Here is a 55,954-nt window from a genome sequence, read left to right on the forward strand (position 1 = left end):
AATGAAAAAACTGATGCGCATGCTGTTAGGCGGCCGAACTGCAGCCAAGCCGGTCCCGAATTCAGCCCCCGTGAGCCGCGCGATGCCCCTGAGTCAGGACGATAGTTCGGAAAACGCCACCCGCAGCCAGCTCGTGCAAGTCCTGTTGCGCGACGTGCTGCGCAGGCACGGCATACCGCTCGGCTGGGTTGAGTCCCAGCTGCTGATGGTAGCCAGCCGTAGCCGCGGCACCGGCATGTACGTGCGCCTGATCATGAGGCACTGGGACGATCGGCTGGCGACCCACGCCTTCGCCCTGCAGAACACCCTGCTTGCCGACATTGCCCGCTTTGAGCCGCGCGCCTTCGACTGGCTGCATGGCGTTTCGTGGCAACTCGACGTGGACGCCAGCTGCCCGCACACCGCCCTGCCCCAGAAGGCTTATTGGCAGGAACCGACAAAGCCGGCGACCCCAGCGGCCGCAATTGCACCGGCGGCAACACCAGCAGCACCGGCGGTAGCGCCAGCACCAGCACCGGCGGCGGCTCCCGTAACCGCGGCAGCCCCACCGCCCATGCCTCTTTCGGAGCAGGAGGCGCTGCAGGATCTGGAACGCCTGTTCCTGATCCGCGACCAGGAGATCGGCAGGCAGATGGCCGATGGCAAGACGCCCGCGGGCTATGAAAAGACCAAACCATCGCCACTATAGAGCAGTGTCTTTTGCGCTCATTTCATGGCCAACCATGCCCATCGCCCACCATCCATCGGTCATCGCTCATCGCTCAGAAATTTTTGACGGCGTTAACATCACCTGACAGGCCGCACGCCGACCCGACCGGGTCTGTACGGCCGGGCTGACTCAACGCTTCTCCGGATGACCCCCCTGCCTGCATCGCACGACCCCTCTGCCCTGGCTGATTCACGCTACGCCGTGGGGCGCCTGATGATCACGCTGGCGCTCATGACGGTGGGCGCCAGCGGCATGTACGTGGTGCCGGTGGTGTTGCCGGCCGTGCAGGCCGATTTTGGCGTGGCGCGCGCCGACGCCTCCCTGCCCTACACCCTGCTGATGATCGGGTTTGGCCTGGGCGGCGTGCTGATGGGGCGGCTGGCTGACCGATTCGGCGTGATGGTGCCGCTGCTGATAGGGGCGGTAGGGTTGGGCCTGGGTTACGCCGCCGCGGCGATGGCCTGCAACATCTGGATGTTCACGCTGGCGCATGGTTTCCTGATCGGCCTGTTGGGCAGTTCGGCCACCTTCGCGCCCCTGCTGGCCGACACGTCCCTGTGGTTTGTACGGCGGCGCGGCATTGCGGTGGCGGTATGCGCCAGCGGCAACTACGTCGGCGGCGCGATCTGGCCGCCTGTCGTGCAGCATTTCGTGGAAACCGTGGGCTGGCGCCACACCTACCTGGGTCTGGGGCTCTTCAGCGTGATCACCATGGCGGGGCTGGCGCTGCTGATGCGCAAGCGCCCGCCGATGGCCGTGGCCGCGCCGATCAACCGCAACTTCGCGGCCAGCCCCAGCAGCCTGCCCTTTGGCCTGCCGCCCGGCAAGGCGCAGGCGCTGCTGTGCATTGCCGGCGTGGCGTGCTGTGTGGCCATGGCCATGCCGCAGGTGCACATCGTCTCTTACTGCACCGACCTGGGTTACGGCGCCGCGCGGGGCGCCGAAATGCTCTCGCTGATGCTGGCCTGCGGGGTGGTGAGCCGGCTGGTCTCGGGCGTCATCTGCGACCGCATCGGCGGCTTGCGCACGCTGCTGCTGGGCTCGGCCCTGCAGGGCATTGCGTTGCTGATGTTTTTGCCGTTCAACGGGCTGGTGTCGCTGTACCTCATCGCCGCGCTGTTCGGGCTGTTCCAGGGAGGCATCGTGCCGTCTTACGCCATCATCGTGCGTGAATACTTTGTGCCGGCCGAGGCTGGCGCGCGGGTGGGAACGGTGATCATGGCAACCATGTTCGGCATGGCGTTGGGCGGCTGGATGTCGGGCAAGGTGTTTGACCTGACCGGTTCCTACCAGGCGGCCTTCCTCAACGGCATCGCGTGGAACCTGCTGAACCTGGGCATTGCGTTGTTCCTGCTCTGGCGGGTGCGCCCGCCAAGCGGCATCGCGCAGGCGGCCTGAGCGCCGCGCAGGACGCGAGCGGGGCTCGCTATAAATCAATAGCCTCATAGCTGCCTGGCTGCCTGCGCGCATCAAGCAAGGACCGCAAAACAAAGGCTGCAGCCGTTTTCAATCGTGAATCAGGCCAGCACGCGCCGCAGCCAGCGCTCCAGATCAACAACTTCCTCGGGGCAGACTGAATGCTCCATCGGGTACTCGTGCCACTCGACCGGGTAACCCAGCGCCAGCAGCGCGTCGCGCGAGGCCGTGGCACGCGGCAGCATGACCACGCCGTCGCGCGAGCCATGCGCCAGGAAGATCGGAACGTCCCGGTTGGCGGCGCTGCGCTCGGCAGCGGTCTTGTCCGCCAGTGGCAGGTAGCCGGACAGGCCCGCAATGCCGGCCAGCCGTTCGCCGTGCCGCAAGCCCGTCATGAGGGCCATGGCGCAGCCCTGCGAAAATCCGGCCACCACGATGCGGTGGGACGGCGTGCCGCGCGACTTTTCATGCGCAAGCAGCGCCTCAATGGAAGCCTGTGACTGGCGCAGCCCGGCCTCGTCCTCGCGTTTGACCAGATCGACGCCCAGGAGGTCGTACCAGGCTGGCATGACATAGCCGCCATTGATGGTGACGGGCATGACAGGTGCACTGGGAAAGAGAAAGCGCACCGGGCCCACGCTCGACAAGTCCAGTTGCTCGGCAATGGGCACAAAGTCGCGACCGTCGGCCCCCAGGCCGTGCATGATGACAATGGTGGCGACCGGGTTGTCGCCGGTCTGGGCTTCAATAACTTCAAGGGACATGGGGCTTACCGGTTGCAGGAGGTTGGTGGCGGAACAGCGCAAGGACCGTCTGGCATCGCCATGCAATTGCAAACGCTGTAACAAACCTTGGATTTTAGAGGGTGCCCGCGCCCGCTTTTTTGCCGGCGCGCCCCCTGCAGACATTTACAGGGAGGCCGGACATGGGCTTGACCCTGCGGGCGACAACACTTTTGCGCCGCGCCTGTATTTGCTAGCATCAACCGTCAGCATTTTCTGACGCAAGCGGGAGATCCGGATGAAATTCATCATTGCGGCCTTAACCCTGGCGACTTCTTCTCTGGCTTTTGCCTATCACTGCCCGAACGAGATGAAGGCGATTGACGCCAAACTTGCCACCAACCCCACCCTGTCGGCGGCAGACATGGGCAAGGTCAAGGAGTTGCGCGCCCAGGGTGAGAAGCTTCACAAGGAAGGCAAGCACGACGACTCATTGAAAGCCCTGGACAGCGCCAAAAAACTGCTTGGGATCTAGGGTGTCCGATCTGGTCTGATCTGGCTTGAATAGATTCTTGTAACCGGCTGAAACTTCACATGGGCGCTGCAGCGCCGCAAGCAGCCGTGCACGCCCGCGTGCGGCCGTCCCTGCGTTGAACTCATCGGGCGCCGGGCAAACGGGTCGTTTGCCTTGTCCTTGTCCTTGTCCTTGTACATGTCCCTGTACAAATCAAATTGATAGAACGCGCATGAGATAGTGCGAGCGCGCGCCATGGCGCTGCGGTGCTGCACCCTGGAGCGCTGCATCCTGAGCGACCGACATGTTACTTTTCCGGTCAAAGGTGTCAATGTGAAACAGCGCTGTCGGACTACCCGTCGGCATGGATTGCGCCTCTAAGATCGGAATTCTGAAGAACTGCAGTTCGCAGCTCCGTTTATTCAAGTGAGGTCATGCCAATGTTGATCAAAAAAACCATCGTGGCGTTGGGCGCCGCCAGCTTCGTTCTGTTGGCCGGCGGGCTGGTCGGGGCGCAAACCGCTACCGTAACAACCACAGCAACAACGACCACCAGCGCGGCTGGCGACAAGTTGGCCAGCAGCTACAGCTCCTTTGCCGGTTCCGACAAAAATGCCCGGTCTCTGGTCAACGGGCTTCGTACCAGCTCCAGCATCACCCTGGAGTCCACCACCGGTGCGCCGCCTGCGAGCTTTTCTCCCTCGACCAGCAAGATGGGCTACGGCAATATCAACATTGCGCTTTCATTGGCCCAGACTGCCCTGGCCAAAGAGGGCATCACCAACCCCACCCCCGCGCAACTTGCGGCCGCGCTGAATGGCGGCGTGATCACGACGGCCAACGGACCCATCACCATGGCCGGCATCCTGGGGATGAGAAGCCAGGGCATGGGCTGGGGAAAGATCGCCCAAAGCATGGGCGTCAAGCTGGGCTCCATCGTGAGCGCCTCCAAGACCGACAAGGCCGGCAAGAAATCTGACAACAAGTCAGCCAAAGCTGAAAGCGTCGCGAAAGCCGATCGCGCCGGCAAAACCACGGGCAGCACCGCCAGCAACGCAAAAGGCGGCAACGCGGCGGGCAAAGGCGGTGGTACCGGCGCGGGCAGCGGTGGCGGCAAAGGCGGCGGTAGCGGCGGTGGCGGTAACGCCGGCGGCAATGGCGGCGGTAACGGCGGCGGCGGCGGCGGAGGTAATGGTGGTGGCGGCGGCGGTGGTGGCGGCGGTGGTGGCGGCGGCGGCGGCGGTGGTGGCGGCGGGAACAAGTAAGCCTTCCGCCTCAGGTACCCATCTACAACAGACTCCCATCCAGAAGCTGCCAGGACTGCAAGGTCCTGGCGGCTTTTTTCGGGCCGTCTTCGGACAACCTTTGCTGAAAACGGGGCCTCCGGCGCGCGGCACACGGCAGGAATCTGATAACCCCGAGGGCGTTGCCCAGTCCTGGGCCGAACCGCTGTCCGCTTTCAAATTCCCTATTTCGGCGCGTTTTAGGCGCCCGGACGCAGCCTGCCAGGCGGGCTCCCGGCTTCCCCGCGAAGGCCCAGTCTTTTCGCCAGCCTGACCAGGTTGGCACGGTGCAGGCCCAGCTCGCGCGCAGCCGAAGCCCAGTTGTTGTGATGCCGCGCCAGGCTGGCCGCTATGCGCTGGCGCTGGTGCGACTCCATCGAGGTATGTAAATCCACCGTCGGCGCTGCGCCGTCCGCGGCGGGAATCCCTTCCAGGGCTGTGGCGTTCTTGCTGGCGGGCGCGTCAGGCGCCGGCGCACCCCAGCTGGCCGGGGTGGGCAAGTCAAAATGCGAAGCCGTCAGGCTCAGGATGCGTGGCCGCCCCGACATACCCGCCAGCGCTTTCAGCGCGCTACGCCCCACCAGGTGTTCGAGTTCCCGCACATTGCCCGGCCAGTCGTGTGCCAGCAGGGCGGCCTGGGCATCGGCGTCCATCCGCAAACTGCCCAGCCCCAGACGCGAACGGTTTTGCTCGAGGAAGCAGCCCGCCAGCAGCAGCACGTCATGCCCGCGCTCGCGCAGCGGTGGCACGACCAGCGGATAGACACTGAGCCGGTGGTAGAAGTCGGCACGGTAACGTCCGGCACGCACCTCGTGCGCCAGGTCGCGGTTGGTGGCGGCAATCACCCGCACATCGACCTGGTGCTCGCGGTCAGAGCCCAGGCGCTGCAATTGCCCGTTCTGCAGCACACGCAGCAGCTTGGCCTGCACAGCTAAGGACAACTCGCCGACTTCATCGAGAAACAGCGTGCCGCCATTGGCCAGCTCGAACTTGCCGCGCCGGTCTGTCACCGCGCCTGAAAATGCGCCGCGTACGTGGCCGAACAGTTCGCTCTCCACCAGCGTCTCGGGCAGCGCCGCGCAGTTAAGGCTGATCAGCGGACGCGCCGCGCGGGGCGATGCGGCATGCAGTGCCTGCGCCACCAGTTCCTTGCCGACGCCGGTTTCGCCGGTTATCAGCACGGTGAGTTCGCTGTTGCCGACCACGGCGATTTCCTCCAGCAGCCGCTGGTGCGCGGCACTCTGGCCGATCAATGCGGGTGGCGTGCTTTCCGCGGCCAGCTCCCGGTAGGTGTCGGCACGCTGGCGCTCATCTTCCGCACGCAGGGCCAGGCGCTCCATGCGCTGCACCACGCTGACGGTGGCGGCCGCCAGGCTGGCAAAGGCCTGCAGGTCGCCCAGGTCCACCGCTGAAAACTGCTGGCTGTTCAGCGCGTCGATGGTCAGCACGCCCCAGGTTTTTTCACCGACCTGCACCGGGCAACCCATGCAGTCGTGCACCTCCAGGTGCCCATGCAGCCCCTCCACCAAACCGTCATAGGGGTCGGGCAGCTCGCAGTCCACCGGAAAGCGCGTCGGGCCGTCAGCCTCCAGCAAGCGCTTGAAACGCGGGTGCTCTTCGACTTTGAAGCGCCGCCCCATCGTGTCGCTGCTCAGCCCGTTCACGGCCAGAGGCACCAGGGCAGCGCCATCGAGCCGCAGCAGCGCGGTGGCGTCGCACGGCAGCAAGGCACGCACGGCTTCAAGCAGGCGACGGTAACGCTCGCCGTCGGGCATCTCGCGGGACAGGTCGTCCACCAGCGGGACCAGGGCTTTCAGCATCGGCTGAGCAATCATATTGACTCTTTCAAGTATCTGATTGACTACTTTAGCATGGCATCTTTTTGACTCCAGCTTGTCCCAAGTTGTTGATTCATATAGCTGGATGAGCTGGCACAAGTATTGAGTACAGGGTATTGGCAATAAATAGCCGGCAGGGGTCCGCTTCGCATCGTGCGGGGCGCCCTGCCCCTACTGGAGAGCCCATGCTGACCGCGCAACAACGTGCCATCGTCAAATCCACCGTACCGCTGCTGGAAAGCGGCGGCGAGGCACTGACCACCCATTTCTACCAAATCCTGCTGGCCGAACACCCCGAGGTGCGGCCGTTCTTCAACCAGGCGCACCAGGCCAGTGGCGACCAGCCCCGGGCGCTGGCCAACGGTGTGCTGATGTACGCCCGCCACATCGACAAGCTGGAGCAACTGGGCGGGCTGGTGGCGCAAATCATCAACAAGCATGTGTCGCTGCAGATCGAGCCGGCGCACTACCCCATCGTCGGCGCCTGCCTGTTGCGCGCAATTCGCGAGGTGCTGGGTGCGGAGATCGCCACCGACGAGGTGCTGGCCGCCTGGGGCGCCGCTTATGGGCAACTCGCCGACATCCTGATCGGCGCCGAAGAGAAAATTTATGCGGAAACAGCCGGGGCGCCGGGTGGCTGGCGCGGTGCGCGCCGTTTTATCGTGGCGCGCAAGGTCCCCGAGAGCGCAGAAATCACCTCGTTCTACCTGCGGCCCGAAGACGGCGCAGCGGTGGCAGACTTTCAACCGGGTCAGTACCTCGGCCTGAAGCTGGTGATCAACGGCGAGGAAATTCGCCGCAACTATTCGCTCTCGGCAGCCCCCAATGGCCGCGACTACCGCATCAGCGTGAAGCGTGAGCCGGGCGGCGTGGCGTCGTGCTACCTGCATGACGAGCTGCAGGAAGGCGGCGGGCTGGACGTGTTTCCGCCCGCCGGCGAGTTTGTGCTGGCGGACGGCGACAAGCCGGTGGTGCTGATCAGCGGCGGCGTCGGCATTACACCGACGCTGGCCATGCTGGACGCCGCACTGCAGAGCCAGCGGCCGGTGCACTTCATCCACTTTGCGCGCAACAAATCGGTCCATGCGTTCCGCGACGCGCTGGCCACGCGGCAGGCGCGGCACGCGCAACTGCAGCACTTTTACGTCTATGACGAGCATGCCGGCGAGGCAGACAGGCCTCACGCCACCGGCCTCGTCGACAGCGGGCAACTGGCCCAATGGCTGCCGGCTTCGCGCGATGTGGACGCCTATTTCCTGGGCCCCAAGCCCTTCATGCGACGGGTCAGGCAACAGCTGCGCGAGTTGGGCGTGCCTGAATCGCAGACCCGTTACGAGTTTTTTGGCCCGGCCAGCGCGCTGGACTGAGGCCGCGCCATCGCGAAGCCATGCCGGCGGAGCATGCCGCCGGCATGTTGACGTGCGTGTAAATATTCACAAAAAACACGATTACACAGCGCTGCAACAAGGCAATAACGCAAAAAATTGGTGCACTGCGGAACAAAGTCACTTGACGCGCATGTTGGGGAGGCAGACCATCACTAACACCTTGTAACGCCCTACAAGCCGTTTTGCAGAGGGGCGAGCCGACTTGATGTGACAAATATCAAATCGGCCATCAACCAGATGGGAGCATGCACCATGAATTTCCACGATCTGTTTGGCCTGAAAAGCCGTCCCAAACCGCTGCCGGTCAAACCCAAGGCCAAGACCAGGGCCATCGCCGCCGAAGGCCCGCCCACCATCGAAGATGGGTCGGCCAATTCCTTGCGGCGCCAGCTGGTCCAGGTTCTGCTGCGCGATGTCATGCGCCGCCATGGCATTCCACCGGGCTGGCTGGACTGCCAGATGCTGGTCGTCTCCAGCCGCAGCCGTGGGGAGGGCATGTATGTGCGCCTCGTCATGAAGCACTGGGACTCCCGCCTGCTGAACTATGCGGTCGCTTTCCAGAAAGCGCTGATGGTCGACATCATGCGTTTTGAGCCGCATGCCGCCGAGTGGCTGTATGGCATCTCATGGCAGCTGGAAGTCGGCGACACCTGCCCTTACAAGGAACTGCCGGACCGCTCGGTGTGGCAAGAGCCGGCCCGAAAATCGTTCCACGAGCCGTCCCACGCGCCTACCCACGCGCCGACCCCAAAGCCGGCCCAAAAACCATCCCATGAGCCCGACCCCCAGAGCGAACTGAAAACCGATCTGGAGCGCATTTTTGCGATACGCGACTCAGACATGCTGATGCGCGGAGAACAGGCCAGCCACCCGGCGAGCTCCTACGCAAAAACGGTACCCCAGAAGCTGCCCAACCACTGATGGGGACCCGGGGCCTGCGCCCCGCCCCATGGCTGCTTGCAGCTTGCTGCTTCGTTCGTGCTTCCTGCTTCCTGCTTCCTGCTTCCTGCTTCCTGCTTCCTGCTTCCTGCTTCCTGCGTCCTGCTTCTGGCTTCTTGCTTAATACGCGCCGATGTAGTCTTTCTTGCCGACTTCCACACCGCTGTGGCGCAGGATGGCATAGGCCGTGGTGGTGTGGAAAAAGAAATGCGGCAAGCCGTAATTGAGCAGGTAAGACTGTCCGGTAAACCGCTTTTCCTTGGGGGTGCCGGCCTGCGTGACGATCTCGCGCGTGGCGGCCTCGTCAAACTTCCCCGCATCCAGCCCTTCCAGAAACGCCAGCACCGTGGCAACACGCGCCTGCAGGTCTGCAAAGGTCTGCTCGCTGTCTTCGAGCTTGGGCACCTCCACGCCGGCCAGCCGCGCTGACACGCTTTTGGCGAAGTCAGTGGCCACCTGCACCTGGCGCAGCAGCGGGAACATGTCGGGGAACAGGCGCGCCTGCAGCAAGGCGGCGGGCTCGATCTTTCTGGCGGCCGCGTGCGCTTCTGCCTTGCTCAATACCTCCCTGAGTCCGCCCAGCATCTGCTTGAAGACGGGAATGGAGGTGGTGTACATGGGACTGGTCATGAATTCTTTCGTGAAGGGATGGAAACGGAAACCCGGGAGGGAACCCTGGATTCTCGCCTGTTATCGCCAGGTTCGGGGGCGAGCGCCTGGCACCGCACGCAGACCGCCCGCCGCAGGCCACGGGCTTCCGCGGAAAAAGATAAGATGTCTCACGATTTTGACGACCCACCATCCTTTTCGCCAGTCCCGCCCGCGGACTTTTCACAAAGGCTCTCCCATGAACGCCCCCCTTTCCAGCAGTGCCATGCGATCTGTCCTGGCCGCCGACCTGGCCGCCCTGCCCCTGATCGAAAAATGGGTCTCGTTTGCCTCGGTGTCGCGCGACAGCAACCTGCCCATCATCGAATGGACACGCGAGCAGCTGGAAGCGCTCGGTGTGCAATGCCGGCTGACGTACGACGACAGCGGCAACAAGGCCAATCTGTGGGCCACGCTCCCGGCGGAAAACGGTGAAACGAAAGCGGGCGGACTGGTGCTGTCGGGCCACACCGATGTGGTGCCTGTCGATGGCCAGCCATGGGATACCGATCCATTTGCCGCAAAGATCGTGGGTGACCGGCTCTATGGCCGCGGCGTCACGGACATGAAGAGCTACGGCGCCACGGCGCTGATGATGGTGCCCGAATTGCTCAGGCGCAAGCTCAAGCGCCCCGTGCACCTGGCCTTCAGTTATGACGAGGAAGTCGGCTGCATCGGCGTGCGCCGCCTGATCGCCGACATGGTGGCCCAGGGCTACACGCCCGCCGGCTGCATCGTGGGCGAGCCCACCGGCATGCAGGTGGTGATTGCGCACAAGGGCAAGCATGCCTACAAGACGTCAGTGCGCGGCTTCGAGGCGCACTCCTCGCTCACGCCGCTGGGCGTCAACGCCGTCGAGATCGCCTGCGAATTCGTCGCCCACCTCAAGTCCATGCACCGCAGGCTGGTTGCCGAGGGGCCGTTCGATGCGATTTACGACGTGCCGCACACCACCATCCACACCGGTGTGATTGCCGGCGGCACCGCGCTCAACATCATTCCGCGCGACTGCGATGTGACCTGGGAAATTCGTCACCACCACATGAACTCGCCGGAGGCGCTGTTCCATGAGGCCAAGGCATTTGCCGACAGCCTGCTGCCGGCCATGCAGGCCGTGGCCCCCGGGACCGGCATCACCCACAAGCTCAACTCGGTGCTGCCCGGTTTCGCCACCGATGCGGACAGCGCGATTGCGCAGCTGTGCTTCAGATGCGCAGGCGTGGACAGCAGCACTGGTGCCGGCAAGGTGTCGTTTGGCACGGAAGCTGCATTGTTCCACCAGGCTGGTGTGCCGACCATCGTGTGCGGCCCCGGCCATATCGCGCAGGCGCATCAACCCAATGAATGGGTCACGCTGGAGCAACTGGCCTGGTGCGAGCGCTTCATGCGCCGCCTGGCTGACGAAATCTGCGTGAACTGACTCCAGTAACCAACAGAAAGAACAAGCAATGGACCGCAGAGATTTCATGGCCGCAGGCCTGGCACTTGGCGCAGGCACCGTGCTGGCACAGGCGAATCCCAAACTGGCACGCATCGTGGTGCCCTTCGCCCCGGGCGGCGTGCAGGACATCCTGGCCCGATCGATGTCTACCGAACTGGGCGTCGCGCTGGGCCAGACGGTGATCGTGGAAAACCGGCCTGGCGCCGGCGGTACGGTGGGCACCGGCTATGTGGCCAAATCCCCGGCTGACAGCGGCGCCATGGTGCTGGCGGCGGCCAGCCACAACATCGCCGGCTCGCTCTACACCAAACTCAGCTACGACCCGCAGAAAGACTTTGCACCCATGGCGCACATCGGCACCGCCGACTATGTGCTGATGATCCACCCCGATGTGCCGGCCAAAACCGCGGGCGAATTCATCCGTCATGCCAAGGCCAACCCCGGCAAGATGAACTACGCCACCGCCGGCGTCGGCAGCGCGACGCACCTCTCGATGGCCTACTTCAACGGCCTGGCCGGCATCGATGTGGTGCATGTGCCGCTCAAGGCCACGGGCGAGGCCATCAACGAGGTGATTTCCGGCCGTGCGCAGGCCGTGATTGCCGCCAGCATAGGCGCGCTGGCGTTTGCCAAGGACAGCCGCATCCGTCTGGTGGGCGTGACGTCGCCGAAGCGGTCCAAGTATCTGCCCGACGTTCCGACCATTGCCGAAAGCGGACTGCCGGGCTACCAGTTCAACTCCTGGTTTGGCCTGCTGGGCCCTGCCGGCACGCCGGCGGCCGACATCACCCGCGTCAATGCGGCCATGGCCAGGCTGCTGAAAGATCCGATCATCCTGGAGCGTCTGGACAAGCAGGGCATTGAGCCGCAGGCCATGAGCAACGCGGACTTTGCCAAGCTGCTGGCGGTGGATTACGAACGCATGGCCAATGTCGTCAAGGCATCAGGCGCCAGGATCGAATAGGCGGACGAACGCGTCCCAACCGAATTGTCCCGACAGTGTCGCCTTACTTCAGGCTGGCCATGCCCGCCGTGGTGCCCAGGTAACGTTCAAGCACCGTCATCTCCTCCGGCGTCGGTGCGCCCTTTCCGGTGATCACCGCGTACACATGGCCCCTGAAACCTTCACGCGGGTAATAGCCAACGTAGCCCCAGCCGATCAGCATCTGGGAATAAACGCTGGGGGCGAATGTGGCGTTGTTGCTCGCGACCTCCTGCGCGTTGACGCGCAGCTTTTGCGCACCGGGCGCCGAGGTGAATGCCAGCACCGCAGGCGTATCGGCCGGCAGGCGGTCCGCGCCGATCAGCTGCACCGTCTGGCCCTTGGCATCCAGCCAGCTGGCCCGCGGCTGGCCGTTGGTGAACCCGAGCTCCGAGGCCTGGCGCGCCTCTGCCTTTGAGGCCTGGAACACCACGCCGGTGTTGCTTTTCCCCGGGATGCTCACGCAAGCCAGGGCGAAGTGGGCGTCCTCGATGTTGTAAGGAACCCGGTTCTTCGGGCGAGGCTGCACGCCCGCTGCCGGGGCCGATTTCTTGCACCAGAAGCCGAAGGTATCGGGCGCCGTGTGGTCCGAGCTCCTCCGGCCGTTCGTCACGCGCAGGACGGGCAATGACATCGCACCCATGGTGCTGCTGTCCTTGTTGGTCCAGTTGATCATTTCCATCGCATTGCCCGGGCTGGAGCCATAGCCGGAGTCCGAAATGGCGCGAACCACCTGGCCCGCCGCAGCGGGTGCACCCAGCAGGTAATCGGTGTGCCCGTCGGCAAGCTCCCACTTGCAGGCACCGTATTTGGCAATGATGGCCAGTGCGGCATCGGCCAGGCTGGTGGCAGCGTAGGCCGCCGGGTCGGCCAGGGAGAACACCTTGCGCGGCGGCGGCAGCGGGCCCGTCCACTGGCCGGCGCCCGTGTAGCTGAGCGTGGCGACCTCGCTCTCCGCCGGCGTGTAGGTGAAGCTGTCCTGGCCATTCGGCCCGGCCGGCAGTGTCAGCCGCGACTTGCTCAGCGTGCCCTTCCCTTTCAAAGCCACCGCCAGTGAGACGGGCCGGCCGAGGTTGCCACGAGCATAGACGGTGATCGTGAGGGGCGCGCCGGCCAGCGCATAGCCCGGGCCATCGTCGAAGAGCAGGGCCTGTTCCATGCCGGCAGAGGCCTTGAGGACGCCGGACACCAGCGGCTCCAGCGTCTGGTTCTGGTGCCAGCCCGGCACATGGTTGATGGCGTAGTTGTGGATGGGCCAATGATTGCCCCCCATCCAGCTGTAGATCTCGCAACCTGATTCATAGGCATGGGTGATGGCCCGCAGGAACATCGGCTCCCAGCGCGGGTCGTCTATCGGCATCCCGATCTCGGTCAGCGCCAGCCGGACACCCGCGGCCCTGGCCCAGCCGGTGGCCTTTTTGAGCCGCTCCAGGCCGGTGCCGGGGTGGATGGCGCCGGCGCCGAATCCTGCACTGAAGTTCTTCGCCACCTCGGCGTCATAGTCAAACGAGGCGCCATTGCTGAACGCATCCAGGTACATGTGAACTTCATAAATCAGGTTGTTGCCACGCAATGGAAAGCCGGGATTTTTGGTTCCGATGACCATGGCCGAGCTGTACTGGTTTCCCGCCACATAAATGGGATTGGCCGTGTCGATGGCGCGAATGGCTTCGATCGCCGCCTGCGCATAGGCGGGCCAGATGGTGAGGTCTTCCGCCCCCTTCACGGCTTCTTCATTCGACGCAATCACCCCGCCGGGCTTGGGCATGTCGTGGGGCTCGTTCATCAGGCCATAGCCGCCAAACCCCGGGTGATTCCGCCATTTCGTCGCGGCGCGCGCCCAGAAATCCACGAAGTGGGCCTGTGTGAGCGTGGCGCCAGGCGCCAGCGAAAAAATCCGCACCTGCACCTGGGCCGCCTCGGTGGTGTAGGGCCGCAGCAAGGGATTCGGCGGCGTGGTCAGGCCGATGACGGACCCGTCGGGCTGAAACCGGAAGTCCTGGTAACGGCCATAGTTGTGGTTGTCAATGATGCATTTCATGCCGACCGCCGCGTGGGCATCCAGCACGCCCGTGATGTAGGCCTCATACGTGGGGTGAAAGGCGCCCGGGTTGCCAATCGCCGCCTTCGCCGCTGCGTTGGCCGGGGTGTCGTGCAGCATCGGCTGCAACAGCTCCCACTGGATGGGCAAGCGGTTTCTCGTGTAGCCACAGGCCGCCAGGTAGGCCACATCGACCTTGCGCGGGACGGTGAAATGCAGATTGGGCGCACTGCTCATGCCATAGCGCAGCCCTGGCTTGGCCCATTCCATGCCCGAAAGATTGGTGCCCATCGCCACCCGGGCGGTGTTTCTGCCGTCGGGCTGCGCCGCCCCCTTGTCCGGCAGAGGGCCCGCCGGTGCTGCCCGCGCCGCCGGGATCAGGGAGCCAAAGGTGGCCAGCGTGGCCACCGCGGCGGCGGCTTGCGAAAATTCACGTCTTTGCATGGAGCTTGTTTTTCTTCCTGGGCTGGCCGAAAAGCCGGGCCCATCGGGATATTGGTTTGGACCTTGGTTTGAACCTTGGTCTGTACTGGTCTGAACCTTAGTTTGATGCCAAGCCCCGGTCTGGCAAATGAAACACCCGCAACAATTCCCGGCAGCGCTGGCGCCATGTATACATGGTGCCGGCAAATTGCCCGCATGACTGGTAGCGCTATCGTCGATAGAATCGGCCCATGAACCATGAGGACACGCCAACGGACACCCAGACGCGACGAACCCGCCGGGGCAGCGGCGCCGTCACCCTGCATGACGTGGCCAAGCTTGCCGGCGTGGCGCCCATCACCGCATCGCGCGCCCTGAACACCCCCGCCCAGGTTTCGGCCGAGGTGCTGAAGAAGGTCACCGACGCGGTGGAGCGTACCGGCTACGTGCCCAACCGGCTCGCCGGCGGCCTGGCTTCATCGCGCAGCCGCCTGGTCGCGGCGGTTGTGCCCACCCTCAACGGCCCGGTGTTCCTGGAAACCGTGCAGGCCCTGACGGATGCCCTGGCCGAACAGGGCTACCAGTTGATGCTCGGCCAGAGCGGCTATGTGGATTCGCGCGAGGATGCCCTGCTGGACGCCATCATTGGCCGCCGGCCGGATGGCATTGTGCTGACTGGCATCATGCATTCCCCCGAGGGGCGCAAACGCCTGCTGGCCGCCGGCATACCCGTGGTCGAGACCTGGGACCTCACGCCCACCCCGCTGGACATGCTGGTCGGCTTTTCCCACGTCGATGTCGGGCGCGCGGTGGTTGATTTTCTCTATGCCAAGGGACGGCGCCGCCTGGCGATCGTGGCGGGCGACGACGAGCGTTCGACGCGCCGCCACCAGGCCTTCCAGGCGGCGGCACGGGCGGCGGGCCTGCCCGAGGTCCGGATGGTGACCGTGCCCGCCCCCACCACCGTGAAAAGCGGCCGCAATGCGCTGATCGAGCTGATGCAGAACGCAGGCGGCATTGATGCCGTCTTTTGCAGTTCCGACTTGCTGGCGCTGGGCGTTCTGACACAGGCCCAAGCCAGCGGCATCGCGGTGCCGGGGCAACTGGCCGTCGTGGGCTTTGGCGACCTGGAATTTGCCGCCGACCTGAACCCCGCCCTGACAACGGTGCGCATTGATGGCACGGCCATCGGCCGCCAAGCCGCCCGCTTCATTGTGGAACGGGCGGAAGGCCGGCCGGTGGAGCAGCGGGTCATCGACATCGGCTTCACGATTGTCGAGCGCGACAGCGCCTGATGGACGCCGGGCAGCGGCCGGATAGCGGCCGGTATTTGCCCCCGCCCATGACCGGACGACCGGACAGGCCCACAAAGGTCTGGAGATGCCTGAAGAGGTCAGGAAATGTCTGGAGATGCGCGGATCTGCCCGACAGGCCGGATATGGGCCTGATGGATACCTGATACGTAATACCCCTCATCAATTTTTGCTTGATTTTTTAAAACGGTAGCGCTACCATTCAGATCTCAGATGGTAGCGCTACCTTGCAATGATCAAGGCGCCGAGTCTGTCTAACCATCCACTTCTTCATGGACCTCTTTCGCATGACCACCCCGCAAGAACTCAAGAAAATCATCTCCTACGGCCTGCTCTCGTTCCCCCTGACCGACTTCGACAGCCAGTTGCGCTTTGCCGCAAAGCCTTTCGCCGAGCGGCTGGAGTGGCTCATGCCCTACGGCGCCACGGCGCTGTTTGCAGCCGGCGGCACCGGCGAGTTTTTCTCGCTGGAGCCGCAAGAGTACAGCGACGTCGTGCGCACCGCGATCCAGACCTGCCAGGGCCGCATGCCCATCATTGCCGGCGCGGGCGGCGGCACCACGCTGGCGATTCGCTACGCGCAGGAAGCCGAGCGGCTGGGCGCCCAGGGCATTTTGCTGCTGCCGCACTACCTGACTGAGGCGACACAAGAGGGCTTGGTGGCCCACGTCGAGGCGGTGTGCAAGAGCGTCAAGTTCGGCGTGATCGTCTACAACCGCGCCGGCTGCCGCCTGACGCCGGAGTCCCTGCTGATACTGGCCGACCGCTGCCCCAACCTGATCGGCTTCAAGGACGGCATCGGCGACATCGAGTCCTTCGTCACCATTCGCCGCAAGCTGGGCGACCGCTTCGCCTACCTCGGCGGGCTCCCCACGGCGGAGGTCTTTGCCGGTGCCTACCAGGCCATGGGCTGCCCGGTTTATTCGTCTGCCGTGTTCAACTTCATTCCCCGCACGGCGATAGAGTTTTACAACGCGCACCATGCCGGCGACACCGCCACCACCAACCGCCTGCTGGACGAGTTCTTCCTGCCCTACATTGCGCTGCGCAACCAGGGCCAGGGCTACGGCGTGAGCATCGTCAAGGCCGGCGCCACGCTGGTGGGCCACACCGCCGGACCGGTGCGCCCGCCGCTGTCGGACCTCAAGCCCGCCGAGATGGAACAGCTCGGCCAGTTGATCGCCAAACTCGGCGCCCAGTGAGCGCCGCCATCCCACGAGACATCTTCATGAAAAAACTTTTATCTACCCTCGTGATGGGTCTGGCCGCAGCGGCCATCGCCGCAGGCGCACAGGCCCAAACCTGGCCCACCAAGAGCGTGTCGCTGGTGGTGCCCTTCCCGGCCGGCGGCTCGACCGACACCGTCGCCCGTGCCATCGGCCCCAAGCTCACCCAGAGCCTGGGCCAGCCTTTTGTCGTCGACAACAAGGCCGGCGCGACCGGCACCATTGGCGCCACACTGGTCAAGCGCGCGGCGCCCGACGGCTACACCTTCCTCGTGACGTCACTCGGCCCGCTGGTCATTGCACCGCATTTGATCAAGGGCATGCAATACGACGCGCTGAAAGACTTTGACCTCATCACCGTCGCCGTCCAGGCGCCCAACGTGCTGGTGGTGCCGGCCAACTCGCCCTACAAGACCGTCGGCGCGCTGGTGGCCTACAACAAGATGAATCCCGGCAAGATGTCCTTCGCCTCCTCCGGCAACGGGTCGAGCGACCATCTCACGGCCGAGCTGTTCTGGCAGCTGACCGGCACCAGCGGCGCACACATTCCCTACAAGGGCGGGGCACCGGCCATCACCGACCTGCTTGGCGGGCAGGTCGACGTCTCGTTCCAGAACATCAATGCCGTGGTGCAGCACATCAAGTCCGGCAAGCTGAAAGCCCTGGCCATCACCTCGCAAAAGCGCTCCGCGATCCTGCCCGACGTCCCCACGTTCGGCGAGGCCGGCGTGAAAGGCCTGGAGGTGTACTCCTGGCAAGCCGTCGTGGCGCCCAAGGGCCTGCCCGCCGACGTGCGCAACAAGGCCCATGCCGCCGTCATTGCCGCGCTCAATGACCCGCAGGTCAAGCAGCAATTCGTGTCCGTCGGCTTTGAAATCGTCGGCAACACGCCGGCCCAGTTCGCCGCCTTCCAGCAGCAGGAGTTTGCGCGCTGGAAGAAAGTCATAGACACTGGAAAAATTACCGCCGATTGAGGCTGATTCAACGATTCAAGATTCAAAGCGATTGAGACCCCTTCCATGTCCAACATGCCCAACACCTCCACACCCCTGATCACCGAGCTGCGCGTGATCCCGGTCGCCGGCCGCGACAGCATGCTGCTCAACCTGAGCGGCGCGCACGGCCCCTTCTTCACACGCAACCTGCTGATCCTCACCGACAATTCCGGGCGCACCGGCGTGGGCGAGGTGCCTGGCGGCGAGAAGATACGCCAGACCCTCGAAGACGCGCGCCCGCTGGTGGTGGGCCAGCCGATAGGCGCCCACCAGCGCGTGTTGCAGCAGATGCAGCAACAGTTCGCCGACCGCGACAGCGGCGGGCGCGGGCTGCAAACCTTCGACCTGCGCACCACCATCCACGCGGTGACGGCCGTTGAGTCGGCACTGCTGGATTTACTGGGCCAGCACCTGGATGTGCCGGTCGCCGCATTGCTGGGCGAAGGCCAGCAGCGCGAGGCGGTCGAGATGCTGGGCTACCTGTTCTTTGTGGGCGACCGCAGCAAGACGGACCTGCCCTACAACAGCGAACCAAATGCCGACAACGCCTGGTCACGGATACGCCACGAAGAAGCACTGACCCCCGAGACCATCGTGCGGCAGGCCGAAGCGGCGCAGGAGCGCTACGGTTTCAACGACTTCAAGCTCAAGGGCGGCGTGCTGCGCGGCGAGGAAGAAATCGAGGCCGTGACGGCGCTGCACGAGCGCTTTCCGAACGCGCGGGTGACGCTGGACCCGAACGGCGGCTGGCTGCTCAAGGACGCCATCCGCCTGATGCGCGACATGAAAAATGTGGTGGCCTACGCCGAAGACCCCTGCGGCGCTGAAGAGGGTTTCTCGGGCCGCGAGGTCATGGCGGAGTTCCGCCGCGCCACCGGCCTGCCCACCGCCACCAACATGATCGCCACCGACTGGCGGCAACTGCAACACGCCCTGTCGCTGCAATCGGTGGACATTCCGCTGGCCGACCCGCATTTCTGGACCATGGCCGGCTCGGTACGCGTGGCACAGACCTGCCGCGACTGGGGCCTGACCTGGGGCTCACACTCCAACAACCACTTCGACGTGTCGCTCGCCATGTTCACCCATGTCGGCGCAGCCGCGCCAGGCCGCGTGACGGCCATCGACACGCACTGGATCTGGCAGGACGGCCAGCGCCTCACCAAGGAGCCGCTGCAGATCGTGGGCGGCCTGGTACAGGTGCCGAAGAAGCCCGGCCTCGGTGTCGAGCTCGACATGGCCGAGGTGGAGAAAGCCCACCAGCTCTACAAGCAGCACGGCCTGGGTGCACGCGATGACGCTGTCGCCATGCAAAGCCTGATTCCGGGCTGGAAATTCAACCCCAAGCGCCCTGCGTTCGACCGCTGAAAATTGGTGGCTCAAAATTGGCCACCGAAACATACCGAAAGACGACAACCGATGTTTAAAAACCTCATCAACGGCGACTGGGTCGAAGCCCCGGGCGTCACGCGCAACATCAACCCGTCGGACACGCGAGACCTGATCGGCGAATACGCCAAGGCCGACGCCGCCCAGACGAAGGACGCCATTGCCGCCGCACAGGCGGCTTTCCCGGCCTGGTCGCTCAGCACGCCGCAGCAGCGCTTCGACATCCTCGACGCGGTGGGCAGCGAGATCCTGGCGCGCCGCGCCGAACTCGGCGATCTGCTGGCCCGTGAGGAAGGCAAGACCCTGCCGGAGGCCATTGGCGAAGTCGCCCGCGCCGGCAACATCTTCAAGTTCTTTGCCGGCGAGGCATTGCGTCCGGGCGGTGAAGTCATGCCTTCCGTGCGCCCCGGTGTCGGTGTCGAGATCACGCGCGAACCGGTGGGCGTGGTCGGCATCATCACGCCGTGGAATTTTCCCATCGCCATTCCGGCCTGGAAGATTGCGCCAGCCCTGGCCTACGGCAACTGCGTCGTCTTCAAACCCGCCGAACTGGTGCCCGGCTCGGCCTGGGCGCTGGCCGACATCCTCTCGCGCAGCGGCCTGCCCAAGGGCGTGTTCAACCTCGTGATGGGCCCCGGCTCACAAGTCGGTGCCACCCTGCTCGACGACGCCCGCATCGCCGCCATCACCTTCACCGGCTCCGTCGGCACCGGCAAGCGCGTTGCCGCGGCCTGCGTCGGGCGCATGGCCAAGTTCCAGCTCGAGATGGGCGGCAAAAACCCCATGGTCGTGCTCGACGACGCCGACCTCGGCGTGGCCGTCAACTGCGCGGTGCAAAGCGGTTTCTTCTCGACAGGCCAGCGCTGCACCGCGTCCTCACGCGTCATCGTGACGGAAGGCATTCACGACCGCTTTGTGGCTGCCGTGGTGGAGAAACTGCGCAGCCTCAAGGTCGACGACGCCCGCAAGACCGGCACCGACCTCGGCCCCGTGGTTGACGCCAGCCAGCTCGCGCAAAACCTGAAGTACGTCGAGATCGCCCGCGGCGAAGGCGCCACGCTGGCCTATGGCGGCGAAGCCCTCGAGCACAACGCCGACGGCCAGCCCGGTTTCTACATGCGGCCCGCACTGTTCACCGACACCACGGCCGGCATGCGCATCAACGGCGAAGAGGTGTTTGGCCCGGTGGTCAGCGTGCTGCGCGCCAAAAACTACGACGAGGCCTTGCACCTGGCCAACGACACGCCCTTCGGCCTGGCCGCCGGCATTGCCACCACTTCGCTCAAGTACGCCACGCACTTCAAGCGCCACTCGCAGGCCGGCATGGTGATGGTCAACCTGCCGACGGCCGGGGTGGACTACCACGTGCCCTTCGGCGGCCGCAAAGGGTCAAGCTACGGCCCGCGCGAGCAGGGCCGCCATGCGGCCGAGTTTTACACCACGGTCAAAACGGCTTATACACAGGCCTGAGCAGGCCTGAGCCCCAGTCCCGATCCCCGGGGCTTGAGCACCTGCCGCCAGGTAGTCGCTCAGGCATCGCCATGGACGCTGTGAAGACAGCCTCCGCTGCAAGGCGAATACCCGCGTAGGCAAGAGGCTTGCGGCCTTGTCCGACACACTGCGCGCCGCAAAACTGGTAGCTTGAAAGGACATCCTTCGGAGGATGAACTTTCTGGAGCATTGACATGTCACGCAGCAACACCAGCCTGACACGCGCGAAGACCGGCGACACACTCCCCAGCCCGCATCCGCACCCTCCCGACCACGAAGCGGGCGATGACACCAGCGCCAGCACGCTGATCGAGTCGCCCGTGCCGCCCGGCGGCGGCAAACTGGTCCAGCATGACTTTCCCGATGGCGGGGGCAGCGGCGGCGCGGAAGCCTATCGCCGCAAGCAAAACTGAGCCGCGCCACGCAGCGTCCCGTGAAGCTGGCCACCTTCAACGTCAACGGCATCAAGACCCGGCTGCCAAATCTGCTGGCCTGGCTGGAGAAAGAGTCTCCCGACCTGGTCTGCCTGCAGGAACTCAAGGCGCTGGACAGCGTTTTTCCCCAGGCTGAACTGCGTGAGGCGGGGTATGGCGCCCTGTGGAAGGGCCAGCGCTCCTGGAACGGCGTGGCGATTCTGGCCAAAGGCGCCAACCCGCTGGCGATCCGGCGAGAACTGCCCGGCGACCCCGCCGACGACCACAGCCGCTACCTGGAAGCCGCGGTGAACGGCATCGTCGTGGCCTGCCTGTACCTGCCCAACGGCAATCCGCAACCCGGCCCCAAGTTTGACTACAAGCTCGCATGGTTCGAACGCCTGAACCAGCACGCGCTGGGGCTTTACCGCTCCGGTCATCCGGTGGCGCTGGCCGGCGACTTCAATGTGGTGCCCACCGACTTTGACATCTACAACCCGAAGTCGTGGCTGAAGGACGCCTTGCTCCAGCCGGAAAGCCGCGCCGCCTATAAACGCCTGCTATCGCAGGGCTGGATCGACAGCCTGCGCCACCTGCATCCCGACGAGCGCATCTACACCTTCTGGGATTATTTTCGCCAGCACTGGCAAAAGAACTCGGGGCTGCGCATCGACCATATCCTGCTCAACGCCGAACTGGCGCCACGCCTCAAAGGCGGCGGGGTAGACCGATGGGTGCGCGGGGAAGAGCACGCCAGCGACCACGCACCGGCCTGGGTTGAGCTCGCTGAACAGGACGCGGCACAGGCGTAACCTTCAGGCACAAAACCTTCGCGATCCTGACCCGATGGTGAACCGATAGTGAACCGATGATGAACCGATGTCATCAAGGCATCAGCCCGACAGCGCAGCCTGCTCCATCCGCAGGGCGGGCTGAAACGCACCCGCAACCCGGAGGTCAACGCGGAGGTCAGCGCCGCGCCGGGCCTGCAGCAGGGCCGCCAGCCACTCGTCAATCAAGGCCGGGTCGGTGATGGTCTTGAGCAACTGGTAGGCGGCTTCGGCTTCCGGAAAACGGCGGCGCAAAAAATTCAGCCACTGCTTGAGCCGGCCGGGCCGGGCGCGCGCATCCAGGCGGCTGCAGACCACGTGCCAGAAATCCGCCAGCAGCGGTACAAGCTCCGCCCACGTGATGCCCGGCTCGTGCCCGCCAGCGGCCGGGTGACCCATAGCCGCCTTGATGGCCAGGCCCAGGCCGGGGTCGGCCACCGCGCCGCGGCCAATCATCAGCATGCTGCAGCCCGAAGCGTCGCGGCAGCGGCGTGCGTCCTCCACCGTCCAGATTTCGCCGTTGGCCACGACCGGGATCTTGACCGCGGCGCGGATGTCGGCGATGCGCTCCCAGTAGGCCGGCGGTTTGTAAGCCTGCGCCTTGGTACGGGCGTGCACCACCAGCTCGCCGGCGCCACCCTCTTCGATCGCCAGCGCACATTCGACGGCGCGCGAGTCGTCGCTGTAGCCCAGCCGCATCTTGGCCGAGACCGGCATGCCGGCCGGCACGGCGCGGCGTACCGCGCCGACGACGGCTGTCAGGGTTTCGGGCTCCTTGAGCAGGGATGCACCGCCGCCGTGGCGGTTGACGACGGCGGCCGGACAGCCAAAGTTGAGGTCAATGCCCGCGGGCCCGAGCGTGGCCAGCCGCGCCGCGTTCTCGGCCATACAGCCCGGGTCGGAACCCAGCAGTTGCGCGCGCACCGGCACGCCGGCCAGCGTGCGGCCACCGTTGTGCAGCTCGGGCACGATGCGGGTGAACACGCGCTCGGGCAGGAGCTGGTCGGTGATGCGGATGAATTCGGACACGCAGCGGTCTATGCCGCCGACCCGCGTCAGGATGTCGCGCAGGACAAAGTCCAGCAGGCCCTCCATCGGGGCCAGCAAAATTGTTGCGTGTGGTGCAGCCTTCATCTCGTCAAACTTCTATCTCAAACTTCTATCTATTTGGCAGCCAATCGCCACAAGGACGTGACTTCTGCCGCGCGCGCTGCATGCAGCGCGTCGGTCGGGTCCGAGGCTTTGGGGTGATGCGGTTGCGCGTCGAGCCGGTCCACCACCTTGAGTCCTGCAGCGTCAATCGCAGCCAGCAGCCACGCGCGCGTGCGCAGGCCCAGGTGTTCGGCAATGTCCGACAGGATCAGCCAGCCCTCGCCCTTCGGTTCCAGGTGCGCTGCCAGACCGCCCAGAAAACCCAGCAGCATGCGGCTGTCTTCGTCATACACCGCGTGCTCGACCGGCGAGCCGGGACGCGCCGGCAACCACGGCGGGTTGCAGACGATGATGTGGGCCCGGCCTTCGGGGAACAGGTTGGCCTCGCGCACTTCGACCTGCGGAAATCCGAGCCGTTTGAGGTTGTCCCGCGCACAGGCCAGCGCGCGCGGGTCCTGGTCTGTGGCCACCACGCGCTGCACGCCGCTGCGCAGGGCCAGCACGGCGGCCAGCACACCGGTGCCGGTGCCGATGTCAAAAGCCAGCAGGTCCTCGGTGCCCTCGCGCACGGGGGCCTGGGCCACCAGGTCAATGTATTCGCCGCGCACCGGCGAGAAAACGCCGTAATGCGGATGGATGCGGTTGTGCGGCCCGTCTTCACCAAGGGCCGGGATGGGCACGCCCTTGCGGCGCCACTCGTGCGCGCTGATGAAGCCCATCAGCTCGCGCAACGATGCGACCGATGCGATATTTGAGGCCGAAGCAAGTTCCGCCGACAGGCCGCCCTTAGGCGGAACAGCCCCTTCCGCCGGTGAAAGGGGCAGCGTACCGCCGGAGGCACGCGAAGCGACAAGCGTGGGGGCAGAAGAAGCCGGACCCCACGCTTCAGAACAAGCCTTCTTTGCATCGGGCGCGCGGCGCAGGGGAATGCTGTAGTCCGCGTCAAACGGGATCAGCACCATGCCCAGCACGCGGGCGCGCTGCGCCTGTGCCTGGCGGTGCAGGTGAAAGGCTTCCGGGAACACCGGCGCAGGCGCTTCAACCTGGACGCTGGGCTCTCCAGCCTTCTGGTCCTTGACGCGCTTCTCGCGCTTGGGTTTGGCCGGCTTGTCGACACGGCGCGCCAGCGCCTGCAGCAGCAGCCGCGCGTTCTGGAAGTCACCCCGCCAGAGCAGGCCGGTACCCTCACAAGCCAGCCGGTAAGCGGTGTCGGCCGCCATGCTGTCATCTGCAATCACCACGCGCTTGGGCGGCGCGGCCCCGCGCTCGGAACGCCAGCGCGCCGAATGGGCCTGGTTTTCCTTGCCCTCGGTCCAGTGAATGAGGGGATGGGCAGTGGCAGAGGTGGCAGGAGCGGCAGGTGAAACAGACATCAGGGGCAGACAGGTAAAGAAGGTGAAAGCAAAAAACAGCCAACTGTTTTAACAGATGGCGCCCTCTTCCGGCCTGCCTGGGGCCATTTCAGGCCGCCGCAGAGCTCAAAACACCGCCGAAACGAAAAAAACGGCCCGCAAAGCCATTTTTTATACGCCTCCAGCAAAACAAGAGCGCCCGGAGAGTTTTCCGGCAGGGGCCGCGGAACTGGCTTCGCCAGGCCGCAGGCGCCGTCCCCTGCAAGGGGAAAGGGCATTACACGCAGTGAGCGCCAATAGGGGTGTGCTCGGAGCTGCGCCCCTCTTCCCCAGCAGGGGCCGGGGTCCGGCTTCGCCGGCCCACAGGCGCCTGTCCCCTGCAAGGGGAGAGGAGGCTACACGCAGTGAGCCTCAACAGGGGTGTGCAACAGTCAAGCCCAGCCACCACCCAGCGCGCGAATCAGCCCCACCGTGGCCAGATATTGCGACGTCTTCACCTGCAACGCCTGCCGCCGGTTGCGCAGTTCGCTGCGCTGGGCGTCCAGCAACTCGAGCTGGCTGACGAAGCCGTTGCGGTAGCGCGAGTCCGACAGCACCGTGGCGCGGGTGGCCGAGGCCACCGAGCGCGACTGCGCTTCGGACTGGTCGGCCAGCAAGCGCAGGGCCACCAGCTGGTCTTCCACGTCCTTGAAGGCCACCAGGATCTGTTCGCGGTAGTTGGCCAATGCGATATCGAGTTCGGCATTGGCGTTCTGCACGCCGGCTTCGCGGCGGCCGCCGTCAAAGATCGGCAGCGACAACAATGCGCCCACGCCCCAGGCGCGGGTGGAGAGTTTGAACAGGTCGCTGATCTCCGGCGCCGCATAGCCGCCCGTGGCGGTCAGCGAGAACGTGGGGAACCAGGCGGCCTTGGCCACACCCACGCGGGCCTGTGCGGCCTGCATGGTGCTTTGTGCCGCCGACACATCGGGGCGGCGAACCAGCACGGTGCTGGGCACGCCGGCCGGGATCACCGGCAGCGCCGTGGTCCATTCGGCGGGCGCCACCTGGAAGCTGGAGGCGACCTCGCCCACCAGTACGGCCAGCGCATGCTCGAGTTCGGCGCGGCGCCGGTCCAGGGCCAGCGCCTCCGATTCCGTGGAAGCGACTTCGGCGCGCACGCGGGCCACGTCGAGTTCGGCCACGTCGCCTTCCTTGAAGCGCACTTCGGTCAGGCGCAGCGTGTTGCGGTAGGCCTGCAGCGTGTCACGCACCAGCGAGCGTTCGGTGTCGAGTGCGCGCAGGTTCAGGTAGGTCTGGGCCACATCGGCCTGCACCAGCAATTTCGTGCTGCGCAGCAGCGCTTCGCGGGACTGGGCGTCCAGCGAGGCCGCGTCGGAATTCAGCGAGAGCTTGCCGATCAGGTCCACTTCGTAAGAGAAGTTGGCGTTGGCGCTCACCACGGTTTGCGGCACATTGCCGGTGGTGGCGTTGCTCTGGCGCGTGGCGCCGGCGCCCAGGCCGACCTGGGGCAGGCGGTCGGCGTCGGTGTTGCGGGCAATCGCCCTCGCCTGGGCCAGGCGCCCTGCCGCAACCTGCACGCTGTTGTTGTTGCGGCCTGCCTGCTCCACCAGTTGGTCCAGCACGGGGTCGGCAAACACCTTCCACCAGGTGCCCTGGGATTGCACCTGGGCGGAGGTGGCCGTTGCGGAGGCGACCTGGCTGGCGTTTTCCTTGAAGGCTTGCGGCGCCTTCGGCAGGCTGGACGCGTCAATCGAGGCGCTGGTGGCGCAGCCGGCCAGCACCAGTGCTGCCACCAGGGGCGCCAGCGACATGCGCAGTGTTGAATGAATGCGGTTCATGACGAACTCCTTTAACTTTCTTGTTTTCTTGTTTCTTGTTATTCGTGATGCTTGAGGGGCGCCGCCGGCTGGGCATGCGCGCCGGCACCACCGCTGCCCGCAAAAGCCTCGAGATGCGGCACTTCGCCGTGCAGCTTGAGCGGACGATTGCCCGTGAGGCGGCGCAGGGTCACGTAAAACACCGGTGTGAGGAACAGGCCGAAAGCCGTCACGCCAATCATTCCCGAGAACACGGCGACCCCCATGGCGTGGCGCATCTCGGCACCGGCGCCGGTCGACAGCACCAGGGGCAGCACGCCCATGATGAAGGCCAGCGAGGTCATCAGAATGGGACGCAGGCGCAGGCGGCTGGCTTCAATGGCAGCCTGCAGCGGCGTGCGCCCGGCAAACTCCAGCTCGCGCGCAAACTCCACGATCAGAATGGCATTCTTCGCCGACAGCCCCACCAGCACAATCAAGCCGATCTGCGTGAAGATGTTGTTGTCGCCGCCGGTCAGCTTCACCCCCAGCATGGCGGCCAGCAAGCCCATGGGCACGATCAGCACGATGGCGATCGGCAGGGTCAGGCTTTCATACTGCGCGGCCAGCACCAGGAACACCAGCAGCAGCGCCAGCGGGAAGACCCACATGGCCGAGTTGCCGGCAATGATTTCCTGGTAGGTCAGGTCCGTCCACTCGTAGCTGATGCCGGGCGGCAGCGTCTCGGCCGCGATGCGCGCGACCGCGTCCTGCGCCTGGCCTGACGAGTAGCCGGGTGCGGCGCCGCCGTTGATGTCGGCCGACAGGAAGCCGTTGTAGCGCATGGCGCGTTCCGGCCCGAAGCTCGGCGTGACTTTCATCAGCGCCGACAGCGGCACCATCTCGCCGGTGGTCGAGCGCACCTTGAGCTGGCCGATGTCTTCGGCACGGGCGCGGTAAGGCGCGTCGGCCTGGACCCGCACGGAATAGGTGCGGCCGAACTTGTTGAAGTCGTTGGCGTACAGGCTGCCCAGGTAGATCTGCATGGTGTCGAACACATCGGTTATCGGCACACCCAATTGGCGCGCCTTGGTGCGGTCGATGTCGGCATAGAGCTGCGGCACGTTGACCTGGAAGCTGGAGAACAGCCCCGCCAGTTCAGGCGTCTGATAAGCCTTGGCCATGAAAGCCTTGGTGGCGGCGTCCAGCGCGGCATAGCCGAGCGAGCCGCGGTCTTCCAGCTGCAGCTTGAAGCCGCCGGTGGTGCCCAGGCCTTGCACAGGCGGCGGCGGGAACATGGCGATGAACGCTTCCTGGATGCCGCCGAATTTGCCGTTGAGCTGGCCGGCGATGGCGCCTGCGCTCAGGTCCGCACTCTTGCGCTCATCGAACGGCTTGAGCGAGAGAAACACGATGCCCGAGTTGGAACTGTTGGTGAAGCCGTTGATCGACAGGCCGGGGAAAGCAATCGCGTGTTCCACGCCGGGTTGTTTCATGGCGATGTCGCTGATCTTGCGGATCACGTCTTCGGTGCGGTCCAGCGTCGCGCCGTCGGGCAGCTGGGCAAAACCGATCAGGTACTGCTTGTCCTGCCCGGGCACAAAACCGCTGGGAACGGCCTTGAATAGGCCTGCCGTGGCCAGCACCAGCACCAGGTACACGCCCAGCATCACGGCCTTGCGCGAGATCGCACCCTTGACACCGCGGCTGTAGTTGTCAGAGCCGCGGCCAAAGGCCTTGTTGAAGGCGGCAAAGAAGCGGCCGAACACCTTGTCCATGCCGCGGGTCAGCGCGTCTTTCGGTGCGTCATGGCTCTTGAGCAGCAAGGCGGCCAGCGCTGGCGACAGCGTCAGCGAATTGATGGCAGAGATCACGGTGGAAATCGCAATCGTCAGCGCGAACTGTTTGTAGAACTGGCCCGACAGGCCGGTGATGAAAGCCAGCGGCACGAACACGGCGATCAGCACCAGGGCAATCGCGATGATGGGCCCGGACACTTCCCGCATGGCGCGGTAGGTGGCGTCACGCGGACTCAGGCCCGCCTCGATGTTGCGCTCCACGTTTTCGACCACCACGATGGCGTCGTCCACCACGATGCCGATGGCCAGCACCAGCCCGAACAGGCTGAGCGCATTGATGGAAAAGCCGAAGAGATGCATCACTGCAAAGGTGCCGATGACCGAGATGGGCACGGCCAGCAGCGGAATGATGGAAGCGCGCCAGGTCTGCAAAAAGATGATCACGACCAGCACCACCAGTGCCACCGCTTCGAGCAGGGTGTGCACCACGGCCGTGATGGAGGAGCGGACGAACTGCGTGGTGTCGTAAACGATCTCGTAGTCCACGCCTTCGGGCATGTTCTTTTTCAGGTCCTTCATCACGGCCTGCACGTCGTCGGAGATCTGGATGGCGTTGGAGCCCGGCGCGGCGAACACCGGCACGGCCACGGCCTGCTTGTTGTCGAGCAGCGAACGCAGCGCATAGTCGGAGGCGCCCAGCTCCAGGCGGGCAATGTCGCGCAGGCGCGTGACTGCGCCGCCTTTTTCGGCCTTTTCGGTTTTGACGATGATGTCGCCGAATTCTTCTTCACTTTGCAGGCGTCCCTGGGCATTGATGGACAGTTGCATATCCACGCCGGGCAATCCGGGCGACGCACCCACCACGCCGGCCGCAGCCTGGATGTTCTGCTCGCGGATGGCGCGCACCACGTCACCGGCGGACAAGCCGCGCTCGGCCACCTTTTGCGGGTCCAGCCAGACGCGCATCGAGTAGTCGCCCGAGCCGAACAGCTGCACCTGGCCCACGCCGTTGATGCGGGCCAACCGGTCCTTGACATTGAGCACCCCGTAGTTGCGCAGATAGGTCATGTCATAGCGGCCGCTGGGCGACAGCAGGTGCACCACCATCGTGAGGTCGGGTGAGCTCTTGATGGTGGTAATGCCGAGGCGGCGCACTTCTTCCGGTAGGCGCGGCTCGGCTTGCGAGACACGGTTTTGCACGAGCTGCTGCGCCTTGTCGGGGTCGGTGCCCAGCTTGAAGGTGACGTTGAGCGTCATCAGGCCGTCGGTGGTCGCCTGGCTGCTCATGTAGAGCATGCCGTCGACGCCGTTGATGGCTTCTTCGAGCGGCGTGGCCACGGTCTCGGCAATCACCTTGGGGTTGGCGCCAGGGTACTGGGCGCGCACGACCACGGTGGGCGGCACCACGTCGGGGTATTCGGCAATCGGCAGCGAGCGCAGCGCAATCAGGCCCGAGATGAGCATGAGCAGCGACAGCACGCCGGCAAAGATCGGCCGGTCAATGAAAAATTTAGAGAGATTCATACGATGTTCTTTTTTCAGTTTTCAGCGCCGCTCAGGACTTGGCAGCTACCTGCACCGGTTTGGCATTGAGCTCTGTCTTGGCCGACATCTCGACCGGTTGCGGCGCCACCAGCGCGCCCGGGCGGATGCGCTGCAGGCCATTGACGACGATGCGTTCGTTGGCCGCCAGGCCGCCCTTGACCACGCGCAGGCCATTGATGGAGGCGCCCAGTGTGACTTCGCGGTACACCGCCTTGTTGTCGGCGCCCACCACCAGCACGAATTTCTTGTTCTGGTCTGTGCCGACGGCGCGTTCGTTGATCAGCAAGGCCGTGCCTTTGGTGGCCTGGCCCATGCGGATGCGGGCAAACTGGCCGGGCATGAGCTGGCCATCCTTGTTGTCAAACACGGCGCGCGCACGCACGGTGCCGCTCTTCGCATCGACCTGGTTGTCGACCAATTGCAACTTGCCCTCAAACGGCGTGTCGGTGCTGGCGGCCGTGCCCATCTGCACCGGGATGCGGTCCAGGTTACGGCTACCTGCGGCGCCGGCGGCGGAACCCTGCACGTCTTTCAGTGCCTTGGCCACGACCTGCTCGTCGGCGTCAAAGCTGGCGTAGATGGGGCTCACGGACACCAGCGTGGTCAGCACGGGGGCGCCGGGGCCCGCTGCCACCAGGTTGCCCACGGTGACTTCGAGCTTGCCGACCCGCCCGGACACCGGCGCGCGCACCTGCGTGTAGCCCAGGCTCAGCTGCGCCGTCTGCAAGGCCGCCTGCGCGGCGCGCAGGTTGGCGTCGGCTTCGCCCTTGCCGTTGGTGCGCTCGTCAAATTCACGTTTGGAGATGGCCTGCTCGCTCCACAGGCGCTGCGAGCGTTCCTGCTCGCCCTTGGCTTGGGTGACCCGGGCCTGGGCGGCCGCGACCTGCGCATCGGCGCGTTCCACATCGGCGGCATAAGGGGCCGGGTCAATCGTCAACAGCAGGTCGCCCTTTTTGACCAGCGCACCTTCGCGAAAATGCACGGCCTGGATGGTGCCCGCCACGCGCGAACGGATGTCCACCCGCTCGACGGCCTCCAGACGGCCGGAGAACTCGTCCCAGGCGGCCACATCGCTCTGCACGACAGTCGCCACCGACACCGGGGTGGCGGGCGGCTCGGCCGCTGCCCCGGGCTGGGCGCGCGGGCTGGACACGCCGAAGACGGCGGCGGAAATGCCGGCCACGGCCAGCACGGCCAGGGCAATGGCCAGAAGTCGGCGCTTGTTGGCCGGTAGTTGAAACGATTGCATGGTGAACTCCCTCAAAAAAAACAATTGAAAAACGGATTCAGGAAACGGAAGACGAATGGGTGTGCCCGGCCTGCAGCGCAGTGGTGCTAGCGAAAAATTCGGTGAACAGCCGCTGCACCGCCGGCGCCCACGCCGCCTCGTGGCTGACAGGCTGGAGGTAGCTGCAAGGCCAGCCGGTCACCCCCGGCAGCACGCTGTGCTGCGCTACCAGCCCTGCGGCGCGCAGGCGCTCCGCATACTCCAGCGTCTCGTCGCGCAGCGGATCATCCTGGGCGGTCACCAGCAGCGTGGGCGGCAAGCCTGCCAGACGCAGGGCCGAACCCGGCGCGGCATAAGGGTGGCTGGCGTCCTCCAGACGGGGCAGGTAGTGGTGCCAGCCATCGGCCCAGACACACCCGACCGGGCCGGCCTCGGCATCGCGCAGGGAAGCCGTTGCCAGGCAAGGGTCCAGCATGGGCGACAGCAGGATTTGCCCGGCCAGCGCCGGCTCCTGCCGGTCGCGCGCCATGAGCGAGACGGCGGCCGCAATGTTGCCGCCAGCTTCCTCGCCTGCGACATACACGGGCGCGCCCTGCCCGGCCAGTTTGTGGCGGGCCTTCCAGGCCCACAGCAACGCGGCATAACCGGTTTCCACCGCCGCCGGAAAAGGATGGGTGGGCGCCAACGGATAGTCCAGCGACAAGACCACGGCGCCGGTATCGGCCAGCAGCCGCGCCACACAGGAGCCGCCGTCCAGCGAACCGCCGGCAAAGGCGCCGCCATGAAAGTGCACCACCAGCGGCGACACGGCGCCGACAGGGCGGCGGCCGTAAAAGCGCACATCCAGCGGCTTTTTCAGCGCAAGCTGGATCTGCTTGTCCACCCAGGCGGGCGGAGCTTTTTCGGTGCCGGAGCGGGCGGGCGGGTGGCTGGTCATCTTCTGGATCCGGCAAGCGGCCCCATGTTTGTTGCGATGCAACAGAAGATATGCTCAGCAGGCTACTTAATAAATAGCCGTTTTGCTTATACTTTATTTCACTAAAGCAACAATCGATGGAAAACCAGCCAAAAGCAGGCCCATCGCAAGCCCGTCATCATCGGGGTAAACCCTTTCCCCTACGTCTGAACAGGACTTCTCATGGACAAGTTTTCAGCCATGCAGGCTTTCGTCAGGGTCGTGGAAGCCGGCACCTTCACCAAGGCCGCCGATTCGATGGCCATGCCCAAGCCGACGATAACCCGCCTGATCCAGACCCTGGAAAAGGAACTGGACACCAAGCTGCTGAACCGTACCACCCGCAAGGTCACGGTGACGGCGGACGGCGCGGCCTACTACGAACGCGCCGGCCGCCTGCTCAGCGAGATGGAAGAACTCGAGGCGAGCATGTCGCGCGCCAAGGCCAGCCCGCGCGGGCGGCTCAAGGTGGATATTCCCGCCTCGCTGGGCATCGCTGTCATCATTCCGGCCTTGCCCGATTTTTATGCGCGCTATCCCGATATCCAGCTCGAACTGGGCGTGAGCGACCGGCCCGTAGACATCATTGCCGAGAACGTCGACTGCGTGGTACGCGGCGGCGAACTGATCGACCAGTCGCTGGTCGCGCGCCGCATCGGAGAGTTCTATCTGATTTCATGTGCCTCGCCCGCGTACCTCAAGCGCCATGGCACACCCCGGCATCCGGCCGAACTCGAGGACAGCCATCGCATGATCCGTTACGCCTCTCCACGCAACGGCAAGCTTTTTTCGTTCGAGTACTACAAGGACGGCGAAACCGTCGAAGTCGGCGGCAACTATCTGCTGTCGGTCAACGATTCGCGCGCCGGCGTGGTCGCCGCGCTGGCCGGACTGGGTGTGCTGCACACCGCGACTTTTCAGGTGCAGGACTACATCAGCACGGGCGCGCTCGAGCCGCTGTTCAATGGCTGGTGCACCGAATCGATCCCGCTGCATGTGGTCTACCCGCCCAACCGCCACCTGAGCAACAAGGTGCGTGTCTTCGTCGACTGGATCGCCGAGCTGTTTGCGAAACACGACCTGATACAGCGCAAGAGCACGCTGCCCGCCTGAGCCCATGCCCCCGGCCGCGGCCGGCTCGGGCCGGGCCCGCAGAAGCCCCGGATCGCAGGGATGACCGGACACCCGGCGCGGGCCTTCCTACACCCGGCGTCAACCCAAACCTACATCGGACACCCGGCATACCGGTTACTTTCAATCCATACTTTGGAGATACCGATGCCGAGACTCAATGATCCGTCCCAACTCTGTCCACCCGACAGCAATAGCCGAAAAGCCCTGGAGAAGCGCGCCAGAGAAGCCACGCAGCCCACCGTTCCCCAGGAAAAAGGACGGTGGCCTTTTCCCGTGAATCAGCCCGCAGGCAACGCGCCTGCCGCTGGCGCCGGCCCTGACGCGGACAAGCCCGAGCCGCCTGTTCAGCCGGGCAAACCCCAGGGGCAGCCGTAAGCACAAGGTCACGGGCGTTCAAACCATCGCTGGTCCATTCCGATGGCTGATGGTTAACGGCTGATGGCCGATGCGGGGTCGAACGACCTACGCATGAAAAAACCGCCCGCAGGCGGTTGAGGATTTCCCGGCTGCTGCGAACAGCAGCCAGCCGGGCAGCCAGCCGTTACCGCGTCAGCCGGCCCACGATGAAACCGATCGCGAGTGCGGCGGCCACGGCTTCAAAAGGCCGCTCCTGAACCCAGGATTTGGAATATTCCAGGGCGTGCGCCGGCGCTTCGGTCACGCGGCGTGTCTGGTCTGAAAACCGCTCGGCGACATAGCTTGCATTGCCAGCCAGTTTGTCGACAGACTGATGGGCTGCACTGGACACGCGGTCCACCGTGCTGCGTGCCGGGTCTGCCAGCTTGTCGATGGTGCTGTGCAGCGCCGCGCCCGCCGACTCCACCCCACGCTGGATGGGGTTGCCCGAGGTGTCACTTGGAGGGTCTGCTGTGGCGTTTTCCATGATGGTTTCCTTCAAAAGAACAAATCAAAAAAAGGGAGGATCGGGGGATCGACAGGCTGAGACCCCATCATAGAAAACGCCTCCACCAACGGGTGTGCGGAGCGGGAGGGCCTGCATGTAGGACAACAGAGACAAGAGAGCAAGAGAGGGGTTTTAGCGACGCCGGCCTCACGCCTGGGGCGAGGCCGCCTGCACCCCGCGCTGTCAGCCTGCACTGACAGCACAACGCTGATTTCACCTGACAAACAGCGCTGATGGGAACATGATCATGGCATCTTCAAGGAGATTGACCATGACCGCAAGACGCGCCCGCAAAGCCGGGGATGCTGGCCGGCCCCAAACAGGGCCGGCGTCGGAAGACGAACCGGAAGACGACGACGGCCTGGAATTGCCGGTGAACCCTGATGAGGGACAACCGCTGATTCCGGACGATGAGCGTGTGATCAATGTGCCGTCATGAGGGGCGGCGAGGGGCAGCGGCCGCGCCGCGATCCCGCCCGGTGATCAGTCCACCGTGCGCTTGAGGCGTATTTCTTCGAGCTTGACGCTGCCGAAGGCTACCGTCTTGAGCGACGGCATTTCACGCTTGAAGCCTGCCGCCTGCTCGTAAAAGCGCAGCGCGCGTTCGTTGCGCAGCAACACCCAGAGGGTGACCTGCGTGCAGCCTTCTTCCTTCAAGCCCTCGCGCGCGCCGTCCCACAGCGCCAGACCGGCGCCCTTGCCCCAATGGGCTGGTGCCACGTACATCGCCCAGATCTCGCCAGTGGTGGACTTGGTGCCTGCATCGCGTGAGCGGTCGAAACCCACAAAACCAACGACCTCGTCGCCATCGGTGGCCACCAGCAATTGAGGCTCGCTGTATTCAATCGCTTCGCGCCAGTAGGCCAGGCGCTTTTCCACCGTGGCCTTTTGCAGAAACTCCTCCGGCATCAGGTCCTGGTAGGCGACTTGCCAGGTGGCGACATGAATTTCGGCAATGGCTTTGGCATCGCGGGCGGTGGCAGGACGAACGGAGTAGCTGGACATGAAAAATAAAATCGCTTGTGAATCGGTCGGGAAAACTTCGGGAGGAGCAGGATTGTCGCCCAAATCATGCCCCTCCCCCACAGGGCCATTGCCTTCTGGGGTAAATTCCGTGTTCGCTTTTGGCCTTTTCTGCACCAGCCGGCCACCCCGCACATCTCCCACTTCCCACTTCCCACTTCCCACTTCCCACTTCCCACTTCCTATCTCCTCCCCGTACCCGATAGCTTCCACCCATGCCTGCCAGCGACCCGATAGCACCTGCTCCCCCTTTGACTGGTCTCACAGCGACGGCCGGCGCTGTGTTCACGGCACGCATTGGCCCGGCAGGCCCCAGCTTTGAGGCGCCCGCTTCGCTCTCCTTGCTGCAGGCCGCCCAGATCGCGGGGCTCGAAATGGCCAGTTCCTGCCGCAACGGCACTTGCCGCAGCTGCATTTGCGAGCTGACCAGCGGCGAAGTGGTGTACCGCATTGACTGGCCGGGACTGAGCGCCGAGGAAAAGCAGGCGGGCTATATCCTGCCCTGCGTGGCGTATCCGCTGTCGGATGTGGTGATCGCGCCGGCGGACTGAGGGCTGCGGCCCGCAGCGGCCCGCAGCGGCCCCAAGGGTAGGCCCGCGGGTGACGAGGGCTGTAAATCAGCATTTGATGGAAAAAAACCCGGCAGGCATGTAGCGTGCTGTCAAACAACTGTGCCAGCATGTCCGGATGGAAATCCTGCCACCGACCGCCGCCACGGAGAGTCCCCGCAGCCTTCACAGCCCCTACAGCCTGACGCCGGCGCGCGACGTGGCCGCGAGCTTTGCGGAGCTGGAGGAGCTCAAGGCGATTTTGCTCGCGGGCAGCGCCCACTTTGAGGTGGCCGTCGTGGCTGAGACGCACACGGCCGGGCCGTCCTTTCCGCTCTACACCGCCAGCATAGGTTCGCGCGACCCGCTGGCGCCGGCCGTCGGTTTTTTCGGCGGCATCCATGGGCTGGAACGCATCGGCACGCAACTCATCCTGCACTACATGCGCGCGCTGCTGTTCAGGCTGGAGTGGGACGAACTGCTGCACCAGCAGCTGCAAAAAGTCCGGCTGGTGTTCATGCCCCTCGTCAATCCTGGCGGCATGTGGGCGCAAAAGCGCGCCAACCCGCGTGGCGTGGACCTGATGCGCAATGCGCCGCAAAGAGCCGAGGGCCAAGTGCCCTTTCTCGCGGGCGGGCAAACCTTGAGCCCACGGTTGCCCTGGTACTGCGGCCGGCCGGGCGCGCCCATGGAAGTGGAAAGTGCAGCGCTGCTGCAGGTCGTGCACGACGAACTGGCCTGCCGCCCCTTCAGCCTCGCGCTGGACTGCCACTCCGGCTACGGCTTTGACGACAGCCTCTGGTTTCCCTATGCCAAAACACGGCGGCTGATGATGCACCTGCCAGAGATGTTTGCCCTCAAGACCATGCTGGAGCAGTCACACCCGCACCACGCCTACAGCTTTGAGCCGCAAAGCAACCAGTACCTGCTGCATGGCGACCTGTGGGATTACGCGTATGACCACGCGCCGCCCGACCATGTGTTTTTGCCCATGACGCTGGAGCTGGGTTCATGGCTCTGGATACGCAAGAATCCGCGCCAGCTGTTTTCACGGCACGGCATCTTCAACCCGATCAAGGCGCACCGCATCAAGCGCGTGCTGCGCCGCCATGCCGACCTGCTGGATTTCCTCACGCGGGCCGCTTTTGCCGCGCCGCGCTGGCTGCCGCCGGCCGATCACCGCGCCCAGCTCCAGCAACTGGCCATCGCCCACTGGCGGCCGAGGCGGGCCTTGTGACCTGGGTGCTGTTGAGGGGCCTGACGCGTGAGGCGCGGCACTGGGGCCCGCTGCCGCGGCAGCTTGCCCGGCTTGCGCCAGCCGCTGACGCCGCGCCGCTTGGCAGCGCGCAGGTCGTGGCGACGGATTTACCCGGCAATGGCGAGTTTTGCCAGGAAGCGTCACCCCTGTCGGTGCGCGGCATGGTGGACTTTGCGCGCCGGCAGTTGCGCGCCCAAGGGCATTCGCCGCCCTACCACCTGCTGGCGATGTCGCTGGGCGGCATGGTGGCCACTGACTGGGCGCTGCGCTATCCCTCGGAGGTGACCCGGCTGGTGCTGATCAACACCAGCATGCGACCCTACAGCCATGCCGCAGAGCGCCTGCGTCCCGCCAGCTGGCTGCCACTAGCCCTGCTGGCCGCGCGCTGGCGCGATGCCGGCTACTCGGAGCGTGCCATCCATCAGCTCACCTGCGAGCGCACCACCCGGCGCGACGAGGAGGTGGCAGCCTGGACAACCATTCGCAACAGTGCGCCGGTGAGCGCGGCCAATGCGTGGCGCCAGCTCTGGGCCGCCGCCCGCTTTGCCACGGCAGCCTCGGCCCCGCCCTGCCCCACGCTGGTGTTGTCGTCGGCTACGGACCGGCTGGTCCACCCGCGCTGTTCGGCCCGGTTGGCCAACGCCTGGCAGGCGGTCCACCACATCCATCCCTGGGCCGGCCACGACCTGCCGCATGACGATGCCGACTGGGTCTGCGGGCGCATTGCGGACTGGCTTGCGGACGGGCCCGGCAGCATCCCTCCCGCTGCTGGCCATTGACAGCCTGCGGTCATGCCGCTGCCGCATACGGACTTTGCCGCCCCGCCAGTGCGCCCAGCATCTGCATGGCCGCTTCAAACCGCGCGTCCCACGGATGGCCATAGTTCAACCTCAGGCAGTGCCGGAATTGACGCCGCGCTGAAAAAATCGGCCCGGGCGCCACGCTGATGCCGTGCGCCAGCGCCGCCTCATGCAGGGCCAGTGCGTCAAAGCCTTCGGCAAATTCCACCCACACAAAATAACCTCCTGCAGGACGCGAAACACGCACCCCCTCGGGAAAATGACGCGCCACGGCGGCCAGCAGGCTGGACAGCTGCGACTCCATGGCATGGCGCAAGCGGCGCAGGTGCTGGTCATAGCCGCCATGCTGCAGGTAGTCGGCAATGGCCAGTTGCGCGGGCAGGCTGGCCGACAGGGTGGTCATGAGCTTGAGCCGTTCCACCTGCTGGCCAAAGCGCCCGGGCGAAACCCAGCCTACCCGGTAACCGGGCGCCAGCGTTTTGCTGAAGGAGCTGCAATGCATCACCAGGCCCTTGCGGTCGAAGGCCTTGGCCGGCAGGGGGCAGCGGTTGCCAAAGTAAAGCTCGCCGTACACGTCGTCTTCAATCAGCGGAATGTCATGGCTGGCCAGCAGCGCGACCAGGGCCTGCTTTTTTTCCTCCGACAGGCTGGCGCCCATGGGGTTCTGGAAGGACGTCATGAACCAGCAGGCCTTGACCGGATGGTGCTTGAGCGCTTCGGCCAGCGCGCCGAGGTCCAGGCCGCCCTGCGGATGCACCGGGATTTCCAGTGCCTTCATCCTGAGCCGCTCCAGCGCCTGCAGGCCCGCATAAAACCCCGGCGACTCGATCGCCACCAGATCGCCCGGCCGGGCCACGGCGGTGAGGCACAGGTTGAGCCCTTCCAGCGCCCCGCTCGTCACGATCACCTCCTCGGCAGCCTGCCGCATGCCCAGCGCCAGGTAGCGCAGCGCTATCTGTTCGCGCAGCACCGGGTCGCCCTGCGGCAGGTGGGCGACCGCATCCTGCCCATGGATGTGACGTGCCGTGCGGGCCAGCGACTTGCCCAAGCGCTGCAGCGGAAAGAGGGTGGACGCGGCAAACGCCGAGCCCAGCGGCACGATGTCCGGGTCCTGCGCGGCACCCAGCACGGAAAATACCAACTCGCTGACGTCCAGCCGGGGCGCGACCCGGGCCAATGCCTTGCCAGCATGGCGGGTGGCCCGACCCCGCGCGGGCGCCGCCAGCTGCTGCATGGCCAGGGCCGTCACGTAATAGCCCGAGCGTGGACGGGCGCGCACCAGGCCTTTTTCCTCCAGCCGGTAATAGGCCTTGAAGGCGGTGGAAGCACTGAGGCCGTGCCGGGCCGTCAGCGTGCGAATGGACGGCAAACGGGTGCCCGGGGCGAGGCGGCCATTGCGGATGTCGCTTGCCAGCAGTTCGACCAGTTGTTCGTAGCGCTTCATCAAATCCTGTCCTTGTCCTTGTGGGCGATGAACGTCTATCGGCTGTCTCCAGGTTCTCCCGGCAAGCCCGCGCCATCTACCCCATCCAATCCATCTGATACTCAAATTTTCACGGATTTTTGATCTGATATGGTTTTTTCAATCGCAACTGATGCTTACGTTGCGGCCCCATGTGAGGCATGATTGCGCCATGGCAAAAACGCTCTCCTTTGCACGCACGCGGGTGGCGCACGGCTTCATGGCGTGCATGGTCTGGATCGCCGCCGGCCCCACCCTGGCCGCCGCGCCATTTGAAGACACCATCGCCCAGCGCACCCTGGCCTGCACCGCCTGCCATGGCCCGCAAGGCCGTGCCGCACCCGACGGCTACTACCCGCGCCTGGCCGGGAAACCCGCCGGCTACCTCTACAACCAGTTGCTCAATTTCCGCGACGGGCGGCGCCACTATGGCCTGATGACGCAACTGCTGGACCCGCTGAGCGACGCCTACCTGATGGAGGTCGCGCAGTACTTTTCAACGCTCGACGTGCCCTACCCCGCGCCGCTGCCCACCAAGGCCTCCGTCGAGGTCTTGCGCCAGGGCGAGCGCCTGGTGATGCAGGGCGACGCAGCGCGGCAAGTGCCGGCCTGCGTGCAGTGCCACGGCCAGGCCATGACCGGCGTGGCGCCCAACGTTCCGGGCCTGCTCGGCCTGCCGCGCGACTACCTCAATGCCCAACTGGGCGCCTGGAAAGCCGGCCAGCGCCGTGCCCACGCGCCTGACTGCATGAAGGACGTGGTGGCACGCCTGTCCCTGGAAGACATCAACGCGGCCTCGAGCTGGCTGGCCGCGCAGCCGCTGCCCGCCAGCAGCAAACCGGCAAGCGCCTTGCCCGCCCTGGCGCCGGGTGCCAGGGCCATCGACTGCGGAAGCGCGCCGCAAGCGCTGTCCGTCAATACGGCGCCACCGAAGGCCGTGAAATGAAAAAAATAATCAAGCCCGTGCTCGCGGTGAGCCTGCTGGTCGCCGGTCTTGCCGCGCTGGTCTGGACCCTGAATGTGCGTGACGAGGTGGACGTGAAGGCGCCCATGGCGACTGCCGGAGCCAGCGACAGCCTGATCGCCCGTGGCGCCTACCTGGCGCGTGCCGGCAACTGCATGACCTGCCACACGGCGCGCGGCGGCCAGAACTATGCGGGCGGGCTCGGCATCGCCACACCCTTTGGCACCGTGTTCACCTCCAACCTCACGCCCGACGACAAGACCGGCATCGGTACCTGGTCGTCCGCGCACTTCTGGCGCGCCATGCACAACGGGCGTTCCAAAAACGGCCGCCTGCTGTACCCGGCATTTCCCTACCCCAGCTACACGCAGGTCACGCGCGAGGATTCGGACGCGATCTTTGCCTACCTGAACAGCCTGCCCCCCGTGGCGCAGGCCAACCGCCCCCACGAGCTGCGTTTTCCCTACCAGTCGCAAGCGGCACTGGCGGTATGGCGGGCACTGTATTTCAAGCCCGGCGTCTACGAGCCCGACACCCGCCGCAGCGCCGGATGGAACCGCGGCGCCTACCTGGTGAAAGGCCTGGGCCACTGCAGCGCCTGCCACACCGCACGCAACGTGATGGGGGCCAGCGACGAGGGCGTTGACCTCGCGGGCGGCCTGATCCCGATGCAGAACTGGTATGCCCCCTCGCTCACGTCATCCGCTGAAGCCGGAGTGGGCGAATGGGACCGCGAGCACATCGTGAGCCTGCTCAAAAACGGCGTCTCGCCGCGCGCCTCGGCCACCGGGCCGATGGCCGAAGTCGTGCTGCGCAGCACACAGTACCTGAACGACGACGACCTGGGCGCCATGGCGCTGTTTCTCAAGGATCTTGCGGCAGCCCCGTCGGCGAATGGAACAGCGCCTGCTTCCCGCACTCCAGCCATTCCTGGAGCGCGGGGCGCCAAACTGTACGAGCTGCATTGCGCCCAGTGCCACGGCGCCAAGGGCCAGGGCGTGCCCCATGCCTACCCGGCGCTGGCGGGCAACCGCGCAGTGACCATGCCCTCTGGCGTCAACCTGGTGCAGATCGTGCTCAATGGCGGATACGCACCCGCCACCGCCGGCAATCCGCGCCCTTACGGCATGCCTCCGTTTGTGCTGGTTCTGGGCGACAGTGAAATCGCGGCGGTACTCACGTATATCCGCGGCTCATGGGGCAACCAGGCCAGCGAAATCACGCCGATCGAAGTGAACCGCATGCGCGCCAACCAGGGGCGGTGAAGACGCATCCGGTAGATGCCGGATGCCGGGCACTACGTCCTCAGGAAGTCATCCGGTCGCGGTGAGCCAGCGCGGGAAACCACTTCAGCCACAACGCGGCCACCAGCAAGGTCCCGATGCCGCCGGCCACCACCGAGCCCACGGGGCCGAGCAGCGCGGCCGTTGCGCCTGACTCAAACTCGCCGAGCTGGTTGGACGCGCCAATAAACACCGAGTTGATCGCACTGACCCGGCCGCGCATGGCGTCGGGTGTTTCGATCTGCATCAGCGTCTGCCGCACCACCACGCTCACCATGTCCGCGCCGCCCGAGAGAGCCAGCACTCCCAGCGACAGTGCAAAGCTGGTGGACAGGCCAAACACCACCATGCACACCCCGTAAAGCGCCACCGCCGCGAGCATCGTATGCCCGACGCGCCGCACCAGCGGCCAGCGCGCGAGCACCACCGAAGTCAGCAAGGCGCCCACCGCCGGTGCAGCACGCAGCAAGCCCAGGCCCCAGGGCCCCACGTGCAGGATGTCTTTGGCAAACATGGGCAGCAGCGCCACAGCGCCGCCCAGCAGCACGGCAAACAGGTCCAGCGACACCGCGCCGAGCAAGGCCTTGCGTTGCCACACAAACTCCGCACCGGCCAGCAGCGTGCGCAGCGAGACAGGCTCGCGCGGCGGCGGGACATGGTCGTAGCGAAGGACCGCGATCAGCACGCAGCCCGTGGCGAAAAGGACAGCGCAGGCGGTATACACCGCCGTGGCGCCAGCCACGAAGATCACGCCCCCCAGCGCCGGCCCGCCCATCACGGCGGCCTGCATGCCGGCCGAACTGAAGGCCATGGCGCGCGGCAGCATGGCAGGCGGCACCAGCATGGGGGTGAGGGCCTGCTGCGCCGGCATCTGGAAGGCCCTGGCCACACCCAGCACCACTGACACCCCCAGCAGCAATTCACGCGACACCCAGCTCGACGACGTGCCCGGGTGCGCCCAGCCCTGTGTGGCAGCAACCAGCAACAGCGCCATAGCGGCCTGGGCGACCAGGCAGGCGGCGATGATGCGGCCGCGGTGCGCGCGGTCGGCCACATGGCCGGCGATCAGCGTGAACAGCAGCGCCGGCACAAACTGGTACAGGCCGACCAGACCCAGATCCCAGGCGCTGCCGGTCAGCTCATACATTTGCCAGCCCACCGCCACCATCAGCATCTGGTTGCCCGTGGTGGCAAACAGCCGCGCAAACCACATGCGCATGAAGGCTCGCTGGTCAAAGAGATCGGAGGCGGTGTAAACGGGGAGGCTGTGTAGGGACATAGGGCCCGGCGATTGTCGCCAATTCGGGTTGACCAATTACTATACGAACGTATAATAATCGCATGGTGCGCCCCTCCCAGTACATCGACCAGCTGCTGCTTGACGCCGGCCTGGAGCTGTTGCCCGTCACCGGCTGCGCCGGTTTGTCGGTGCGGCGGCTGACGCAGCATGCGGGCGTCAACCTCGGGATGTTCCACTACCACTTCAAGACCAAAGAGAACTTCATCAAGGCGGTGCTGGAGCGCACCTACGAAGAGATGTTTTCGGCGCTGACGCTGCGCGTCAATCCCGCGCACCCACCCATGCAAAACCTGCGCGACGCGCTGGGCGTGCTGGGCAGTTTTGGCATAAAAAACGGCCGCCTGCTGGTGCGCATCATGGGCGACGCCATGAATGGCGAGCCGCTGGCCGCCGACTTCCTCAAGGCCAACCTGCCACGCCATGTCGAAGTGATTGCCTCGCTGGTCCAGGAGGCCCAGTGGGAAGGCAGCATGGTCAAGGCCCCGGTGCCCCAGGTCATCGCCTTCATGGCTGGCGCCGTCGCGGCCCCCGTGCTGGCTGCCACGGCCCTGCAGCAAAACCCGGGCGCGCAGGCCGTGGCCCAGATGGTGCTCTCGGAGGAGGCATTGGCCCAACGCATCGAGTTTGCCCTGCGCGGGCTGACGCCGACTTCCGGGGACACAAGAGACATGAGGGGCACACGATGAAGACACTGCGGTACTGCACCTGCGCCCTGCTGGCCGCCTGCCTGCTGGCGGCATGCGACAGCAAGCAGACGGACACCTTCCCCGGCTATGCCGAGGCCGAATATGTCCGGCTGGCGGCACCCATCAGCGGCACCCTGGCCCGGCTGCACCTCAAACGCGGCGATGCGGCGCCCGCATCGGCGGCCGCCTTCGTGCTGGAGCAGGAAAGTGAACGGGCCGCGCGCGAGGAGGCCGCTTTCCGGGTGGCGCGCGCGCAGGACAACCTGGCCAATCTGCGCCAGGGCAAGCGCCCCGATGAACTGGCAGCCATCCGCGCGCAACTGGCGCAAGGCGAGGCCGCGCTGGCCTTGTCATCCGCCGAACTGGCACGCAGCAACCGCCTGGTGGCGCAGCAGTTCCTCTCGCCAGCCAGCCTGGACCAGGCCCGCGCCGCGGTGGCGCGCGACCAGGGCCGCGTCAATGAACTGAACGCGCAACTGCGCCAGGCCATGCAGGGTGCGCGCAGCCCCGAGATCAGTGCCGCCGAACAGGAGGTCAAGGCCGCCCAGGCGCAACTGCAGCAGGCGGGCTGGCGGGTCGACCAGAAAACCCAGCGCACCCCGGTGGCGGGCGAGGTGGTCGACGTGCTGTACCGCGAAGGCGAATGGGTGCCCGCTGGCGCGGCCGTGCTGACCCTGCTGCCGCCGGCCAATATCAAGGCGCGCTTTTTCCTGCCGCAAAACCAGCTCGGCGCCATCGCCATCGGTCAGGCGGTGCAGCTGCAGTGCGACGGCTGCGGCGCCACGATGGCGGCAAAAATCACTTTCATCGCGCGCGAGGCCGAGTACACCTCACCCCTCATCTACAGCAAGGAAAACCGCGCCAAGCTCGTCTTCATGGTCGAGGCGCAACCCGGCCTGCCCGACGCGCAACGCCTGCACCCGGGCCAGCCGCTGGAGGTACGCCTGGCGGGTAAAGCCGCGGGGCGGGCGCCATGAGCCGCGCGGAGGTTACCCCATGAGCGCCGAGGTCGATCCGCCCCCGCTGATTGACGTACGGGGCCTGACGAAACGCTACGGCAACCGGGTGGTGGTCGACAACTTCGACATGCGCGTTCCCAAAGGCCGCATCTACGGCTTCCTCGGCCCCAACGGCAGCGGCAAGACCACCACCATCCGCATGCTGTGCGGCCTGCTCACCCCCGATGCGGGCGAAGGCACCTGCATGGGCTACAACATCCGCACCCAGGCCGCGCTGATCAAGCGCGAGGTGGGCTACATGACGCAGCGCTTCGGCCTGTATGAAGACCTGACGATCGCGGAAAACCTTGACTTCATTGCGAGCGTCTACGCCGTGCAGGACCGCCCCCGCAGGGTGCGCGAAACACTGGAGCGACTGGGCCTGTCCACGCGCAGCGACCAGCTGGCCGGCGCGCTGTCGGGCGGCTGGAAGCAGCGGCTGGCGCTGGCGGCCTGCCTGATCCACGACCCCCGGCTGCTGCTGCTGGACGAGCCCACCGCGGGGGTGGATCCGGCCGCACGCCGCGACTTCTGGGACCAGATCCACGACCTGACCGCCGCCGGGCTGACCGTGCTGGTCTCCACCCACTACATGGATGAAGCCGAGCGCTGCCATGAGCTGGCCTATATCGCCTACGGCAAGCTGCTCACGCGCGGCACCGTGGCCGAGGTGATCGCCGGCGCCGGGCTCGTGACCTGGGCCGTCTCGGGCGCCAACCTGATTGATGTGGCACATCGCCTGCGCGAAGCCAAGGACATTCGCACGGTAGCGCCCTTCGGCTCCACGCTGCATATCAGCGCCTCCAGCACGCAGGCTATCGAAGATGCGCTGGCCGCGCTGCCCTTTGAAGGGCTGGCGGCCGAGGCTATCGAGCCCAGCCTGGAAGACGTGTTCATTGCGCTCATGCAGGACGCAAAAGACAATTTTGCAGAAGAAAAGACCGGCAAAAAAACAGGAGCAGTGGCATGAGCTGGTCCCGCTTTCTCGCCATCCTGATCAAGGAATTTCGCCAGGTTCGCCGCGACCGCCTGACCTTCGGCATGATGGTGGGCGTGCCCATCATCCAGTTGCTGCTGTTCGGCTTCGCCATCAACAGCGACCCCAAACATTTGCCCGCCGCCATAGTGGTGGCCGACCAGAGCGAGTTCTCACGCAGCTTTGTGGCGGGCCTGGAGAACTCGGAATACTTCCGCATCACCCACCGGCTGGCCAGCGAGGCGCAAGGCGATGCCTTGCTGGCCACCGGCGAGGTGCAGTTCGTCCTCGTGGTGCCGCCGGACTTCTCGCGCAAGCTGCTGCGCGGCGAACGTCCGGCCATGCTGCTCGCCGCCGATGCGACCGATCCGTCCGCCACGGGCAACGCCATTGCGGCGCTCAACGGCATCGGCCAGCGCGCCATTGGCCGCGAGCTGTACGGTCCGCTGGCTTCGCTGCGCCCGGCCGAGGCGCCGTTCGAAATACGCGTGCAGCGCCGCTACAACCCGGAGGGCCTGACCAGTTACAACGTGGTGCCCGGCCTGATCGGCGTGATCCTGACCATGACCATGGTGATGATGACCTCGCTGGCGATGACGCGCGAGCGTGAGCGCGGCACGATGGAAAACCTGCTGGCAACGCCCGCACGCCCGCTGGAGGTCATGCTCGGCAAGATCGTGCCCTACATCCTGATCGGCTACGTGCAGGTGACGGTGATCCTGGTGGCCGCGCGGCTGCTTTTCGACGTGCCCATGGTCGGCAGCCTGGCGCTGCTCTCGGTTGTGCTGGTGCTGTTCATCGCGGCCAACCTGGCCGTGGGATTCACGTTTTCCACCATCGCACGCAACCAGCTGCAGGCCATGCAGCTCACGTTTTTCTTTTTCCTGCCGTCCATGCTGCTGACCGGCTTCATGTTTCCGTTTCGCGGCATGCCGGCCTGGGCACAAGCCATCGGCGAGCTCCTGCCGCTCACGCACTTCCTGCGCATCGTGCGCGGCATCATGCTCAAGGGAAACGGCATCGTGGAAGTATCGGCGCAGTTGTGGCCCATCGCGCTTTTCATGCTGGTGGCCGGGCTCGTGGCCCTCAAGCGCTACCGGCAGACCGTGGACTGAGCGCGGGCTGCGCGCAGGTTGAAGCCAGCCAGTTAATATGGCGTCATACATAACAAGGTCAACGAACAAGGTCAACAGACCCTGGGCCGAGGAGGAAATTTTATGCAACGCATCGTCATCGTCGGCGGGGGCGCGGGAGGGCTGGCCCTGGCTACCCAACTGGGCAAACGCCTGGGCAAAAAAGGGCTGGCCGAAATCACCCTGGTGGATGCGGCGCGCACCCATGTCTGGAAGCCGCTGCTGCACCAGCTGGCAGCTGGCAGCTTTGACACGCATGCCGAAGAAATCGAATACCTGGCGCAGGCCCGCTGGAACCACTTCAAGTTCCGGCTCGGCAGCCTGGTCGGGATTGACCGCCAGAACAAAACCCTGCAGCTGGCCGCCAGCCATGACGCATCGGGCCGCGAGATCACGCCAGCCCAGCAACTGGGCTACGACACGCTGGTGATTGCCGTGGGCAGCCAGACCAACGACTTCGGCACACTCGGCGCTGCCGAGCACACCATCAAGCTGGACAGCCCGAAAGCGGCCCAGCACTTCAATGACCGCCTGATCAACGCCTTCATCCGCGCGCAAACCGTGCCGCGCACGGCCGGCAGCGGGCGCCTGACGGTGGCGATTGTGGGCGGCGGCGCCACCGGCGTGGAGCTGGCGGCCGAGCTGCACGCCGCAGCGCGCGTGCTGGCCAACTACGGCTTTGACCATATTCATCCCGAAAAGGATTTGCAGATTGTGCTGGTGGAGGCTGCACCGCGCCTGTTGGCGCAGTTGCCGGAACGCCTGAGCGAATCGGCCCTGCGCGAGCTGCGCAAGCTGGCAATTGAAGTGCACACCAATGAGAAAGTGGTTGAGGTCACCGCGGACGGCCTGAAGATGGCCAGCGGCAAGGTGGTGCCGTCCAGCATCACCGTGTGGGCGGCCGGCGTGAAGGCCGCCGATTTTTTAAAGACCATCGGCGCGGGGCCCGACGGCACGGAGCCGCTGGAAACCAGCAGGCTCAACCAGCTGATGGTCAACGGCAATCTGCAGACCACGCGCGACCCGAGCATTTATGCCTTTGGCGATTGCGCCGCCTGCCAGCAGCCCGATGGCACCTGGGTGCCGCCGCGCGCACAGGCCGCCTACCAGCAGGCCATGTACCTGACCCGGGCGCTGCCGCTGCTGGGCGCGGGCAAGACAGTGGCGCCTTTTGTCTTCAAGGACCAGGGCTCGCTGGTGTCGCTGGCCGAATATTCGTCGGTGGGCAGCCTGATGGGCAGCCTCTCCCATGGCAGCTTTTTCGTCGAGGGCCAGCTGGCCAAACTGATGTACTGGGCGCTGCACAAACAGCACCAGCTGGCACTCGGGGGCCTGAAGAAAACCATGCTGATCACACTGTCTGAAATGATTGACCGGACGCACCGGCCACGCATAAAGTTGCATTGATAATCAGGACTCAATCTAACCGGAGAATGCCATGGCAAAAGGTCAACAGAACAGCAACAAGATGGTCAAGAAGCCCAAGAAGGACTCGTCACCACCCAAACCGGTGTCACCCGATGCGGTTCGCCCGACCATCGTGACCCAGGTACCGCTGCGGGGCAAGCTGAAAAAGTAGGCCAACCATGGCTGCGCCCTCCTCCGCTGCGCCTCCGGCCGTTCCACCGCAGCCGGGCAACCCGCTGCATGGCGTCACACTGGAAGCCATCGTCACCGCGCTGGCCGATCACTACGGCTGGGAAAACCTCGGGCAGCGCATCAATATCCGCTGCTTCACCAGCGAACCCAGCGTAGCATCGAGCCTGAAGTTTTTGCGCAAGACACCTTGGGCGCGCGAGAAGGTCGAAAGTCTTTACCTCTTCATGCTGCGCGAAAACCGGCGTGCCAGCCCGCCCGTGCACAACTTTCCGCCCCCGCGGACCTGACACACACTGCACCCAAACGCCAAACGCGGGAGAGCCGGCATTCCTCAGTCCGCCGCACCGCGACATGCCCCTCTTGATGCCGATCACCGACTCCCTGTCTGCACCACTGGAAATCGTCCACACCGACGATCTTTTTCTGGTGCTCCGCAAACCCAGCGGCCTGCTCGCGGTGCCGGGGCGCGGCGAAGACAAACAGGACTGCCTGAGCACGCGCGTGCAGCAGCAGCATCCCGAGGCCTTGGTGGTGCACCGGCTGGACATGGGCACCTCCGGCCTGGTGGTCATGGCGCGCAGCCGCGAAGCGCAGCGCGCCCTCAGCAAGGCCTTTGCTGAACGCGCCGTGCACAAACGCTATGTGGCGGAGGTCGACGGCCTGGTCACAGCGCCCGCTGATTCCCCCGACGGCTGGGGCCGGATCGATTTACCCATCATCGTGGACTGGGTCCGGCGGCCCTTGCGGGTGATCGACACCGAACGCGGAAAACCCAGTGTGACGCGCTGGCAGATCCGGCATCATGATCGGCAGCGCAATACCACCCGCCTGGATCTTGAGCCTGTGACGGGCCGCTCGCACCAGCTGCGCGTCCATCTGCAGGCAATGGGCCATCCCATCGTTGGCGACATGCTCTACGCACCTCCGGCCGTGGCGGCAGGTGCCAGCCGGCTGTTATTGCACGCCTGCCTGCTTGCCTTTGCCCATCCGCTGGGCGGACAATGGATGCAATTCGAAAGCCCGCCGCCGTTCTGAGCCTCCTGCGTGCCTTTTTTCCAGGTCGCCTGCTCTGGCGGCGTCAGCGGGATGGGCTCGGGCGGGTTCGCGATCTCCGGATTTCGAAATAGGAGAATTGCCATGCCTCTAAAGCCAAAGCCTCCTGACCGGCCGGCCCCACCGGGCTGGAACCGCCGCGCCGTTGCGCTGGCGCTGGTTGCCTCGCCTGTGGTCTGGACGGGCGCCCGCGCCCAGCCGGCCCGGCCGCGGCGCGCAACCCCCAGCCAGACCGAAGGCCCGTTTTACCCGCTCACCCTGCCGCAGGATGCAGACTTCGACCTGCTGCGCAACGGCGCGCTGAATTACACGCAAGGCCAGGCAAGCTGGCTCGAAGGCTCGGTCACCGACCTGAGCGGCAAGCCCCTGCGCGGCGCCCAGGTTGAAATCTGGCAATGCGACCACGCCGGCCACTACGATCACCCCGGCGACGGCGGTCATATCGACAAGGCGTTTCAGGGCTTTGGCCGGGTGACGGTCAATGCGCAGGGCGAGTACCGCTTTCGCACCATTCGGCCGGTGGCTTATGGCAGCCGCGCACCGCATATTCATGTGAAGGTCAAGCTCGGCGGCCGCGAGTTGCTGACGACGCAACTCTATGTGGCCGGTGAGCCGCTGAACCAGCGTGATTTTTTATGGCGAAACCTGCGGGACGATGATGCCCGAGCGGCGCTCACCATACCGTTCACCCCCGTTCCGGACGGGCTGCGGGCGCAGTTCCCGCTGGTGGTGGAGGTCTGAGGCATCCGGCAGCCCGCTGACACAGCCCCCGCATGAAGGGCACCGGGAACTTTCGCCGCGGCGGTCTCGATGCACTACTCGCGTACCACCAGCACCGGCAAATGGGCATGGGACAGCACTTGGGCCGTGACACTGCCCAGCACCAATTTTTCCAGCCCACGCCGGCCGTGGGAACTCATGACGATGAGATCTGCACCCACCGATTCCGCTGTTTGAAGGATGCCGCGGTAAATCGCGTGGCCCTCGACGATGGACGCTGTCACGGTGATGCCATGGTCCAGGAAGGCCTGCTTGGCGGCACTGATCGCTTCATTGGCCTCGGAGGTGGCTGCACTGAGGTATTCGGCCTGCCCATAGGAGAAATCATTTCCCACTCCGGTAAAGGCATAAGGATCGATGACGTATATGACCGTCACTGCGCTCTTGAACGCCTCGGCAATCGCAATCGCCTTCCCGGTAGCCTGACGAGCGGTAGACGAACCGTCTACGGGCACCAAGATATGCTTGAACATGACGGAATCTCCTTGAGAGCCATGGGAAGATTCTGAGGCACGAACCGTAGTCCGGTCAATGCCTGTGCCGACCGGCCTGAATAGGGATGTTGTCCTGTGTTACTTACAGATCATTACCAGCGATCATTACAACCCTCATCACTGCAGGTGATTGCGCCGGCAACCACCGTCAGACCTGATGCCGAAAAGCCGATGCCGCAGCGAAAAGTGAATGCGAAAAGCAGGGTTCCCGGACTTTCCTATTCGGCCTTGACTATTCGGCCTTGATATTGGCAGACCTGGCCAGCTGCGCATAGCGTGCGAGATCGGCCTTGATCAGCCTGGCCAGGTCAGCCCCATTGCCCGCATAGGGCTCCACGCCTGCGGCCGAGAGATTCTCGCGAATGGCAGGCTCCGCCAACACGCTCTGAACATCCGCGCGAATGCGGGCCACCACTTCCGGCGGTATTTTGGCCGGTCCCATCAGGGCATACCAGATGGAAAAATCCAGCGGCTTGAGGCCTTGCTCTTCAAAGGAAGGGATTTGGGGCATCAGCGGGTATCGCGCCGCAGTCGACACGCCGATGCCATGGAGTTTGCCGCTCTTGATGTGCGGCGCCACCAGGTTGGCACTGAGGATGGCCAGCGGCACCTGGCCGCCCACCACATCGGTGAGCCCCGGTGCGCAGCCCTTGTAGCCCACATGCGTGGCACTCACGCCGGACTTCTGCTTGACAAGCTCCATCACAAAATGCTGCGGCGTGCCTATGCCGCAGGAGCCGTAGCTCAGCGCCGCCGGGTTGGCCCTGGCGTAGTCCACCAGTTCCTTGAGCGTCTTGATGCCGGTGCCCTGGTGCGCGACCAGGGCAATCGGCGTGAGTCCTAGCAGCATGATGGGTGTGAGGTCTTTTTCCGGGTCGTAATTGAGCTTGCCGGAAACAGCCGGGTTGACCACCATGGTGCTGTTTTGCAGCAGCAGCGTGTAGCCGTCTGCCGGGGACCGCACCACCGCCTCGGTGCCGATGTTGCCCGATGCGCCGGCCCGGTTGTCCACCGCGATGCCTTGCCCCCACACGGTCTGCAGCCGTGCGCTGATCTGGCGCGCCAGCACGTCGGAGCCGCCGCCGGTGCCGTAGGGAACAATGATCCTGACAGCACGGGCAGGGTAAGTGTCTGCCCATGCCTGGGGGGCAAAAAAGTGCGTGGCGGCGGCCAGGCCCAGCAAACCCACGAAAGTGCGAAGCGACATGCGTGTCTTCATGTTGGGACTCATGTTGTTGATCTGATGTTGTCGAGCTGCTGTAACCGGCTTCAGGCGAACGGCGCGATGGACCGGGACCACAAATCCCAGGCCCTGACCACCTGCCCTTCCGTGCTGGCTGCTGCCAATGCCGCTTCCTCCTCGTTCAGGAAGTTGATCGGGCCGAGCGCTGCGGCCTGGAGTTGCAACTTGGCATTGACCTCGGCATAAATGGCCCGGTACACCGCCAACTCCAGGGAGGGCGCCACCGTGGTGGAGCCGTGGCCACGCATCAGCACGCAGTTGTGCCGGCCCAGCGACTCGGCCAGTGCCTTGCCGAGGCCGCTGTCGCGAATCAGCAGGTCGGTGTTGCCGCCAGCATCGCGAATCTCGAACAGCGACGAGCCACTGCCCAGAAAACCGCTCATGTGAAAAATGGGCCGCAGACGCTGGCCCGTGGCGCCAAACGGGATCACGCTTTGCGAGTGGCTGTGGACCACCGCCACCACATCGGGGCGCGCCTTGTAGATTTCGCTGTGGATGAAGCGCTCCAGATAGGAACGCTTGTCCGACGTCACGGCCAGGTCGCCGTTGAGGTCATAGGTCAGGATGTCTTCGGGACGCACCAAACCGGGCGCCCGGTTGCAGGACAGCAGGAAATGGGAGGGCGATGCGTCGTGGCGCACACTGACGTGCCCAAAACCGTCGACGACGCCCTGGTCGTACAGGATGCGGTTGGCAATAGCGAGTTTTTCAACCAGCGCAGGATCGGGCTTGGGAAGGGTCATGCGGAGTCCTTATTCAACCTGGCCACCATCGGCCATTTTTAATAAGTATACATATTACTTTACCGCTTGACCAGCCGAAACCGTGGTTACCGGCAGAGGGTAAACCCACCCCCGGGGCTGCGGGAGCTTGCGCGCGCGACGCGCCACTCAGGGCTCGATCTTCACGCCTTTCCAGAACGCCACGCGGCCTTTGATTTCTTCCGCCTCGGGCTTGGGGTCGGGGTAATACCAGGCCGCGTCGGTATTCATTTCGCCATTGACCAGCAGCGAGTAGTAGCTGGCCTGGCCTTTCCAGGCGCACATGGTGTGGTGATTGCTGAACGTCACGTAGTCGCGGTTGAGCGAGGTTTCGGGGAAATAGTGGTTGCCCTCGACCACCACGGTGTCATCGCTCTGCGCAATCACTACGCCGTTCCAGATTGCTTTCATTGATTTTTCCTCAAATTTGCTGAAGTGCAGTCAATCTTCGCACAATGCCGGCCCAAAACCGCAGCTGACCGGGGCTGCAGGCGCAAACGCCGAGCCCATGAAAAAAGGTGCCGGTGACTGGGCACCGGCACCTTCATGAAGGCTGCGTGAACGTCGCGACTCAGTCGTCGTGATTGCCCTTGCCATGGCCTTTGCCATGATGCTTGTCCTTCTTTTCCTTATGGTCCTTGTAGTCCTTGTGTTCCCCGTATTCCCTGTTGTACTTGACGCGCTCGTAGTCGTCGTCGCCATCAACCCTGACGAAGTACACAGGCCGGCCGCAGGCGTTGTACCTGGCGCAATGCTTGGACCATTTTTTGGCATGCCCGGGCGGCACGTGCAAATACAGCGGCTGCTGCACCATCACCGGCGAGCGCTGAATGATGACGGGCTGGGTGTAGATCAACGGAGGCGGCGGCGCATTGCCGATGTCAATGCGGCCGTACACGCCCGGCGCCAGCGCGCCTTCGACGGTGGCGCTCACGTACGGCGTAGCGGCCTGGACGGCCCCACCTGCCAGCACCGACAGGGCGAGAAGCCCGCCCAGCAGCAGGGGTCTGATTGTTGTGTTCACAGTGTTGTTCTTTCTGGGTTAATCAGCCGGCGGCCGATGCGGTCGATGCCAGCCGAAGCGTGTTGCCTTCGACGACCACCCGCGAACCGATAGCGATCGCGCTCCCATGTTCAAGGGTGCGTACGGACCCGTTGTGCATGCGCACGCGCGTCTGGTAGACGGTGACCTTTTTCATGTTTTTCTCGATGGTGTTGCCGGCGTACGCGCCGCCTGCGACGCCGAGCACCGTCATGGCGGTCTTGCCATTGCCGCCGCCGACCTGGTTGCCCAGCAGGCCACCGACGACACCGCCGGCGACGGTGCCCAGGCCCACCGTGGTGCCGCCAACGGCAACGCCGTTGACCTGGCCCTGGCGTTCTACCGCGACGACCGACTCCACCGTGCCGCAATTGGCGCAACTTTCGGCCTTGGGCGCTTTGGCCACCACGACGGGTGCGTGCCTGGCGCCGGTTGTCGCTATGTGATCGGTTTTGGCTGGCTGCTGCTGGGTCTGGGCAATGGCTTCGGTACCGCCGGGCTGCGCCTCGGTACGGCTCACCACCAGCGCGGCCGCCAGTGCCAGCACGGTCACGCCCATAACCGCCATGGTCGGAATGAGCGCCTTGCTATGACGCAATTTATCGCCAAAAGCTGGCTCGTTGGCTGGCTGACCGACTGCTTGTTTGTTGTTCTCCACAAAGGGACTCCTGTTGATGAGTCCCATTTGTAACAAACGCGGCCAATCCGCCATGTAGGAGAAGGTGACAATCGTAAGTAAAGTTTGCAATCGTTCCGGACAAGCTGCGCTTTTACGCGGCTTATCCGCCCTTGCAACCGGCCCTCAAACGAACGCTACGCCGCGTCTACACACCACCGTGGGGATGGGTAGGGTCCACCCACAACACGGTGACGGGCTTCTCGACCGGTTCAATGTCCAGATTCACGGCCACCGCCTCACCGTCGCTGCGGCACAACACACATTCCAGTGTTTCGGTCGGGCTGGCATTGATTTCCTGGTGCGGCACATAGGGCGGTACATAAATAAAGTCACCCGGCCCGGCTTCGGCCGTGAACTCCAGATGCTCGCCCCAGCGCATGCGGGCCTTGCCCCTGATCACATAGATCACGCTTTCCAGATGGCCGTGATGGTGGGCGCCGGTCTTGGCATTCGCATGAATCGTCACGGTGCCGGCCCACAACTTCTGGGCGCCCACGCGAGCAAAGTTGATCGCCGCGCGGCGGTCCATGCCCGGCGTTTGCGCGGTATTGCCGTCGAGCTGGTTGCCCGGAATCACCCGAACGCCATCGTGCTTCCAGGCCGGCTCCGGTGCTTCGTGCGTATGCGCAGGGTCGTGGGGGCCGTGTGTGTGATCAATGCTCATGTCAGCCGCCAGTGATGTGCAGATTGTCAGCGTACACCATCCTCAGGCGCTCCGTCCAGCACCACCACATGACCCTGCTGCGGATCCAGACGGCCGCCATGCAGGTCATCAATCAAGGCCTGCGCGGCTTCAAATCCACGGTGTTCCACCACCTGCATCCAGGGCTGCTGCGCATCGCTGATGCGCCGGATGAAGGCCAGCTGCGCTTCGTTGAAGCGCTGGTTCACCACGGCATGTCCCCAGTCGGCATTGCGTTTGCGGATTTGTACCGGTGCAAAATAAAACTGCGGTGCGGGCCCTGGCAGGTTGAGCGGGCGCAGGAACTGCGTGTTCTGCGCCGAACCGGCATAGCAGTCGTACACCAGCGATTCGCCAAAGTGCTCGTGCACCGCCCGGCGCAGGTCTTCGTCACCCGAGAAATCGACATACAGAGTGGGCCTGCTGCGGTCAAGCCGCGGCAGCGCCTCATAGCTGGCGACCTCGCCATAGCAGCCCAGGCCTTCGACAAAGCGCTGGTTGCGCGCCGAGGTCAGCGCCACGCGCTGGATCGCTGGATACGCCTCCAGGCAAAAGGCTGTGCCATAGGCTGTTTTGCTGGACGCGCTGGAAAAGACCAGCTGCGCTGCCCCGAAGAAAGCGTTGTCCTGCAGAAAATCGGCCAGCATGAACGAAGTGATGAACAGCGGCCGCACCAGCATCTGGCAGTTTTCGTCGGCCTCGCGCCAGGCGGCATCGGCGCTGCAGCGCATGTACTGGTTGTAGGCCGACGTCAGGGTTTGGCGGTGTGCGGCGCCATCATAAAACCCCCGCTCCGTCACCCGCTGCGGCTGCACGCGCAGATGGCTGGCGATGGGAAAGTAGCCATAAAAGCGCTCGCCCACTTCCACGCCGGGCACGCTGGAGCTGACCACGTCGGCAAAGCCCCAGACCGGCATATGGCCCCACCCGGCCTCGCCGGTCGGGAAAAATTCCCAGTACTGCATGGCCTCGCCGAACGCGGCGTAGGTGATGTTGTTGGTGGTGAGGGCGACGCGCCGGATTTTCAGCAGCGCCTCGCCGGCAGCCGCGTGGAGGGTGTCTCCTGCGGGCTGTTCAACCGCAATGCGGGTGTGATTCAATGCATCTTTGCGCGTGAGCAGTCGTGTCAGCGTGGCCGGATTGTTCATGGAGGTTTTTCCTTTGGATCATCTGGAATTTGATCAAGCGATCAGTACATGACAACCAATGTATAGCCGGCCACCTTCTTCCGGGTTCGGAAAACCCGCTGCAGCCAAACCCCGCAAACGCCCCACGCAGGCCCGCGCGGTGTTCACCGTGCAGGCGATTTACGACGCTTTTG

General features: G+C 64.9%; 54 protein-coding genes (1 of these 54 only partly in view). 32 read left to right on the top strand and 22 right to left on the bottom strand.

Annotation, left to right across the window (positions count from 1 at the left end):
* Positions 1-13: 13 nt before the first annotated feature.
* Both AC1DS5_RS17935 and AC1DS5_RS17940 read left to right on the top strand, forming a co-directional pair.
* Complete coding sequence (locus AC1DS5_RS17935; RefSeq protein WP_477719605.1) at positions 14-688, top strand: hypothetical protein; 675 nt, start codon at positions 14-16, stop codon at positions 686-688.
* Between the two features lie 165 nt (positions 689-853).
* On the top strand, positions 854-2,107 hold the full coding sequence (locus AC1DS5_RS17940; protein WP_477719606.1) for an MFS transporter: 1,254 nt from the start codon (positions 854-856) through the stop codon (positions 2,105-2,107).
* A 119-nt stretch (positions 2,108-2,226) separates the two neighbouring features.
* Here the strand turns inward: AC1DS5_RS17940 and AC1DS5_RS17945 are convergent, their stop codons facing one another.
* Positions 2,227-2,889: an alpha/beta hydrolase gene (locus tag AC1DS5_RS17945; RefSeq protein ID WP_477719607.1), complete on the bottom strand. Its 663-nt coding sequence runs from the start codon at positions 2,887-2,889 to the stop codon at positions 2,227-2,229.
* Between the two features lie 256 nt (positions 2,890-3,145).
* On the opposite strand from AC1DS5_RS17945, the gene AC1DS5_RS17950 reads away from it, so the two are divergent.
* Together AC1DS5_RS17950 and AC1DS5_RS17955 are read left to right on the top strand one after the other, a co-directional pair.
* Positions 3,146-3,382, top strand: a complete 237-nt coding sequence (locus tag AC1DS5_RS17950) for a hypothetical protein (RefSeq protein ID WP_477719608.1) — start codon at positions 3,146-3,148, stop codon at positions 3,380-3,382.
* A gap of 419 nt (positions 3,383-3,801) precedes the next feature.
* Complete coding sequence (locus AC1DS5_RS17955; protein WP_477719609.1) at positions 3,802-4,626, top strand: hypothetical protein; 825 nt, start codon at positions 3,802-3,804, stop codon at positions 4,624-4,626.
* 218 nt (positions 4,627-4,844) lie between these two features.
* Here the strand turns inward: AC1DS5_RS17955 and norR are convergent, their stop codons facing one another.
* On the bottom strand, positions 4,845-6,479 hold the full coding sequence (gene norR, locus AC1DS5_RS17960; RefSeq protein ID WP_477719610.1) for a nitric oxide reductase transcriptional regulator NorR: 1,635 nt from the start codon (positions 6,477-6,479) through the stop codon (positions 4,845-4,847).
* 188 nt (positions 6,480-6,667) lie between these two features.
* On the opposite strand from norR, the gene hmpA reads away from it, so the two are divergent.
* Together hmpA and AC1DS5_RS17970 are read left to right on the top strand one after the other, a co-directional pair.
* On the top strand, positions 6,668-7,849 hold the full coding sequence (hmpA, locus tag AC1DS5_RS17965) for an NO-inducible flavohemoprotein (RefSeq protein WP_477719611.1): 1,182 nt from the start codon (positions 6,668-6,670) through the stop codon (positions 7,847-7,849).
* 273 nt (positions 7,850-8,122) lie between these two features.
* On the top strand, positions 8,123-8,791 hold the full coding sequence (locus AC1DS5_RS17970) for a hypothetical protein (RefSeq protein WP_477719612.1): 669 nt from the start codon (positions 8,123-8,125) through the stop codon (positions 8,789-8,791).
* A gap of 138 nt (positions 8,792-8,929) precedes the next feature.
* Here AC1DS5_RS17970 and AC1DS5_RS17975 read toward each other — a convergent pair whose 3' ends face one another.
* Entirely contained in the window at positions 8,930-9,439 is a 510-nt protein-coding gene (locus AC1DS5_RS17975) for a DUF1993 domain-containing protein (protein WP_477719613.1), read from the bottom strand.
* A 217-nt stretch (positions 9,440-9,656) separates the two neighbouring features.
* Here AC1DS5_RS17975 and argE point away from each other — a divergent pair, with 217 nt between their 5' ends.
* Both argE and AC1DS5_RS17985 read left to right on the top strand, forming a co-directional pair.
* Complete coding sequence (gene argE / locus AC1DS5_RS17980; RefSeq protein WP_477719614.1) at positions 9,657-10,877, top strand: acetylornithine deacetylase; 1,221 nt, start codon at positions 9,657-9,659, stop codon at positions 10,875-10,877.
* A gap of 28 nt (positions 10,878-10,905) precedes the next feature.
* Positions 10,906-11,862 carry a tripartite tricarboxylate transporter substrate binding protein gene (locus tag AC1DS5_RS17985; protein WP_477719615.1) on the top strand — a complete coding sequence of 319 codons (957 nt, stop codon included), beginning with the start codon at positions 10,906-10,908 and terminating at the stop codon, positions 11,860-11,862.
* A 43-nt stretch (positions 11,863-11,905) separates the two neighbouring features.
* On the opposite strand, the gene AC1DS5_RS17990 is transcribed toward AC1DS5_RS17985, so the two are convergent.
* Positions 11,906-14,365, bottom strand: a complete 2,460-nt coding sequence (locus AC1DS5_RS17990) for a glycoside hydrolase family 5 protein (RefSeq protein ID WP_477719616.1) — start codon at positions 14,363-14,365, stop codon at positions 11,906-11,908.
* 230 nt (positions 14,366-14,595) lie between these two features.
* On the opposite strand from AC1DS5_RS17990, the gene AC1DS5_RS17995 reads away from it, so the two are divergent.
* From AC1DS5_RS17995 to xth, 7 genes are all read left to right on the top strand, one after another.
* The gene (locus AC1DS5_RS17995) at positions 14,596-15,639 is read left to right on the top strand and encodes a LacI family DNA-binding transcriptional regulator (protein ID WP_477719617.1); all 1,044 of its coding nucleotides are present in this window, start codon (positions 14,596-14,598) and stop codon (positions 15,637-15,639) included.
* A 305-nt stretch (positions 15,640-15,944) separates the two neighbouring features.
* Positions 15,945-16,859 carry a 5-dehydro-4-deoxyglucarate dehydratase gene (kdgD, locus tag AC1DS5_RS18000; protein ID WP_477719618.1) on the top strand — a complete coding sequence of 305 codons (915 nt, stop codon included), beginning with the start codon at positions 15,945-15,947 and terminating at the stop codon, positions 16,857-16,859.
* Positions 16,860-16,885: 26 nt separating this feature from the next.
* Positions 16,886-17,857: a Bug family tripartite tricarboxylate transporter substrate binding protein gene (locus tag AC1DS5_RS18005; RefSeq protein ID WP_477719619.1), complete on the top strand. Its 972-nt coding sequence runs from the start codon at positions 16,886-16,888 to the stop codon at positions 17,855-17,857.
* A gap of 54 nt (positions 17,858-17,911) precedes the next feature.
* Positions 17,912-19,246, top strand: coding sequence for a glucarate dehydratase (gene gudD, locus AC1DS5_RS18010; protein ID WP_477719686.1), 1,335 nt, complete (start codon positions 17,912-17,914; stop codon positions 19,244-19,246).
* A gap of 51 nt (positions 19,247-19,297) precedes the next feature.
* On the top strand, positions 19,298-20,737 hold the full coding sequence (locus AC1DS5_RS18015; protein WP_477719620.1) for an aldehyde dehydrogenase family protein: 1,440 nt from the start codon (positions 19,298-19,300) through the stop codon (positions 20,735-20,737).
* Positions 20,738-20,952: 215 nt separating this feature from the next.
* Entirely contained in the window at positions 20,953-21,171 is a 219-nt protein-coding gene (locus AC1DS5_RS18020) for a hypothetical protein (RefSeq protein ID WP_477719621.1), read from the top strand.
* A 20-nt stretch (positions 21,172-21,191) separates the two neighbouring features.
* Positions 21,192-21,983: an exodeoxyribonuclease III gene (gene xth / locus AC1DS5_RS18025; RefSeq protein WP_477719622.1), complete on the top strand. Its 792-nt coding sequence runs from the start codon at positions 21,192-21,194 to the stop codon at positions 21,981-21,983.
* Between the two features lie 81 nt (positions 21,984-22,064).
* Here the strand turns inward: xth and AC1DS5_RS18030 are convergent, their stop codons facing one another.
* The 6 genes from AC1DS5_RS18030 to AC1DS5_RS18055 form a co-directional block, all read right to left on the bottom strand.
* Positions 22,065-23,135: a tRNA dihydrouridine synthase gene (locus tag AC1DS5_RS18030; RefSeq protein WP_477719623.1), complete on the bottom strand. Its 1,071-nt coding sequence runs from the start codon at positions 23,133-23,135 to the stop codon at positions 22,065-22,067.
* Between the two features lie 29 nt (positions 23,136-23,164).
* Complete coding sequence (locus AC1DS5_RS18035; protein ID WP_477719624.1) at positions 23,165-24,526, bottom strand: methyltransferase; 1,362 nt, start codon at positions 24,524-24,526, stop codon at positions 23,165-23,167.
* 410 nt (positions 24,527-24,936) lie between these two features.
* Positions 24,937-26,346: an efflux transporter outer membrane subunit gene (locus AC1DS5_RS18040; RefSeq protein ID WP_477719625.1), complete on the bottom strand. Its 1,410-nt coding sequence runs from the start codon at positions 26,344-26,346 to the stop codon at positions 24,937-24,939.
* Positions 26,347-26,384: 38 nt separating this feature from the next.
* A complete protein-coding gene (locus tag AC1DS5_RS18045) occupies positions 26,385-29,627 on the bottom strand; it encodes an efflux RND transporter permease subunit (RefSeq protein WP_477719626.1) in 3,243 nt (1,080 codons plus the stop codon).
* 31 nt (positions 29,628-29,658) lie between these two features.
* A complete protein-coding gene (locus AC1DS5_RS18050; RefSeq protein WP_477719627.1) occupies positions 29,659-30,897 on the bottom strand; it encodes an efflux RND transporter periplasmic adaptor subunit in 1,239 nt (412 codons plus the stop codon).
* A gap of 37 nt (positions 30,898-30,934) precedes the next feature.
* The gene (locus AC1DS5_RS18055) at positions 30,935-31,813 is read right to left on the bottom strand and encodes an alpha/beta hydrolase (protein ID WP_477719628.1); all 879 of its coding nucleotides are present in this window, start codon (positions 31,811-31,813) and stop codon (positions 30,935-30,937) included.
* A gap of 201 nt (positions 31,814-32,014) precedes the next feature.
* On the opposite strand from AC1DS5_RS18055, the gene AC1DS5_RS18060 reads away from it, so the two are divergent.
* Complete coding sequence (locus tag AC1DS5_RS18060) at positions 32,015-32,944, top strand: LysR family transcriptional regulator (protein ID WP_477719629.1); 930 nt, start codon at positions 32,015-32,017, stop codon at positions 32,942-32,944.
* Between the two features lie 562 nt (positions 32,945-33,506).
* Here the strand turns inward: AC1DS5_RS18060 and AC1DS5_RS18065 are convergent.
* Positions 33,507-33,848, bottom strand: coding sequence for an ElaB/YgaM/YqjD family protein (locus AC1DS5_RS18065; RefSeq protein ID WP_477719630.1), 342 nt, complete (start codon positions 33,846-33,848; stop codon positions 33,507-33,509).
* Between the two features lie 292 nt (positions 33,849-34,140).
* Between AC1DS5_RS18065 and AC1DS5_RS18070 the strand changes: the two genes are divergently transcribed.
* A complete protein-coding gene (locus tag AC1DS5_RS18070) occupies positions 34,141-34,308 on the top strand; it encodes a hypothetical protein (protein WP_477719631.1) in 168 nt (55 codons plus the stop codon).
* 44 nt (positions 34,309-34,352) lie between these two features.
* Here AC1DS5_RS18070 and AC1DS5_RS18075 read toward each other — a convergent pair whose 3' ends face one another.
* Complete coding sequence (locus AC1DS5_RS18075; RefSeq protein ID WP_477719632.1) at positions 34,353-34,874, bottom strand: N-acetyltransferase family protein; 522 nt, start codon at positions 34,872-34,874, stop codon at positions 34,353-34,355.
* 233 nt (positions 34,875-35,107) lie between these two features.
* Here AC1DS5_RS18075 and AC1DS5_RS18080 point away from each other — a divergent pair, with 233 nt between their 5' ends.
* From AC1DS5_RS18080 to AC1DS5_RS18090, 3 genes are all read left to right on the top strand, one after another.
* The gene (locus AC1DS5_RS18080; RefSeq protein WP_477719633.1) at positions 35,108-35,443 is read left to right on the top strand and encodes a 2Fe-2S iron-sulfur cluster-binding protein; all 336 of its coding nucleotides are present in this window, start codon (positions 35,108-35,110) and stop codon (positions 35,441-35,443) included.
* 136 nt (positions 35,444-35,579) lie between these two features.
* Positions 35,580-36,677 carry a M14 family zinc carboxypeptidase gene (locus AC1DS5_RS18085; RefSeq protein WP_477719634.1) on the top strand — a complete coding sequence of 366 codons (1,098 nt, stop codon included), beginning with the start codon at positions 35,580-35,582 and terminating at the stop codon, positions 36,675-36,677.
* Positions 36,674-37,477: an alpha/beta fold hydrolase gene (locus tag AC1DS5_RS18090; protein ID WP_477719635.1), complete on the top strand. Its 804-nt coding sequence runs from the start codon at positions 36,674-36,676 to the stop codon at positions 37,475-37,477. Before AC1DS5_RS18085 ends, AC1DS5_RS18090 begins: the two co-directional genes overlap by 4 nt.
* Positions 37,478-37,487: 10 nt before the next feature.
* Here the strand turns inward: AC1DS5_RS18090 and AC1DS5_RS18095 are convergent, their stop codons facing one another.
* Positions 37,488-38,942, bottom strand: a complete 1,455-nt coding sequence (locus tag AC1DS5_RS18095; RefSeq protein WP_477719636.1) for an aminotransferase-like domain-containing protein — start codon at positions 38,940-38,942, stop codon at positions 37,488-37,490.
* A 190-nt stretch (positions 38,943-39,132) separates the two neighbouring features.
* Between AC1DS5_RS18095 and AC1DS5_RS18100 the strand changes: the two genes are divergently transcribed.
* Entirely contained in the window at positions 39,133-39,906 is a 774-nt protein-coding gene (locus AC1DS5_RS18100; RefSeq protein ID WP_477719637.1) for a c-type cytochrome, read from the top strand.
* Positions 39,903-41,189 (top strand): c-type cytochrome, encoded by a 1,287-nt coding sequence (locus AC1DS5_RS18105; RefSeq protein ID WP_477719638.1) that lies wholly within the window; start codon positions 39,903-39,905, stop codon positions 41,187-41,189. Before AC1DS5_RS18100 ends, AC1DS5_RS18105 begins: the two co-directional genes overlap by 4 nt.
* A gap of 40 nt (positions 41,190-41,229) precedes the next feature.
* On the opposite strand, the gene AC1DS5_RS18110 is transcribed toward AC1DS5_RS18105, so the two are convergent.
* Positions 41,230-42,486, bottom strand: a complete 1,257-nt coding sequence (locus tag AC1DS5_RS18110; protein ID WP_477719639.1) for an MFS transporter — start codon at positions 42,484-42,486, stop codon at positions 41,230-41,232.
* A 62-nt stretch (positions 42,487-42,548) separates the two neighbouring features.
* On the opposite strand from AC1DS5_RS18110, the gene AC1DS5_RS18115 reads away from it, so the two are divergent.
* The 9 genes from AC1DS5_RS18115 (at position 42,549) to AC1DS5_RS18155 (ending at position 49,693) form a co-directional block, all read left to right on the top strand.
* On the top strand, positions 42,549-43,193 hold the full coding sequence (locus AC1DS5_RS18115; RefSeq protein ID WP_477719640.1) for a TetR/AcrR family transcriptional regulator: 645 nt from the start codon (positions 42,549-42,551) through the stop codon (positions 43,191-43,193).
* A complete protein-coding gene (locus AC1DS5_RS18120; RefSeq protein WP_477719641.1) occupies positions 43,190-44,170 on the top strand; it encodes an HlyD family secretion protein in 981 nt (326 codons plus the stop codon). Before AC1DS5_RS18115 ends, AC1DS5_RS18120 begins: the two co-directional genes overlap by 4 nt.
* Positions 44,171-44,189: 19 nt before the next feature.
* Positions 44,190-45,161 carry an ABC transporter ATP-binding protein gene (locus AC1DS5_RS18125; protein WP_477719642.1) on the top strand — a complete coding sequence of 324 codons (972 nt, stop codon included), beginning with the start codon at positions 44,190-44,192 and terminating at the stop codon, positions 45,159-45,161.
* Positions 45,158-46,282, top strand: coding sequence for an ABC transporter permease (locus AC1DS5_RS18130; protein WP_477719643.1), 1,125 nt, complete (start codon positions 45,158-45,160; stop codon positions 46,280-46,282). Before AC1DS5_RS18125 ends, AC1DS5_RS18130 begins: the two co-directional genes overlap by 4 nt.
* A gap of 102 nt (positions 46,283-46,384) precedes the next feature.
* On the top strand, positions 46,385-47,707 hold the full coding sequence (locus AC1DS5_RS18135; RefSeq protein WP_477719644.1) for an NAD(P)/FAD-dependent oxidoreductase: 1,323 nt from the start codon (positions 46,385-46,387) through the stop codon (positions 47,705-47,707).
* A gap of 31 nt (positions 47,708-47,738) precedes the next feature.
* A complete protein-coding gene (locus AC1DS5_RS18140) occupies positions 47,739-47,879 on the top strand; it encodes a hypothetical protein (RefSeq protein WP_198140941.1) in 141 nt (46 codons plus the stop codon).
* A 7-nt stretch (positions 47,880-47,886) separates the two neighbouring features.
* The gene (locus AC1DS5_RS18145; protein WP_477719645.1) at positions 47,887-48,186 is read left to right on the top strand and encodes a VF530 family protein; all 300 of its coding nucleotides are present in this window, start codon (positions 47,887-47,889) and stop codon (positions 48,184-48,186) included.
* Between the two features lie 64 nt (positions 48,187-48,250).
* Positions 48,251-48,934, top strand: coding sequence for an RluA family pseudouridine synthase (locus AC1DS5_RS18150; protein WP_477719646.1), 684 nt, complete (start codon positions 48,251-48,253; stop codon positions 48,932-48,934).
* Positions 48,935-49,036: 102 nt separating this feature from the next.
* Entirely contained in the window at positions 49,037-49,693 is a 657-nt protein-coding gene (locus tag AC1DS5_RS18155) for a dioxygenase family protein (protein WP_477719647.1), read from the top strand.
* Between the two features lie 74 nt (positions 49,694-49,767).
* Here the strand turns inward: AC1DS5_RS18155 and AC1DS5_RS18160 are convergent, their stop codons facing one another.
* The 8 genes from AC1DS5_RS18160 to AC1DS5_RS18195 form a co-directional block, all read right to left on the bottom strand.
* Positions 49,768-50,205 carry a universal stress protein gene (locus tag AC1DS5_RS18160; protein WP_477719648.1) on the bottom strand — a complete coding sequence of 146 codons (438 nt, stop codon included), beginning with the start codon at positions 50,203-50,205 and terminating at the stop codon, positions 49,768-49,770.
* A 253-nt stretch (positions 50,206-50,458) separates the two neighbouring features.
* A complete protein-coding gene (locus AC1DS5_RS18165) occupies positions 50,459-51,433 on the bottom strand; it encodes a Bug family tripartite tricarboxylate transporter substrate binding protein (protein ID WP_477719649.1) in 975 nt (324 codons plus the stop codon).
* A gap of 62 nt (positions 51,434-51,495) precedes the next feature.
* Complete coding sequence (locus tag AC1DS5_RS18170) at positions 51,496-52,212, bottom strand: class II aldolase/adducin family protein (RefSeq protein WP_477719650.1); 717 nt, start codon at positions 52,210-52,212, stop codon at positions 51,496-51,498.
* 147 nt (positions 52,213-52,359) lie between these two features.
* Positions 52,360-52,641 carry a DUF427 domain-containing protein gene (locus AC1DS5_RS18175; RefSeq protein WP_477719651.1) on the bottom strand — a complete coding sequence of 94 codons (282 nt, stop codon included), beginning with the start codon at positions 52,639-52,641 and terminating at the stop codon, positions 52,360-52,362.
* A gap of 160 nt (positions 52,642-52,801) precedes the next feature.
* Entirely contained in the window at positions 52,802-53,254 is a 453-nt protein-coding gene (locus tag AC1DS5_RS18180; RefSeq protein ID WP_477719652.1) for a hypothetical protein, read from the bottom strand.
* Between the two features lie 22 nt (positions 53,255-53,276).
* Positions 53,277-53,930, bottom strand: coding sequence for a glycine zipper 2TM domain-containing protein (locus AC1DS5_RS18185; protein WP_477719653.1), 654 nt, complete (start codon positions 53,928-53,930; stop codon positions 53,277-53,279).
* A gap of 166 nt (positions 53,931-54,096) precedes the next feature.
* Entirely contained in the window at positions 54,097-54,615 is a 519-nt protein-coding gene (locus tag AC1DS5_RS18190; protein WP_477719654.1) for a cupin domain-containing protein, read from the bottom strand.
* Positions 54,616-54,641: 26 nt separating this feature from the next.
* A complete protein-coding gene (locus AC1DS5_RS18195) occupies positions 54,642-55,781 on the bottom strand; it encodes a DUF2855 family protein (RefSeq protein WP_477719655.1) in 1,140 nt (379 codons plus the stop codon).
* Positions 55,782-55,839: 58 nt separating this feature from the next.
* Between AC1DS5_RS18195 and AC1DS5_RS18200 the strand changes: the two genes are divergently transcribed.
* Positions 55,840-55,954 carry the 5' end (the start) of a TetR/AcrR family transcriptional regulator gene (locus AC1DS5_RS18200; RefSeq protein ID WP_477719656.1) on the top strand. 539 nt of this gene lie beyond the right edge of the window, so only the first 115 of its 654 coding nucleotides appear in the window; it begins with the start codon at positions 55,840-55,842; its stop codon lies off the right edge, out of view.

The sequence above is a fragment of the Polaromonas sp. P4_H1 genome (genome assembly GCF_056400945.1).

Bases quoted from the DNA above. Each gene is read 5' to 3' on its own strand.
- AC1DS5_RS18155 (WP_477719647.1), top strand. From the start codon at position 49,037: ATGCCTCTAAAGCCAAAGCCTCCTGACCGGCCGGCCCCACCGGGCTGG.
- AC1DS5_RS18030 (WP_477719623.1), bottom strand. From the start codon at position 23,135: ATGAAGGCTGCACCACACGCAACAATTTTGCTGGCCCCGATGGAGGGC.
- AC1DS5_RS18035 (WP_477719624.1), bottom strand. From the start codon at position 24,526: ATGTCTGTTTCACCTGCCGCTCCTGCCACCTCTGCCACTGCCCATCCC.
- AC1DS5_RS18145 (WP_477719645.1), top strand. From the start codon at position 47,887: ATGGCTGCGCCCTCCTCCGCTGCGCCTCCGGCCGTTCCACCGCAGCCG.
- hmpA (WP_477719611.1), top strand. From the start codon at position 6,668: ATGCTGACCGCGCAACAACGTGCCATCGTCAAATCCACCGTACCGCTG.
- norR (WP_477719610.1), bottom strand. From the start codon at position 6,479: ATGATTGCTCAGCCGATGCTGAAAGCCCTGGTCCCGCTGGTGGACGAC.
- AC1DS5_RS18015 (WP_477719620.1), top strand. From the start codon at position 19,298: ATGTTTAAAAACCTCATCAACGGCGACTGGGTCGAAGCCCCGGGCGTC.
- argE (WP_477719614.1), top strand. From the start codon at position 9,657: ATGAACGCCCCCCTTTCCAGCAGTGCCATGCGATCTGTCCTGGCCGCC.
- AC1DS5_RS18170 (WP_477719650.1), bottom strand. From the start codon at position 52,212: ATGACCCTTCCCAAGCCCGATCCTGCGCTGGTTGAAAAACTCGCTATT.
- AC1DS5_RS18100 (WP_477719637.1), top strand. From the start codon at position 39,133: ATGGCAAAAACGCTCTCCTTTGCACGCACGCGGGTGGCGCACGGCTTC.
- AC1DS5_RS18040 (WP_477719625.1), bottom strand. From the start codon at position 26,346: ATGAACCGCATTCATTCAACACTGCGCATGTCGCTGGCGCCCCTGGTG.
- AC1DS5_RS18140 (WP_198140941.1), top strand. From the start codon at position 47,739: ATGGCAAAAGGTCAACAGAACAGCAACAAGATGGTCAAGAAGCCCAAG.
- AC1DS5_RS17945 (WP_477719607.1), bottom strand. From the start codon at position 2,889: ATGTCCCTTGAAGTTATTGAAGCCCAGACCGGCGACAACCCGGTCGCC.
- AC1DS5_RS17985 (WP_477719615.1), top strand. From the start codon at position 10,906: ATGGACCGCAGAGATTTCATGGCCGCAGGCCTGGCACTTGGCGCAGGC.
- AC1DS5_RS17990 (WP_477719616.1), bottom strand. From the start codon at position 14,365: ATGCAAAGACGTGAATTTTCGCAAGCCGCCGCCGCGGTGGCCACGCTG.
- AC1DS5_RS18195 (WP_477719655.1), bottom strand. From the start codon at position 55,781: ATGAACAATCCGGCCACGCTGACACGACTGCTCACGCGCAAAGATGCA.
- AC1DS5_RS18055 (WP_477719628.1), bottom strand. From the start codon at position 31,813: ATGACCAGCCACCCGCCCGCCCGCTCCGGCACCGAAAAAGCTCCGCCC.
- AC1DS5_RS17940 (WP_477719606.1), top strand. From the start codon at position 854: ATGACCCCCCTGCCTGCATCGCACGACCCCTCTGCCCTGGCTGATTCA.
- AC1DS5_RS18080 (WP_477719633.1), top strand. From the start codon at position 35,108: ATGCCTGCCAGCGACCCGATAGCACCTGCTCCCCCTTTGACTGGTCTC.
- AC1DS5_RS18075 (WP_477719632.1), bottom strand. From the start codon at position 34,874: ATGTCCAGCTACTCCGTTCGTCCTGCCACCGCCCGCGATGCCAAAGCC.
- AC1DS5_RS17970 (WP_477719612.1), top strand. From the start codon at position 8,123: ATGAATTTCCACGATCTGTTTGGCCTGAAAAGCCGTCCCAAACCGCTG.
- AC1DS5_RS18190 (WP_477719654.1), bottom strand. From the start codon at position 54,615: ATGAGCATTGATCACACACACGGCCCCCACGACCCTGCGCATACGCAC.
- AC1DS5_RS18160 (WP_477719648.1), bottom strand. From the start codon at position 50,205: ATGTTCAAGCATATCTTGGTGCCCGTAGACGGTTCGTCTACCGCTCGT.
- AC1DS5_RS18120 (WP_477719641.1), top strand. From the start codon at position 43,190: ATGAAGACACTGCGGTACTGCACCTGCGCCCTGCTGGCCGCCTGCCTG.
- AC1DS5_RS18070 (WP_477719631.1), top strand. From the start codon at position 34,141: ATGACCGCAAGACGCGCCCGCAAAGCCGGGGATGCTGGCCGGCCCCAA.
- AC1DS5_RS18115 (WP_477719640.1), top strand. From the start codon at position 42,549: ATGGTGCGCCCCTCCCAGTACATCGACCAGCTGCTGCTTGACGCCGGC.
- AC1DS5_RS18125 (WP_477719642.1), top strand. From the start codon at position 44,190: ATGAGCGCCGAGGTCGATCCGCCCCCGCTGATTGACGTACGGGGCCTG.
- AC1DS5_RS17995 (WP_477719617.1), top strand. From the start codon at position 14,596: ATGAACCATGAGGACACGCCAACGGACACCCAGACGCGACGAACCCGC.
- AC1DS5_RS18095 (WP_477719636.1), bottom strand. From the start codon at position 38,942: ATGAAGCGCTACGAACAACTGGTCGAACTGCTGGCAAGCGACATCCGC.
- AC1DS5_RS17975 (WP_477719613.1), bottom strand. From the start codon at position 9,439: ATGACCAGTCCCATGTACACCACCTCCATTCCCGTCTTCAAGCAGATG.
- AC1DS5_RS18105 (WP_477719638.1), top strand. From the start codon at position 39,903: ATGAAAAAAATAATCAAGCCCGTGCTCGCGGTGAGCCTGCTGGTCGCC.
- AC1DS5_RS18045 (WP_477719626.1), bottom strand. From the start codon at position 29,627: ATGAATCTCTCTAAATTTTTCATTGACCGGCCGATCTTTGCCGGCGTG.
- AC1DS5_RS18050 (WP_477719627.1), bottom strand. From the start codon at position 30,897: ATGCAATCGTTTCAACTACCGGCCAACAAGCGCCGACTTCTGGCCATT.
- kdgD (WP_477719618.1), top strand. From the start codon at position 15,945: ATGACCACCCCGCAAGAACTCAAGAAAATCATCTCCTACGGCCTGCTC.
- AC1DS5_RS17935 (WP_477719605.1), top strand. From the start codon at position 14: ATGCGCATGCTGTTAGGCGGCCGAACTGCAGCCAAGCCGGTCCCGAAT.
- AC1DS5_RS18020 (WP_477719621.1), top strand. From the start codon at position 20,953: ATGTCACGCAGCAACACCAGCCTGACACGCGCGAAGACCGGCGACACA.
- AC1DS5_RS17955 (WP_477719609.1), top strand. From the start codon at position 3,802: ATGTTGATCAAAAAAACCATCGTGGCGTTGGGCGCCGCCAGCTTCGTT.
- AC1DS5_RS18135 (WP_477719644.1), top strand. From the start codon at position 46,385: ATGCAACGCATCGTCATCGTCGGCGGGGGCGCGGGAGGGCTGGCCCTG.
- AC1DS5_RS18060 (WP_477719629.1), top strand. From the start codon at position 32,015: ATGGACAAGTTTTCAGCCATGCAGGCTTTCGTCAGGGTCGTGGAAGCC.
- AC1DS5_RS18005 (WP_477719619.1), top strand. From the start codon at position 16,886: ATGAAAAAACTTTTATCTACCCTCGTGATGGGTCTGGCCGCAGCGGCC.
- AC1DS5_RS18110 (WP_477719639.1), bottom strand. From the start codon at position 42,486: ATGTCCCTACACAGCCTCCCCGTTTACACCGCCTCCGATCTCTTTGAC.
- AC1DS5_RS17950 (WP_477719608.1), top strand. From the start codon at position 3,146: ATGAAATTCATCATTGCGGCCTTAACCCTGGCGACTTCTTCTCTGGCT.
- gudD (WP_477719686.1), top strand. From the start codon at position 17,912: ATGCCCAACACCTCCACACCCCTGATCACCGAGCTGCGCGTGATCCCG.
- AC1DS5_RS18175 (WP_477719651.1), bottom strand. From the start codon at position 52,641: ATGAAAGCAATCTGGAACGGCGTAGTGATTGCGCAGAGCGATGACACC.
- AC1DS5_RS18085 (WP_477719634.1), top strand. From the start codon at position 35,580: ATGGAAATCCTGCCACCGACCGCCGCCACGGAGAGTCCCCGCAGCCTT.
- AC1DS5_RS18130 (WP_477719643.1), top strand. From the start codon at position 45,158: ATGAGCTGGTCCCGCTTTCTCGCCATCCTGATCAAGGAATTTCGCCAG.
- AC1DS5_RS18065 (WP_477719630.1), bottom strand. From the start codon at position 33,848: ATGGAAAACGCCACAGCAGACCCTCCAAGTGACACCTCGGGCAACCCC.
- AC1DS5_RS18165 (WP_477719649.1), bottom strand. From the start codon at position 51,433: ATGTCGCTTCGCACTTTCGTGGGTTTGCTGGGCCTGGCCGCCGCCACG.
- AC1DS5_RS18150 (WP_477719646.1), top strand. From the start codon at position 48,251: ATGCCCCTCTTGATGCCGATCACCGACTCCCTGTCTGCACCACTGGAA.